Annotated in this window: 51 protein-coding genes (2 of these 51 cut by a window edge); 24 read left to right on the forward strand and 27 right to left on the reverse strand. The window is 65.6% G+C overall.

Annotated elements, in window-relative coordinates:
* From CXY83_RS06865 to CXY83_RS06875, 3 genes are all read right to left on the reverse strand, one after another.
* Positions 1–966, reverse strand: the 5' portion of a protein-coding gene (locus tag CXY83_RS06865) for a cation acetate symporter (protein ID WP_104196636.1). 651 nt of this gene lie to the left of the window's left edge; only the first 966 of its 1617 coding nucleotides appear in the window; the start codon lies at positions 964–966; its stop codon lies off the left edge, out of view.
* The gene (locus tag CXY83_RS06870) at positions 963–1310 is read right to left on the reverse strand and encodes a DUF485 domain-containing protein (RefSeq protein WP_104196637.1); all 348 of its coding nucleotides are present in this window, start codon (positions 1308–1310) and stop codon (positions 963–965) included. The genes CXY83_RS06865 and CXY83_RS06870 overlap by 4 nt, the downstream gene beginning before the upstream one ends.
* A 99-nt stretch (positions 1311–1409) precedes the next feature.
* Positions 1410–3335 (reverse strand): AMP-binding protein, encoded by a 1926-nt coding sequence (locus CXY83_RS06875; RefSeq protein ID WP_104196745.1) that lies wholly within the window; start codon positions 3333–3335, stop codon positions 1410–1412.
* Positions 3336–3423: 88 nt separating this feature from the next.
* On the opposite strand from CXY83_RS06875, the gene CXY83_RS06880 reads away from it, so the two are divergent.
* From CXY83_RS06880 to CXY83_RS06915, 8 genes are all read left to right on the forward strand, one after another.
* A complete protein-coding gene (locus CXY83_RS06880; protein WP_338144884.1) occupies positions 3424–4113 on the forward strand; it encodes a GntR family transcriptional regulator in 690 nt (229 codons plus the stop codon).
* 39 nt (positions 4114–4152) lie between these two features.
* Positions 4153–5688: an MmgE/PrpD family protein gene (locus CXY83_RS06885; RefSeq protein ID WP_104196639.1), complete on the forward strand. Its 1536-nt coding sequence runs from the start codon at positions 4153–4155 to the stop codon at positions 5686–5688.
* Positions 5688–6635, forward strand: a complete 948-nt coding sequence (gene prpB / locus CXY83_RS06890) for a methylisocitrate lyase (protein ID WP_104196640.1) — start codon at positions 5688–5690, stop codon at positions 6633–6635. The genes CXY83_RS06885 and prpB overlap by 1 nt, the downstream gene beginning before the upstream one ends.
* Positions 6628–7776 (forward strand): bifunctional 2-methylcitrate synthase/citrate synthase, encoded by a 1149-nt coding sequence (locus tag CXY83_RS06895; RefSeq protein ID WP_104196641.1) that lies wholly within the window; start codon positions 6628–6630, stop codon positions 7774–7776. The genes prpB and CXY83_RS06895 overlap by 8 nt, the downstream gene beginning before the upstream one ends.
* Positions 7777–7865: 89 nt before the next feature.
* Positions 7866–8477 (forward strand): phosphoribosyltransferase, encoded by a 612-nt coding sequence (locus CXY83_RS06900; RefSeq protein ID WP_104196642.1) that lies wholly within the window; start codon positions 7866–7868, stop codon positions 8475–8477.
* Positions 8474–9181, forward strand: a complete 708-nt coding sequence (locus CXY83_RS06905; RefSeq protein WP_104196643.1) for a Type 1 glutamine amidotransferase-like domain-containing protein — start codon at positions 8474–8476, stop codon at positions 9179–9181. The genes CXY83_RS06900 and CXY83_RS06905 overlap by 4 nt, the downstream gene beginning before the upstream one ends.
* Positions 9182–9188: 7 nt before the next feature.
* Positions 9189–9911 (forward strand): uracil-DNA glycosylase, encoded by a 723-nt coding sequence (locus tag CXY83_RS06910; protein WP_104196644.1) that lies wholly within the window; start codon positions 9189–9191, stop codon positions 9909–9911.
* Complete coding sequence (locus CXY83_RS06915) at positions 9904–10482, forward strand: GNAT family N-acetyltransferase (protein WP_174722174.1); 579 nt, start codon at positions 9904–9906, stop codon at positions 10480–10482. The genes CXY83_RS06910 and CXY83_RS06915 overlap by 8 nt, the downstream gene beginning before the upstream one ends.
* Before the next feature lie 107 nt (positions 10483–10589).
* On the opposite strand, the gene CXY83_RS06920 is transcribed toward CXY83_RS06915, so the two are convergent.
* Complete coding sequence (locus CXY83_RS06920; protein WP_104196645.1) at positions 10590–11243, reverse strand: YigZ family protein; 654 nt, start codon at positions 11241–11243, stop codon at positions 10590–10592.
* Positions 11244–11345: 102 nt separating this feature from the next.
* Positions 11346–12170 carry an SDR family oxidoreductase gene (locus CXY83_RS06925; RefSeq protein ID WP_104196646.1) on the reverse strand — a complete coding sequence of 275 codons (825 nt, stop codon included), beginning with the start codon at positions 12168–12170 and terminating at the stop codon, positions 11346–11348.
* Between the two features lie 77 nt (positions 12171–12247).
* Here CXY83_RS06925 and CXY83_RS06930 point away from each other — a divergent pair, with 77 nt between their 5' ends.
* Entirely contained in the window at positions 12248–13687 is a 1440-nt protein-coding gene (locus tag CXY83_RS06930) for an amidase (RefSeq protein WP_104196647.1), read from the forward strand.
* Here CXY83_RS06930 and CXY83_RS06935 read toward each other — a convergent pair.
* Entirely contained in the window at positions 13681–15738 is a 2058-nt protein-coding gene (locus tag CXY83_RS06935; RefSeq protein ID WP_104196648.1) for an MMPL family transporter, read from the reverse strand. The two genes, CXY83_RS06930 and CXY83_RS06935, sit on opposite strands and share 7 nt — an antisense overlap.
* 95 nt (positions 15739–15833) lie before the next feature.
* On the opposite strand from CXY83_RS06935, the gene CXY83_RS06940 reads away from it, so the two are divergent.
* Both CXY83_RS06940 and CXY83_RS06945 read left to right on the forward strand, forming a co-directional pair.
* Complete coding sequence (locus CXY83_RS06940; protein WP_104196649.1) at positions 15834–16313, forward strand: Fur family transcriptional regulator; 480 nt, start codon at positions 15834–15836, stop codon at positions 16311–16313.
* A gap of 46 nt (positions 16314–16359) precedes the next feature.
* On the forward strand, positions 16360–17850 hold the full coding sequence (locus tag CXY83_RS06945) for a catalase (protein ID WP_104196650.1): 1491 nt from the start codon (positions 16360–16362) through the stop codon (positions 17848–17850).
* A gap of 164 nt (positions 17851–18014) precedes the next feature.
* Here CXY83_RS06945 and CXY83_RS06950 read toward each other — a convergent pair whose 3' ends face one another.
* From CXY83_RS06950 to CXY83_RS06970, 5 genes are all read right to left on the reverse strand, one after another.
* Positions 18015–18374 carry a Fe-S oxidoreductase gene (locus CXY83_RS06950; RefSeq protein WP_104196651.1) on the reverse strand — a complete coding sequence of 120 codons (360 nt, stop codon included), beginning with the start codon at positions 18372–18374 and terminating at the stop codon, positions 18015–18017.
* Positions 18375–18377: 3 nt separating this feature from the next.
* Positions 18378–19841, reverse strand: coding sequence for an NAD(P)/FAD-dependent oxidoreductase (locus CXY83_RS06955; protein WP_104196652.1), 1464 nt, complete (start codon positions 19839–19841; stop codon positions 18378–18380).
* A 296-nt stretch (positions 19842–20137) separates the two neighbouring features.
* Positions 20138–20926 carry a crotonase/enoyl-CoA hydratase family protein gene (locus tag CXY83_RS06960; RefSeq protein WP_104196653.1) on the reverse strand — a complete coding sequence of 263 codons (789 nt, stop codon included), beginning with the start codon at positions 20924–20926 and terminating at the stop codon, positions 20138–20140.
* A 90-nt stretch (positions 20927–21016) separates the two neighbouring features.
* Positions 21017–21850, reverse strand: a complete 834-nt coding sequence (locus CXY83_RS06965) for an arginase family protein (protein ID WP_104196654.1) — start codon at positions 21848–21850, stop codon at positions 21017–21019.
* Positions 21851–22008: 158 nt separating this feature from the next.
* On the reverse strand, positions 22009–22740 hold the full coding sequence (locus CXY83_RS06970) for a PspA/IM30 family protein (protein ID WP_104196655.1): 732 nt from the start codon (positions 22738–22740) through the stop codon (positions 22009–22011).
* Positions 22741–22977: 237 nt separating this feature from the next.
* Here CXY83_RS06970 and CXY83_RS06975 point away from each other — a divergent pair, with 237 nt between their 5' ends.
* The gene (locus CXY83_RS06975; protein ID WP_104196656.1) at positions 22978–23757 is read left to right on the forward strand and encodes a gamma-glutamyl-gamma-aminobutyrate hydrolase family protein; all 780 of its coding nucleotides are present in this window, start codon (positions 22978–22980) and stop codon (positions 23755–23757) included.
* Between the two features lie 12 nt (positions 23758–23769).
* Here the strand turns inward: CXY83_RS06975 and CXY83_RS06980 are convergent, their stop codons facing one another.
* From CXY83_RS06980 to CXY83_RS06990, 3 genes are all read right to left on the reverse strand, one after another.
* On the reverse strand, positions 23770–25008 hold the full coding sequence (locus tag CXY83_RS06980) for a PLP-dependent aspartate aminotransferase family protein (protein WP_104196657.1): 1239 nt from the start codon (positions 25006–25008) through the stop codon (positions 23770–23772).
* A 448-nt stretch (positions 25009–25456) separates the two neighbouring features.
* On the reverse strand, positions 25457–25657 hold the full coding sequence (locus tag CXY83_RS06985; protein ID WP_104196658.1) for a hypothetical protein: 201 nt from the start codon (positions 25655–25657) through the stop codon (positions 25457–25459).
* 168 nt (positions 25658–25825) lie between these two features.
* Entirely contained in the window at positions 25826–27697 is a 1872-nt protein-coding gene (locus tag CXY83_RS06990; protein WP_104196659.1) for a gamma-glutamyltransferase family protein, read from the reverse strand.
* 224 nt (positions 27698–27921) lie between these two features.
* Here CXY83_RS06990 and CXY83_RS06995 point away from each other — a divergent pair, with 224 nt between their 5' ends.
* Complete coding sequence (locus tag CXY83_RS06995; protein WP_104196660.1) at positions 27922–28428, forward strand: hypothetical protein; 507 nt, start codon at positions 27922–27924, stop codon at positions 28426–28428.
* 42 nt (positions 28429–28470) lie between these two features.
* Here CXY83_RS06995 and CXY83_RS07000 read toward each other — a convergent pair whose 3' ends face one another.
* The 7 genes from CXY83_RS07000 to CXY83_RS07030 all read right to left on the reverse strand — a co-directional run bounded on the left by CXY83_RS07000 (position 28471) and on the right by CXY83_RS07030 (position 35826).
* Positions 28471–29472, reverse strand: a complete 1002-nt coding sequence (locus CXY83_RS07000; RefSeq protein WP_233200662.1) for an FHA domain-containing protein — start codon at positions 29470–29472, stop codon at positions 28471–28473.
* Between the two features lies 1 nt (position 29473).
* Positions 29474–29746 (reverse strand): hypothetical protein, encoded by a 273-nt coding sequence (locus CXY83_RS07005; protein WP_369831134.1) that lies wholly within the window; start codon positions 29744–29746, stop codon positions 29474–29476.
* A gap of 137 nt (positions 29747–29883) precedes the next feature.
* Positions 29884–30162: an HPr family phosphocarrier protein gene (locus CXY83_RS07010; RefSeq protein WP_104196661.1), complete on the reverse strand. Its 279-nt coding sequence runs from the start codon at positions 30160–30162 to the stop codon at positions 29884–29886.
* 56 nt (positions 30163–30218) lie between these two features.
* Positions 30219–31961, reverse strand: coding sequence for a phosphoenolpyruvate--protein phosphotransferase (gene ptsP / locus CXY83_RS07015; RefSeq protein ID WP_104196662.1), 1743 nt, complete (start codon positions 31959–31961; stop codon positions 30219–30221).
* Positions 31962–32036: 75 nt separating this feature from the next.
* Positions 32037–34043, reverse strand: a complete 2007-nt coding sequence (locus CXY83_RS07020) for a fructose-specific PTS transporter subunit EIIC (protein ID WP_104196663.1) — start codon at positions 34041–34043, stop codon at positions 32037–32039.
* A complete protein-coding gene (locus CXY83_RS07025) occupies positions 34040–35041 on the reverse strand; it encodes a 1-phosphofructokinase family hexose kinase (RefSeq protein ID WP_104196664.1) in 1002 nt (333 codons plus the stop codon). Before CXY83_RS07025 ends, CXY83_RS07020 begins: the two co-directional genes overlap by 4 nt.
* Entirely contained in the window at positions 35038–35826 is a 789-nt protein-coding gene (locus tag CXY83_RS07030) for a DeoR/GlpR family DNA-binding transcription regulator (protein WP_104196748.1), read from the reverse strand. The genes CXY83_RS07025 and CXY83_RS07030 overlap by 4 nt, the downstream gene beginning before the upstream one ends.
* 195 nt (positions 35827–36021) lie before the next feature.
* On the opposite strand from CXY83_RS07030, the gene CXY83_RS07035 reads away from it, so the two are divergent.
* The 5 genes from CXY83_RS07035 (at position 36022) to CXY83_RS07055 (ending at position 41877) form a co-directional block, all read left to right on the forward strand.
* Positions 36022–37203, forward strand: coding sequence for an exonuclease SbcCD subunit D C-terminal domain-containing protein (locus CXY83_RS07035; protein ID WP_104196665.1), 1182 nt, complete (start codon positions 36022–36024; stop codon positions 37201–37203).
* On the forward strand, positions 37200–40205 hold the full coding sequence (locus tag CXY83_RS07040; RefSeq protein WP_104196666.1) for an AAA family ATPase: 3006 nt from the start codon (positions 37200–37202) through the stop codon (positions 40203–40205). The genes CXY83_RS07035 and CXY83_RS07040 overlap by 4 nt, the downstream gene beginning before the upstream one ends.
* Before the next feature lie 147 nt (positions 40206–40352).
* The gene (locus CXY83_RS07045; RefSeq protein WP_104196667.1) at positions 40353–40892 is read left to right on the forward strand and encodes a hypothetical protein; all 540 of its coding nucleotides are present in this window, start codon (positions 40353–40355) and stop codon (positions 40890–40892) included.
* Positions 40893–41236: 344 nt separating this feature from the next.
* Entirely contained in the window at positions 41237–41584 is a 348-nt protein-coding gene (locus CXY83_RS07050) for a hypothetical protein (protein WP_104196668.1), read from the forward strand.
* Positions 41581–41877 carry a hypothetical protein gene (locus tag CXY83_RS07055; RefSeq protein WP_104196669.1) on the forward strand — a complete coding sequence of 99 codons (297 nt, stop codon included), beginning with the start codon at positions 41581–41583 and terminating at the stop codon, positions 41875–41877. The genes CXY83_RS07050 and CXY83_RS07055 overlap by 4 nt, the downstream gene beginning before the upstream one ends.
* A 25-nt stretch (positions 41878–41902) precedes the next feature.
* Here the strand turns inward: CXY83_RS07055 and CXY83_RS07060 are convergent, their stop codons facing one another.
* The 4 genes from CXY83_RS07060 to CXY83_RS07075 form a co-directional block, all read right to left on the reverse strand.
* Positions 41903–42772 (reverse strand): amino acid ABC transporter ATP-binding protein, encoded by an 870-nt coding sequence (locus CXY83_RS07060; protein ID WP_104196670.1) that lies wholly within the window; start codon positions 42770–42772, stop codon positions 41903–41905.
* On the reverse strand, positions 42759–43427 hold the full coding sequence (locus tag CXY83_RS07065; RefSeq protein WP_104196671.1) for an amino acid ABC transporter permease: 669 nt from the start codon (positions 43425–43427) through the stop codon (positions 42759–42761). Before CXY83_RS07065 ends, CXY83_RS07060 begins: the two co-directional genes overlap by 14 nt.
* A 12-nt stretch (positions 43428–43439) precedes the next feature.
* Positions 43440–44228, reverse strand: coding sequence for an amino acid ABC transporter substrate-binding protein (locus CXY83_RS07070; protein WP_104196672.1), 789 nt, complete (start codon positions 44226–44228; stop codon positions 43440–43442).
* Between the two features lie 142 nt (positions 44229–44370).
* The gene (locus tag CXY83_RS07075; protein ID WP_104196673.1) at positions 44371–46512 is read right to left on the reverse strand and encodes an ATP-dependent DNA helicase RecQ; all 2142 of its coding nucleotides are present in this window, start codon (positions 46510–46512) and stop codon (positions 44371–44373) included.
* Between the two features lie 213 nt (positions 46513–46725).
* On the opposite strand from CXY83_RS07075, the gene CXY83_RS07080 reads away from it, so the two are divergent.
* Both CXY83_RS07080 and CXY83_RS07085 read left to right on the forward strand, forming a co-directional pair.
* Complete coding sequence (locus tag CXY83_RS07080) at positions 46726–47460, forward strand: hypothetical protein (RefSeq protein WP_104196674.1); 735 nt, start codon at positions 46726–46728, stop codon at positions 47458–47460.
* Between the two features lie 50 nt (positions 47461–47510).
* Positions 47511–48794: a M18 family aminopeptidase gene (locus CXY83_RS07085; RefSeq protein ID WP_104196675.1), complete on the forward strand. Its 1284-nt coding sequence runs from the start codon at positions 47511–47513 to the stop codon at positions 48792–48794.
* Positions 48795–48945: 151 nt separating this feature from the next.
* Here the strand turns inward: CXY83_RS07085 and CXY83_RS07090 are convergent, their stop codons facing one another.
* Positions 48946–49827, reverse strand: a complete 882-nt coding sequence (locus tag CXY83_RS07090; RefSeq protein ID WP_369831135.1) for an oxygenase MpaB family protein — start codon at positions 49825–49827, stop codon at positions 48946–48948.
* Between the two features lie 328 nt (positions 49828–50155).
* Between CXY83_RS07090 and CXY83_RS07095 the strand changes: the two genes are divergently transcribed.
* The gene (locus CXY83_RS07095; RefSeq protein WP_104196677.1) at positions 50156–51616 is read left to right on the forward strand and encodes a sugar porter family MFS transporter; all 1461 of its coding nucleotides are present in this window, start codon (positions 50156–50158) and stop codon (positions 51614–51616) included.
* A 103-nt stretch (positions 51617–51719) separates the two neighbouring features.
* Complete coding sequence (locus CXY83_RS07100; protein WP_104196678.1) at positions 51720–52958, forward strand: exonuclease domain-containing protein; 1239 nt, start codon at positions 51720–51722, stop codon at positions 52956–52958.
* Positions 52959–53024: 66 nt separating this feature from the next.
* Here CXY83_RS07100 and CXY83_RS07105 read toward each other — a convergent pair whose 3' ends face one another.
* Complete coding sequence (locus tag CXY83_RS07105; RefSeq protein WP_104196679.1) at positions 53025–53855, reverse strand: RNase H family protein; 831 nt, start codon at positions 53853–53855, stop codon at positions 53025–53027.
* Positions 53856–54135: 280 nt separating this feature from the next.
* Here CXY83_RS07105 and CXY83_RS07110 point away from each other — a divergent pair, with 280 nt between their 5' ends.
* Complete coding sequence (locus CXY83_RS07110; protein ID WP_104196680.1) at positions 54136–55548, forward strand: MFS transporter; 1413 nt, start codon at positions 54136–54138, stop codon at positions 55546–55548.
* A 52-nt stretch (positions 55549–55600) separates the two neighbouring features.
* Positions 55601–57671, forward strand: the 5' portion of a protein-coding gene (locus CXY83_RS07115; RefSeq protein ID WP_104196749.1) for a molybdopterin oxidoreductase family protein. 50 nt of this gene lie beyond the right edge of the window; only the first 2071 of its 2121 coding nucleotides appear in the window; the start codon lies at positions 55601–55603; its stop codon lies off the right edge, out of view.

Raw genomic sequence — 57671 nt, forward strand, 5'->3', positions numbered from 1 at the left:
TGCGGCTTCGATTGTTTCCGCACCGACGAGCGACGCGGCACCGAAGCCGAGCACCAGGGTGAAGATGTAGAACGCGCCGATGAGCCAGATGGCCCAGACCACCGAGCGCCGAGCTTCCTTGGCGGTAGGAACCGTGTAGAAACGCATCAGCACGTGCGGCAGGCCGGCGGTTCCGAGAACCAGGGCGAGGGCGAGGGAGATGAAGTCGAGCGGGTTTGCGCCGTACTTCAGGCCCGGGGCCAGGATGTCTGCGCCGGCGGCGGAGACGGCAACCGCGCTGTCAAGCAGGTTCGACAGGCTGAAGCCGTTGATCGCGAGTACCCAGATGGTCATGGCGAACGCACCGATGATGAGCAGGAATGCCTTGACGATCTGCACCCAGGTGGTGCCCTTCATGCCGCCCACGAGCACGTAGACGATCATCAGGCCGCCCACGACGGTCACCACGATGGACTGGCCGAGCTTGTCATTGATGCCGAGAAGCAGTGAGACGAGTCCGCCGGCACCGGCCATCTGGGCGAGCAGGTAGAAGAAGCAGACCGCCAGGGTGGTCGTTGCTGCTGCCATGCGCACGGGGCCCTGCTTCAACCGGAAGGAGAGCACGTCGGCCATGGTGAACTTGGCCGTGTTGCGCATGAGTTCGGCGACGAGCAAGAGGGCGACAAGCCAGGCCACGAGGAATCCGATGGAATACATGAAACCGTCGTAGCCGGTGACGGCGATCGCGCCGACGATGCCGAGGAACGACGCTGCTGAGAGGTAGTCTCCGGCGATGGCGAAACCATTCTGCGGCCCGGTGAAGGAGCGGCCACCCGCGTAATAATCTGCGGCGGTCTTGTTGTTGCGTCCCGAACGGATCACGATGATCAGCGTCACCGCCACGAAGGCGAGGAAGATCGAGATGTTCAGTACCGGATTGTTTTCGACCGGTTTGACGGTTTCGGCCAAGATCTGCAAAGCGTTCATCGCTGTTCCATCCGCTCAAGTTCGCCGCGAAGTTCTTCGGTCAGGGGATCGATCTTGCGGTTGGCGAAGGTCACATAGCTCATCGTGATGACGAAGGTGGTGACGAACTGGCCGAGGCCGAGGAGCAGACCGATGTTGATGCTGCCAAAGACCGGCGTCGCCATGAAATCGTGCAAATACGCCGCGGCGAGAACGTAGGCGATGTACCAGACCAGGAAGAAGATCGAGAGCGGCACGACGAATCGGTTGCGGGTCTTCTTCATATGCAGGAACTGAGGCGTCTTCTCGTACGCCTCGTAATCGATTGTGGACTTCGGTGGGGCGTTTTTCACTGCTTCACTCATGGGGCCTCCTTGCCTCAAAGATGGAAAATGCGGGGATGGAAAATGCGCGTGTGGAAAAGAGTGTGGGCTCCCGGTGGGGGCGGAATGCTCGTGACCGGGTTAGGAAACGGATGCCGACAGCGCCCGTTTCAGATCGTCGAGAACGGTGGGGTCTTCGATGGTGGGAGGGATGGAATATTCTTCTCCATCGACGATTTGCCGAATGGTCTTACGAAGAATCTTGCCCGACCGCGTTTTGGGCAGCCGGTCGAGGATGGTGACGTCGCGAAAAGCGGCGACCGGGCCGACGTGTTCCCGAACGAGGGCGACGAGTTCTGCGGCAAGTACGTCGTGATCGACAATACTGCCCGCTTTGAGGGTGACGAAACCAGCGGCACGCTGACCCTTGAGCGGGTCGTGCACGCCGAGTACGGCGCACTCGGCGACGGCAGGGTGCAGCGTGAGGACCTCTTCGAGGGAACCGGTCGAGAGCCGGTGCCCGGCAACGTTGATCACGTCGTCGGTGCGACCCATCACGAACAGGTAGCCGTCGGTATCGAAATGTCCGGAGTCACCGGTGGCGTAGTAGCCGGGAAAAGCGGTCAGGTAAGAACTCGTGAAACGGTCCTCGCTGCCCCAGACCCCGAGAAGTGTGCCGGGTGGCAGCGGAAGTCGAATGGCGATGTTGCCGTCCTTGCCGATCTTCTCGATCGGTCGGCCCTGGGAATCGAGGATGGCGATGTCGTACCCGGGCACCGGAACCGTGGCCGAGCCCGGTTTGGTCGGCAACTCTTCGATGCCGAGCAGGTTGGCGCAGATTGGCCACCCTGTCTCGGTCTGCCACCAGTGGTCGACGACCGGGCAGTGCAACCCATCGTTGGCCCAGTGGAAGGTTTCGGGGTCGAGGCGTTCCCCGGCCAGGAACAGGCTGGTCAGGCTGGACACGTCGTGGTTCTTCAGTTCGAGCAGGTCAGGGTCGACGCGACGGATGGCTCGAATGGCCGTTGGAGCGGTGAACAGCACCTTCACTTTGTACTCGTCGACGACACGCCAGAAAGCCCCGGCATCGGGGGTGCCGATGGGCTTGCCCTCGTAAATCACCGTGGTAGCGCCGGCCAGAAGGGGTGCATAGACGATGTAGGAGTGGCCGACCACCCAGCCGACATCGGAAGCGGTCCAATACACGTCGCCGTAGCCCACGTTGTACACATTGCGCATCGACCAGTTCAGGGCGACAGCGTGGCCGCCGTTGTCGCGAATGATGCCCTTGGGCTTTCCGGTCGTGCCGGATGTATAGAGAATGTACAGCGGATCCTCGGACCGCAGGGCGACCGGGTCAGCCGGCGCGGCTTTGGCCTCCTCGTCGGCCCAGTCCAGCCACACGGTATCCGTGGAACCGTCGCGGTAGTCCGCAGCCGAGCCGGGAACACTCTCTCGGTCCCGAACGATGACCGTGTGCACCGAGCCCTGGCTCAGGGAGATGGCCTTCTCGACGAGTGGCAGGTATTCAACGATGCGGCCGGGTTCGAGACCACCGGATGCCGTCACGATGACACGGGGACGGGCGTCATCGATGCGCACGGCGAGTTCCGTCGCGGCGAAACCGCCGAACACAACGGAGTGCACCGCTCCGATGCGAGCGCAGGCGAGCATGGCGACGACGGCTTCGGGGATCATCGGCAGGTAGATGATGACCCGGTCGCCGGTACCGACACCATTGGCGCGCAGGGCTCCGGCGAATTTGGCGACCCGACCGAGCAGGTCGAGGTAGCTGACCTGTATGCGGGTGCCGGTCATTGCGGAGTCGTAGATCAATGCCGTGTGGGCGCCTCGCCCGGCGAGAACGTGTCGATCGAGAGCGTTGTAGCTCGTGTTGAGTGTGCCCCCCGGAAACCAGCTTCCGGTCGCCGTACCGTCAACGGCGAGGGCACTCGTCGGTTGCGTGATCCACTCGATGCCGGCGGCAGCCTCCAGCCAGAAATCCTCTGGCGACGAAATGCTGCGTCGCCAAGCTTCCCGGTAGCTCGCACCTGATTCGCCGTTCATGTAAACCTTCTCCATCGAAGTTTCTCTGTATACAAAGAGTGCTTGAAGTATTGCATATAACCCAGCAAGGTGGAATAGGATCACTTTTGTGTATACAGAAACCGCAATGTTGGGGTTGGGCGCACCGCTTCGGGCTAGCGAGCGGGCGTACCGTCAGCTGCGCGGAGAGATTCTCAATGGCCTCCTCGCCCCCGGTGCCGCCCTTCTCGAAGTCGAACAGGCTGAGCGCATTGGCGTATCCCGCACTCCGCTGCGCGAAGCGGTGGCCCGATTGATCGCCGACGGTCTTGTCGTGGGACGCCGTGGTCGTGGCTTCGAAGTGACCGACATCTCCGTTGACAGTATCTCCGAACTATACGAACTGCGCCAGGCGCTCGAGGTGCAGGCCATTCGCCTGGCTGCCACTCGGCGCGAGCCCGCACCTTTTCAAGAACTCCGCGATGCATTTGTGACTGCCCCTGAGCTTCTGGATCAGGGCGATATTGGTGTGCACCGCTACTACGCGCTCATCGACGAACTCGAAGACGCCGTCGATGCGGCCGTTGAAAATCCTTTTCTGGTCGGCGCCCTGCGCGCCGTACGCACCCACCTGGCCCGAATCCGTCGGCTGGCCCGAAGTAATCCGCGGCGGCTTCGTGCCGCAGCCACCGAGCACCTGCTGATTATTGACGCCATTATTGCCGGCGATCCGTCGCTGGCAGCCCATGCCACCCATATTCATCTTCACCAAAGCCTCTTGAGCGTCCTCGCGGCGATCGAAGAGGACTCGGAACGGTAGTCGATCAACGACTCCGGCCGACCAACGAAGGGACCCACCGTGCAGCAGCACCATGTTCGAGTTCACAGGAGCGACGAGAATCTGGCCCGCGAGGACCAGCTGGCTTGGAAGATCGCCGAGGTCGCCGCCGACCCTGCCGCAGTCTCCGAGGAAGTAACCGAAATGGTCATCAACCGGGTGATCGATAATGCCTCCGTGGCTGCGGCCAGCCTGACCCGGCGCCCGGTGATCGCTGCTCGCTCGCAGGCGCTGGCACACCCGCGTTCCAACGGTGGTGATGGCGCAACCGTATTCGGCCTCGCGCCGGCACGCCGGGTTTCCCCGGAGTGGGCCGCCTGGGCCAATGGCGTCGCCGTTCGTGAACTCGACTACCACGACACTTTTCTGGCCGCCGAATATTCCCACCCGGGCGACAACATCCCCCCGATCACGGCCGTCGCCCAGCACCTCGCCGCGCCGCGCGGCCTGACCGGCAGCGACCTGATTCGCGGCATCGCTACCGGCTACGAGATCCAGATCGACCTGGTGAAATCGATCAGCCTGCACGAGCACAAGATCGACCACGTTGCCCATCTCGGCCCGTCGGTCGCTGCCGGCATCGGCACCCTGCTCGGCCTCGACAAGGAGATCATCTTTCAGGCCGTCGGCCAGGCGCTGCACACCACGACCGCCACCCGTCAGTCGCGCAAGGGCGAAATCTCCTCCTGGAAGGCCCACGCGCCGGCATTCGCCGGAAAGATGGCCGTCGAAGCCGTCGACCGAGCGCTGCGCGGTGAGACCAGTCCGACCCCGATCTACGAGGGCGAAGACGGTGTCATCGCCTGGCTGCTCGACGGACCAGACGGCTCCTACGACGTGTCGCTGCCAGCCGCCGGCAGCATCAAACGCGCCATTCTCGACAGCTACACCAAGGAGCACTCGGCCGAGTACCAGGCGCAGGCCTGGATCGACCTCGCCCGCAGGCTGCACAACGAGCACCCCGAATTGCTCGTGGCCGGCGCGATCAAGAGCATCGTCATCCACACCAGCCACCACACGCACTATGTGATCGGCTCCGGCGCCAACGACCCGCAGAAGTACGACCCCACCGCGAGCCGCGAAACCCTCGACCACTCCATTCCCTATATTTTCACGGTGGCCCTGCAGGACGGAACCTGGAACCACGTCGACTCCTACAGCCCCGAGCGTGCCGGCCGCCCCGACACCATCGCGCTGTGGAACACCGTCACGACGACTGAAGACAAGGAATGGACGCGTCGCTACCACTCCCTCGATCCGGCCGAAAAGGCATTCGGCGGTCGCGTCGAAATCGAACTCACCGATGGAACCCGCCTGGTCGACGAGATCGCCGTCGCTGACGCGCATCCGCTCGGCGCTCGTCCCTTCGCTCGCTCGGAGTACATCAACAAGTTCCGCACGCTGGCCGCGCCGGTAATGGAGGAGTTCGAGATCGAACGATTCCTCGCCCTGGCCCAGCGCCTGCCGGAGCTTGGCGCCGCAGACCTCGGAGGGCTGACCATCGTGGCCAAGCCGGGACTGCTGGCGTCGATTACCACCCCGAACGGAATCTTCTAATGCTCTATGCGGGCACGACCGCCGCTGATAAGCGCATTGCCCTGCGAGGGGGCCTGACCAGCGGAAAGATTCTGCGCTACCCCGGCGCGTTCAACCCGCTCTCGGCCAAGCTCATCCAGCAGAAGGGTTTCGAGGGCGTCTACATTTCGGGCGCGGTGCTCTCGGCTGACCTCGGCCTGCCCGACATCGGCCTGACCACTCTTACCGAGGTGGCCGGCCGGTCGCAGCAGATCGCCCGCATGACCGACCTGCCGGCCATCGTCGATGCCGACACCGGTTTCGGCGAGCCGATGAATGTGGCGCGCACGATTCAGACCCTCGAAGACGCGGGACTTGCCGGCATGCACATCGAGGACCAGATCAACCCGAAACGTTGCGGCCACCTCGATGGCAAGCAGGTCGTGGACGCCGACACCGCGATCAAGCGCATCCGCGCCGCCGTCGATGCGCGCCGGGACGCGAACTTTCTCGTGATGGCGCGCACCGATATCCGTGCCGTTGACGGGTTGGCCGCCGCCGTCACCAGGGCCAAGCAGCTGCAGGATGCCGGGGCCGACGCGATCTTCCCCGAGGCGATGGGCAGCCTGGCCGAGTTCGAAACAATTCGGGCAGCCGTGTCGGTGCCGATCCTGGCGAACATGACCGAGTTCGGCAAGGGCGAGTTGTACACGGTGCAGCAGCTCGAGAATGTGGGCATGAACCTGGTGATCTTTCCGGTGTCGTTGCTGCGCCTGGCGATGGGGGCGGCGGCGCGTGGACTCGACGCGATCGAGCAGACAGGCTCGCTCACCACGATGCTGCCCGAGATGCAGCACCGGGCCGAGCTGTACGAGTTGCTCGATTATGCCTCGTACAGTCAATTCGATTCGGGTATCTTCGATTTCACCCTGAACCCGCACATTTCCACACCCAGTTCGGCGCACGGTCTGAAGGAGCACAATGTCTGACACCGAAACACTGCCACGCGTCACTCCGCACATTTACAAGGGCCTGACCGGTGTCGTCGTCGACACGACCGCGGTCTCCAAGGTCAATCCGGAGACCAACTCACTGCTCTACCGGGGCTATCCGGTGCAGGAGCTCGCGGCCAAGAAGAGCTTCGAAGAGGTTGCCTACCTGCTCTGGCACGGCGAACTACCCACAGAGCGGCAGCTCGCCGACTTCGAGGCGCTCGAACGGTCGGTGCGCCACCTCAGCCCGGTGATCAAGCGCATCATCGACGAGCTGCCGCTCACCGCACACCCGATGGATGTCGTGCGCACCGCGGTGAGCGTCATGGGCGCGAGCGATCCGGAGGCCGAGAATTCGTCGCCGGAATCCGACCTCGCCAAGTCGATTCGCCTGTTCGCCCAGCTGCCCGCGATCGTCTCCTACGACCAACGCCGCCGCCACGGGCTCGATCTGGTCGAACCGCGCGACGACCTCGGCTATTCGGCGAACTTTCTGCACATGGCCTTCGGCGAGGTGCCGGAGCTTGTCGTCGTCAACGCCTTCGACGTGTCGATGATCCTCTACGCCGAGCACTCCTTCAACGCGTCCACGTTCACCGCACGGGTCATCACCTCGACCCTGTCCGATTTGTATTCGGCCGTGACCGGTGCGGTCGGGGCGCTCAAGGGAGCCCTGCACGGCGGCGCCAATGAAGCCGTCATGCACACCTTCACCGAGATCGGCCTCGGCAGCGGCGCGGCCGAGCGGGCCGAACCGTGGCTGGCCCAGGCGCTCGCCGAGAAGCGCAAGATCATGGGTTTCGGGCACCGCGTCTACAAGAACGGTGACTCGCGGGTTCCGACGATGCGTGCCTCGCTCGTCTCCCTGGTCGACCACTACCAGAAGCCGGAACTGCTCGAACTGTACGAAGCCCTTGAGACGGCCATGACGACACGCAAGGCGATTCTGCCCAACCTCGACTACCCGTCGGGCCCGGCCTACCACCTGATGGGCTTCGATACCCTCACCTTCACGCCGATCTTCGTCGCGGCGCGCATCACCGGGTGGACCGCGCACATCATGGAGCAGAAGAAGAGCAACGCGCTCATTCGCCCGCTGTCTGCCTACAACGGCGTCGACCAGCGTCAGGTTTCATAGCGTTCTCATCTTGCGAAACGGATGCCCCGTTGCCCGCTGGCAGCGCGGCATCCGCTTCGTGCGCGCTCAGACATAGCTAGCATTGACGGATGACACTAGATGCCCAGGATGCGTCCCCTCCGCTCGTGATTGACCGCGAAATTCTGCAGTGGACCGACTTCGCCGCGGCGTCGCGTGAGCTGGCGACTCGAGTGCGAGGCAGTGGCTTTCATCCCGATGTGGTGATCGCCATCGCCCGCGGCGGACTACTGCTGGCCGGCGCTGTGTCGTACGCGCTCGGCACGAAGAACTGCGGCAGCATCAACGTGGAGTTCTACACCGGCATCGACGAACGACTGCCCGAGCCCGTGCTATCGGCGCCGATGCTCGACGCCCCGGCCCTCGCCGGCAAGCGGGTTCTGCTCGTCGACGACGTCTCTGACTCTGGCCACACCCTCGCATTGGTCATGCGCCTGCTCGGCGAGACCGCGATGGAGGTGCGCACCGCGACCCTGTATACCAAGCCGCGCACGGTGCACGTGCCCGATTTCACCTGGCGCGAGACCGACAAATGGATCGTGTTCCCCTGGTCGGCGCTGGCACCGGTTGCGGGAGCCCCCGACAGCAGCGCGCCGGAAACGCTGGCTGACCTGCCTGCTGACCTGCCTGCCGACGTGACGGCCGACCTGCCTGTTGACGTGACGGCTGAGGTCGCCGCGTGAGCGTGCACCTGGTCGGCGGCGGGGGAGACCCCGTACACGACGTTCCGGTCTTCGCGACCTTTCGGTCCGAGGTGATCGCTCATGCCGGCCAGGCCGGCCGCGATGAACCGGTCGTGGCGATTATCACTGTCGGCCCGGGTAGTGCGCACGCCGAAGAGCTCGCCGCATCGCTCGGCACCGGCGTGGAGACCCGCCGCACCGTGCTCGCGCCCGGTGACACGGCCACCCTGACCGCTTTGGGCGCCGTCGATGGCATCATCATCGGCGGCGGGGTGACGCCCGACTATTTGGCAGCTCTGCTGCCGATTGCCGGCGAGATTCGCCGCCAGGTGTCTAGTGGTGTGCCCTACCTCGGTTTCTCGGCCGGCGCCATGATCGCGGCCGAACGCGCCCTCATCGGCGGCTGGCGTATCGGCGGCGTCGAGGTCACTCCGGAACATGTCTCGGAAGGCCTCGATGAAATCACCCTGGCCCAGGGGATCGGCCTGCTCGACGTCACGGTCGATGTGCATGCTGCCCAGTCCGGCAGCCTGTCCCGACTGATCGCGGCGACCGAGGCTGGCCTCATCGACGGCGGCCTGGCCATCGACGAGAATACCGTGCTCGTGGTCGGTGAGGGCGCCCTCGGCGTGCTCGGAGCCGGCAGCGTCTGGCGGATCAGTCAGGCCGACGGTGGCGTTCTCGTGAGCACCATCGGCGCCTGACCGGCTCATGAACCTCGATGCGCTCGCGGCGACCGGGCAGATCGACCCGGGCTGGGCACGAGTACTCGCTCCCGTGGCCGACGACCTGGCCCGGGTGGGTGATTTTCTGGCGAACGAACGGGCGGCCGGCCACGTAGTGTTGCCCGCGCCGGAGCATCTGCTGCGTGCGTTTCAACAACCGTTCGACGCCGTACGGGTGCTCATCGTCGGGCAGGACCCGTACCCCACTCCGGGGCATCCGATCGGTTTGGCCTTCGCCGTCAACGCCGACGTGCGGCCGGTGCCGCGGAGCCTGGGCAACATCTACACCGAGCTCGCGGCCGACCTGGGCCTGCCGCGCCCCGAGCACGGCGACCTCTCGGCATGGTCTGATCAGGGGGTATTGCTGCTCAACCGGGTGCTCAGCGTGCGGGCCGGTGCAGCCGGATCGCATCGTCGACACGGTTGGGAAAGCGTGACCGACCAGGCGATCCGTGCACTCGTGCAGCGGAAGCATCCGCTCGTCGCGATTTTGTGGGGCCAGGATGCCGGTGCGCTTCGGCCCCTGCTCGGCGATACCCCCGTCATCGCATCGTCGCATCCGAGCCCACTCTCAGCCCGTCGCGGCTTTGTCGGCTCCCGGCCGTTCAGCGGCGCCAACCGGCTGCTCACCGCGCAGGGGGCGGCACCGGTGCAGTGGGCTCTTCCGGTAATCTGGAACCAACCAGAAAGGGGAGTGCCGGGTGCTTGAGGAAGAATACGAGCCTCGTCGTCGACTGCCCCGCCACCTGCGACCGGAAATCGCGGTCGAGGCGCCGTTCGAATACACGATGCGCGAGGTTCGAGCAACGGATCTGCCGCACATTCGCGAGATCTATAACTACTACGTCGCGAACAGTACCGTCACCTTTGACGAAGACGCGATGACGCTCGCCGAGTGGCGCGACAAGTTCTATTACCTGAACAAGCAGGGCATGCCGTTCATCGTCGCTGTCTCGCCGGCCGGCCAAATTCTCGGTTACGCCCTGGTCAGCCCGTGGAAACAGAAGAAGGCCTTCCGGTTCACGGTGGAGAATTCGATCTACCTCGGCGCGGCGTCGACGGGTAAGGGGCTCGGCCGCGAGCTGCTCGGCGAGCTGATCAAGCGGTCTAAAGCAGCTGGCCTGAAGGAGATCATCGCCGTCATCGCCGATCAGGGAGCGGATGCCTCGATCAAGCTGCACCGTGACTTCGGCTTCGACGAGATCGGCCGCATGGGCAAGGTCGGGTTCAAGTTCGAGCGCTGGCTCGGCACGATTCTGCTGCAAAAAAGCCTGAAGTAGTCCAGTCACGGGTGCGAGCAAGTGCCCAGCGATCTGCGCGCCTGACCGCCACTGCCGACGAATAGCCAAGCGCGCAACCCGCGCGCTCCAGGACTTTTTGTCGTTGGTTACCGTTCGACGTCGACCCATTCGTGGCCGAGGGCCTCCAATTCCGCGGTTCCGGCCGTGACTCGGGCGACGACCGCGGCGAGTCGCGTCGCGTCGTCATCGGCAATCTTCAGCACCGCGTCGAGCCCATACTGCGTTCCCAGGATGAGCACTCCGCGCTGGCGTAACTCGGCCTCGATGCGGCCGGCATCCGCGTGGGGCAAGGCGAGCGTGAACAATTCACGGCGTTCGCGCTCCACGACCAGCCCCAGGGACTGGGCCGCGTCGATCGCCGTGAGAACGGCCTCTGAGTACGCGCGCACCAGGCCGCCAGCACCGAGGAGGGTGCCACCGAAGTAGCGGGTGACGACGGCCACGCAGTCGACGAAACCTCGCCCGGACAGTGCCTCGAGCATGGGCCGCCCCGCAGTTCCCGATGGTTCACCGTCGTCATTCGAACGACGCACCTGATCGGGAGCACCGGATGACCCGAGCACGAATGCCGAGCAGTGGTGGCGAGCACCCCAGTGCGCCTTCCGTGCGTCGTCGATCGCAGCGCGCGCCGCATCCTCTGTCTCGGTTCTGACCAGGCGGCACAGAAATTTGGATCGCTTTACTTCGATCTCGGCGTCGACACGGCTGCCGACGCCGCCGTGCAAAGTGAGATCGGGCATACGTCCAGTCTCGCGCATCCGGGTGATCGGCGCCCGGTGCAGCGGAAGAAGCGCCCGGGGCCGGGGTGGCAGCCGTCGGTTTTCTGCCAGGGATCGAGGTCGTTACCTGGCGACGCGTGGCGTGTTCATGCGCCCCACCGCATTCAGCACGGCGCGCCGAGGGGAGATGCTGACCATCCGGGCGAGCAGCGCGTTGCGCGCGCCGACCAACACGACCGACGGCGTCACCGATCGGTCGAGAGCGGCGAAGGAGGCACGCATGACCTCGTTGACCGTCAGTGGCGTGCCCTTCTTACCGGAGCTCGTCTGGGCGATCTCGAAGAACTCGGTGTCGGCGGGGCCCGGACAGATCGCGGTGACCTTGAGGCCGCTCGGGCGGGTCTCGTAGCTGACCGCTTCGGTGTAGCTGAGCACATAGGCCTTGGTCGCCGCGTAGACGGCCATGCGCGGCACCGGCTGGAATGCCGCCGTGCTCGCCAAGTTCACCAGCGCTGCCGTGTGCGGATGCAGCGAGGCCGTCTCGACCAGATCGGGCAGAAAGGCATGGGTCAGCGCGGTCAGTGCGTGCACATTGAGGGCGACCTGCTCCGCTTCCCGCACCTGGTCGGAGTCGAGTACGGTGCCGAAGGTAGCGAAGCCGGCGTTGTTGACGAGGGTGCCAATGGTGATCGCCCGCTCGCGCAGGTCGGAGACCAGCTCGGGGACGGCATCCGCTTCGCTGAGATCAAGCGGAATCACGGTGGAGACGGTGCCGTATTTCTCGGCCAGGTCGACCGCGAGCGCCTCCAGACGGGCCTGACGGCGGGCGACTAGCACGAGATCCGCGCCGCGCTGGGCGAGTTCGTGCGCGTAGCCGACGCCGAGTCCGCTCGACGCTCCGGTGATGAGCGCGGTAGTGCCGATGGGATTGTACAAAGCGCTGGCCATGGCTTGAGGTTAGCCTCCCGGAACGAACATGACCAGAGGTGGCCGGTCACCGAGCCCGGTCGAACTAGGCTCGGATCATGGCTGATCCACACGAACTGACCGCCCTGGAACAATGGCAGGCCCTGCAGCGGAGGGAGATCAGCCCGAGCGAGCTCACCGAGCACTACCTGGCCCGCATCGAGAAATTCAATCCAGCGCTCGGCGCCTTCGTCACCGTGACCGCGGATGCCGCCAGGGCCCGGGCCCGCTTCGTTGAAGAGCGGATGCCGCTCACCGCGCCGCTTTGGGGCCTCCCCTTCGCCGACAAAGACCTGTACCAGCGTGCGGGGGTGCACGCCGGGTTCGGGTCGCGCCTGTTCGCCGACTATGTGCCCGACCGGTCCGACGATCTGGTGCAGGTACTCGATGACGCCGGGGGAGTCAGCCTCGGTAAAACCAACACGCCCGAATTCGGGCTCGCCTCGTATACCGAAAGCCTGGCCTCCCCGCCCGCCCGCACCCCGTGGAACCTCGCGCTCGGTGCCGGCGGATCCAGCGGCGGCGCCGCTGTCGCGGTCGCAGCGCGCTTGCTCCCGTTCGCGCCCGGCTCCGACGGCGGCGGGTCTATCCGCATTCCGGCGGCCGCCTGCGGCCTCGTCGGCCTCAAGCCCAGTCGCGGGCGTGTGCCCGCCGCTTCCGGCATCGACAAGCTCGGCGGCCTCTCCGTTGGTGGCCCGCTCGCTCGCACTGTAGCGGATGCCGCCCTCCTGCTCGATGCCATGATCGTGCCCCGGGACAGTCACCCCAACCACTACTACGCACTGCGGGCCCCCGATGATCAGACGCCGCTGCTGGCAGCGGCCGTGCGCGGCGAGGGCCGGTTTCAGCTCGGCGTCATGACGACCTCGGCCTGGGACAACGACTACTCCATCGAAATCGCCCCCGAAGCGCAGGAGGCGCTCGACCTGGCCGTTGCGGGATTCGCCGCGCTGCACCACGGACTCGAAGAGACGGCGCTCCTGCCCGACCCGAGCTACGGGCCGGCGTTTCGCACCATCTGGCAGGCTGGCGCGGCGAGCATCCCGGCCGAGACCGAGGCCGAGATCGCCCTACTCGAACCGTTGACCCAGTGGCTGCTCGCCCGGGGCCGAAATCTCAGTGCCCGCGAGCTTGCGCAGGCGCTCGCCGCGCTGACCGCGTTCGAGCGGTCGTTCATTCAGCAACTGTCGAAATTCGATGCCGTGCTGACCCCGGCCATGGCCCTGACCCCGCGGCCGGTCGGATGGTACGACGCGCACGACGCCGAGGCGAACTTCGCCCAGCAGGTTCAGTACACGCCGTTCACGTCGATGATCAACGTGAGCGGACTGCCGGCGATCGTGCTTCCGGTGCACCAAACCGAGAACGGCCTGCCGATGGGGGTGCAGCTCATCGGCCGGCCGGGCGGCGAGGCCACGCTGCTCGCGCTCGGCGCGCAACTGGAGCGGCGCATCCGCTGGCAGGAGCGAGTACCGCCCGAGCCGGCGTCAACCTACTGACGCGTCGCCACGGGGTTGGACGGCCACCAGAACCGGTCATCGACCAGAAAGACCAGGGCCGGCACGAGCACGGTGCGCACGACCAGGGTGTCCAGCAACACACCGATGCAGACGATCACGCCGATCTGGGTAAGAGCAACAACGGGTAGCACCCCGAGCACGGCGAATACGGCGGCGATCAAAATGCCGGCGCTCGTGATCACGGCGCCGGTCGAGGACAGCGCCCGCACCATTCCCTCGCGGGTGCCGTAGCGCCGCGCCTCTTCGCGGGCACGCGTCGTCAGGAAGATGTTGTAGTCCACGCCGAGCGCCACCAGGAACAGGAACGCAAACAAAACGACGCTGGTGTCGAATGCGGCAAACCCGAGCAGGTTTTGAAAGATCAGGTTGGAGGCGCCCAGGCTGGCGAAGAAGGTGGCGAGCACCGTGGCAATGAGCAGGACCGGTGCCACGATCGAGCGCAGTAACAGCGCCAGAATCAGAAAGACGATGCCGAGGATCAGCGGCAGGATCAGACGTTGATCGCGCTCGGCGCTGGTCTTCGTGTCGAGGGCCGTGGCATCGCTGCCACCGACCAGTGATTGCGAAACGGCGCCGGGGGCATCCGCTACATCGGTGCGCAGGGCGACGATGGTCGCGAACGTTGCGTCGCTGCCTGGTTCACTGTCGAGTGTGACGTCGATGCGGGTCAGGCCGCCGGCGTTCTCACCGGCGACCGCCGCAGAAACTCCGGGGGTCGCCAGAGCGACCGCCACGGTGTCAGCGGATGCCGCCTCCGGCGCCAACACAACGGTCTGGCTGGTCAGCCCCGCCGAAAACGACGCGTCCACGATGCGCTGCGCAACGACCGATTCCGGGTTGCCGAGCAGCTGGTCGGCCTGGGACAGCCCGACCGCGGCGCCGTTCAGCCCGAAGGCGAGAGCGCCGATCGCCAGAACGGAAATGACCGTGATGATCACCGGGTGCTTGGACACGCCCCGGCCGAGCCGTGTCCAGAAACCGGTGCGCGCCGGCGCTGCCTGAGCCCGCACGCGCGGAATGAACGGCCAGAACAGGCCGCGCCCGCACACCACGAGGGCTGCCGGCAGCACGAGCAGGGCGAACAGGATGGCGATGATCACACCGATGGCGCACGCGATACCGAGGGCCCGGTTGCCGGCGAGTTCCGCGAACATCAAGGTGAGAAGGCTCAGCGCTACCGTGCCGCCGCTGGCCGCGATGGCCGGGCCGGCGCTCGTCACTGCGGTACGCATCGCGACGTTGCGATTCTCGGTGTGCAGCAGTTCTTCGCGGTAGCGCGCCACGAGCAGCAGGGCGTAGTTGGTGCCGGCGCCGAACACGAGCACGGAGAGAATTCCCGAGATCGAGGCATCGAGGGCAAAACCGAGCGGTTCGGCCAGCGCGCCGGCTACCTTGCCGGCCAGGCCGTCGGCGAGGCCGACAACGACGAGCGGCACGATCCACAGCACCGGGCTGCGATAGGTCACGATGAGCAGCACCGCAACGACGATCACGGTCACCAGCAGCAGGCGAAAGTCGGCTCCGGCGAAGGCATTGGTGATGTCGGCCTGAAACCCTACTGGCCCGGTGACGTAGGCGGTCAGCCCGCCGGGCAGCGCGGTCGACGCCGTCGAGCGGATAGCGGTGGCCGCCTTCTCGATAGCGGCCGTCGCCCCGAGGGCCTCCAGTGGCACCACGCTCAACGCAGCCTGACCGTCGTCGCTGAACTGCGGCGTTGCTGCGCGCGGGGCGATCGACGCGGCCCCGAGCTGAGCCGCCGCGGCGGTGATGGCCGTCTTGTCGGCTGCGGTCAGGCTGGCGCTGTCCCGGGACCACACCACGATCGCAGCCGTCTGATCGGCGGAAGGAAACGTAGTGAGCAGCTCGGTGACCCGGGCAGCCTGGCTGCTTTCCGGTAACCCCGCAGCTGGAAAATCCGTTGAGTCATTGGCCGGAAGCAGGGTGAACAGTAATCCCACGGTAACGATTGTTCCGAGCAGTACCGCCCAGGCGGTGCGTTTGCCGGAGATAAAGCGGGTGATCGCGAGCACTGTTCCTCCCAGAATGTCCCTGATCGCTATCCTAGCTAGCTAAACGATTGCACCATTGTTTTGAATTACTCAAAACAAGATGCTAGGATCGGGGCATGACGATACCCGAATTGAGCGACGGCGCAGACGTGCGTCCGGCTGTAGCCGACGCCGGGTTGCTCGAGGACGGTATCCGCGCGGCTGGGCTCAAGGTGACCGCACCGCGTCTGGCCGTGCTGCGGGCCCTTAGCGACCGACCCCACGCGACCGCCGACGCACTGTTCGGCGCTGTGCGCGCAGACCTTCCGGGCACGTCACTCCAGGCGGTCTATGGAGTGCTGTCCTCGTTCACCACCGCAGGGATCGTACGCAAGATCGAACCGGCCGGCTCGCCCGCGCTGTTTGAACGCCGGGTCGGTGACAATCACCACCACATCGTCTGCACCCGCTGTGGCGTAGTGCACGACGTGGACTGCGCCGTCGGTCACTCTCCCTGCCTCACCCCGGTGGACGCGCTCGGCTTCGACGTGCGCGCCGCCGAGGTCATCTACTGGGGCCTGTGCGCCCAGTGCCAATCCGAAACCGCTCTCCCCTAACCTTCCACCGTAACGACGCGTTGCTGATCCACTCTCAAGGAGCACTATGACTATCAAGCCCACTACTGACCAGACGGGAACGCCCGTCGCGAGCGACGCGCACTCCCTCACCACTGGCGCCGACGGCGTCATCGCGTTGCACGACCGCTACCTGGTCGAGAAGCTCGCCCAGTTCAACCGCGAGCGCATTCCGGAGCGCATCGTGCACGCCAAGGGCGGCGGAGCGCACGGCGAGTTCGTCGTCACCGGCGACGTCTCGAAGTACACCCGCGCGGCCGTGTTCCAGCCGGGCACGGTCACACCGACCCTGCAGCGTTTCTCCAGCGTTGCCGGCGAGCAGGGCAGTCCAGACACCTGGCGCGACGTGCGCGGTTTCTCGGTCAAGTTCTACACGACCGAGGGCAACTACGACATCGTCGGCAATAACACCCCGGTATTCTTCGTCCGCGACGGCATCAAGTTTCCCGACTTCATCCACTCGCAGAAGCGACTGCCGGGCACCGGCCTGCGCGACGCGACCATGCAGTGGGACTTCTGGACCCTGTCTCCGGAGTCAGCCCACCAGGTCACCTACCTCATGGGTGACCGCGGCCTGCCGCGCTCGTGGCGTGAGATGCCCGGCTTCGGTTCGCACACCTACCAGTGGATCAACGCCGCGGGCGAGCGTTTCTGGGTGAAGTACCACTTCGAATCCAACCAGGGCAACGTCGAGATGGACGGGTCAGAGGCCGAACTCCTCGCCGGAGCGGATGCCGACTACTACCGCCGGGACCTGTCCGACGCGATCGCTGCCGGCAACTTCCCGTCGTGGAACGTGTCTGTGCAGGTCATGCCGTACGAGCAGGGCAACACCTACCGGTTCAACCCGTTCGACGTGACCAAGGTCTGGCCGCACGCCGACTTCCCGCTGATCCCGGTCGGCACCCACACCCTCAACCGCAACCCGGAGAACTTCTTCGCCGAGATCGAGCAGGCGGCGTTCTCGCCGGCCAACTTCGTGCCCGGCATAGCGGCGAGCCCTGACAAGATGCTCATGGCGCGTATCTTCTCCTACCCCGACGCTCAGCGCTACCGCGTGGGTACCAACTACGCGCAGCTGCCGATCAATGCTCCCAAGAGCCCGGTCAACAGCTACTCGCAGGATGGCTCGCAGCGCCACCACTTCAACGCACCGAGCGTACCGAACTACGCGCCGAACTCCCTCGGCGGCCCCGTCGCCGACCCGGCGGCTGCTGGTGAGGGTGCATGGGAGGATGACGGGACGCTGCTGCGTGCCGCCGCGACCCTGCGCAGCGAGGACAGCGACTTCGGCCAGGCTGGAACGCTCTACCGCGAGGTCTACGACGATGGCGCCAAGGCGCGTCTTCTCGACACCATCACCGGTGCCATCAGCGGCGTGACTCGCCCCGAGGTCACCGAGCGAGCAATCTGGTACTGGACCAGCGTTGACGCCGACCTCGGCGCCAAGCTGCGCGCGAACCTCGCCGTTTTCGCCGAGGCTGCAGCGGTCGACGCGGCATACGTCGCCGGCCAGTAGTAACACCCGCACGACAGAAACCGCCCGGCCTGATCACAGGCCGGGCGGTTTTGTGTGTGTTTCCGCTCGCGAGGGGGCGCAAATCGACCGTCGGGGGCCGGCTCTGGTCGGTGGGTGAACCTCACACGAGGGATGGGTGGCCGCCGCGCTGGCCAGCCGCTGCTCTAACGCAGGTAGCCACCCTTTTTCAGGCCGGCCTCGATCTCAAAACGGTTCTTCAGCGGATTGCGCCCGGCGACCGCGTACAGCAGCGGAAAGACCATGCCGAACCGTTGCCACTGGCGTTTGTGCACGGCTTCATGCTCGAGCACACCGGCTGTGATGTTCTGGTTGGTGAGGTAGCAGCCGCCAACGCAGGAGCCGCCGCGACCGAAGGTCCATGGTGGCATTCCGCGAAACACGAACAACCCTGCCCTCTTCTCGACCCGCCCGGTGCTCCAGATCGCCCCCCAGACCAGCCCGACTGCGGTGGCGTAGAGGTAGCCGGCCCGGCTGACAGGTGAATCAAAGAGGATGCGACGCATGCCTTACTGTGAAGCTTCGTCGGTGAACCCCGGGCGTCCGTAGGCTTCGAGCAGGCGCAGCCACACCTCGCTGAGGGTAGGGAAACTCGGTACCGCGTGCCATAACCGGCTGATGGGAACTTCGCCGACAATCGCGACCGTGGCCGAGTGCAGCAGCTCGGCGACGTCTTGGCCGACAAAAGTAACGCCGAGGAGGACCTCCCGGTCGAGATCGACGATCGCCCGGGCCTTGCCGACGTAGCCGACCGCGAGTACCGAGGCGCCGCCCAGGTTGGCGAGGTCGTAATCCAGTATGCGGATGCGATACCCTGCCTTCACGGCGGACGCGGCGGTCAGCCCCACCGAGGCAACCTCCGGGTCGGTGAAGGTCACCTGCGGAACGGCGGCGTGGTCGGCCGTCGCCACGTGCGCGCCCCAGGGCGCGTCATCCACCGGGGTGCCGGCTGCACGGGTCACGATCGCGTCGCCGGCCGCGCGGGCCTGGTATTTGCCTTGGTGTGTGAGGAGTGCCCGGTGGTTGACGTCGCCGGTGGCATAGAGCCAGTCGCCGGCCAGCGCGGGGGAGTCGCCCTGCACGAGCAGCGAGTCGTCTACCATGAGCCAGTCACCCGGGTTGAGGCCGACCGTGCCGAGGCCGAGGTCTTGGGTGTGCGCGGTTCGACCGATGGCCACGAGCACCTGGTCGGCCGCGACGGTGGTGCCGTTATCGAGCGTGAGCGTGACCGTACCGGTTTCATCCCGGTGCGCGGTCGTGGTAGACGGGCCGACGAGCACGGTCACCCCATTCTCCTCGAGCGCGGCGGTGATGAGTTCGCCCGCAAAGGGTTCCTGCTTGCCGAGCAGTGCACTGCGGGCGATCACGGTCACCGTCGAGCCGAGTGAGGAGTACGCTGCAGCCATCTCGGCGGCGACGACGCCGCCGCCGATCACGGCGAGACGCTCTGGAATTTGCTGGGCGCTTGTCGCATCGCGGCTGGTCCACGGCTCGATCTCTTTCAGACCGTCAATGTCGGGCAGCAACGCCGCTGACCCAGTGCTGACGACGACTGCATGGGTGGCGGTCAGAACGGTGACCGCGCCATCCGGTGCGGTCACGGTGACCTCTTTGACGCCAGTGAGACGGGCATGGCCACGCACGAGGCCGATACCAGCCGACTCCAGCCATTTTGCCTGGCCGTCGTCCTTATAGTTGCTCGTAATGGAGTCGCGTTGCTTGAGGGTCGCCCGCACGTCGATGTTTCCCGTGACGGCCTCGGCGGCCCCCGGAACCCGGCGGGCCGCAGCGAGGGCGGCGCCGCTTCGCAGCAGCACTTTCGACGGCATGCAGGCCCAATACGAACACTCGCCGCCGACCAGATCGCTCTCGACGAGGACCGTGCGCAGTCCGCCCTGGGCGGTGCGGTCGGCAACGTTCTCCCCGACAGCGCCGCCGCCGATGACGATGACGTCGTAGATCTGACTCGACATTGAATCTCCTTGAATCGGGGTGTACCGGCCTGGTGACGAAAAACTGGCCACGGCTGTTCGGGCTGGTGGTCGCTGGCCGGGACATGGAGAGCTAAATGCAGCCTACCCTGACGTTCTTACTCAGTGTGTGAGTTTGTTTGAGACGTCGCGGCCTGCTGCTAACGACTGGGATCCGATTATCTGGCTTTCAACGAGCACTGTGACCCCGGGCCCACCTTATGAACGCGGGCCCAGTTTATAAGCTGGGCCCGCGTTCCGGGCCCAGGCCCCGTCCACACGGGATGGGGCGTGGGGTACTAGCGGCCGAGGAAGACGGCGGGAATCCGGGTCAGGAACGACTGCATTCCGATGCGGGAGTCTTCGGTGGCCACCAGGCTGGCGAGAGCCGGCTGCAGTGCTGCTTCAGCAGATGCCGGACCGCTCCGCTCGGCCAGGCGCGCGTTGGCCAGGGTGGCTTGGATGGCGAGCGGGGCCTGGGCAGCGATCTTCTCGGCGAGCACGAGCGCCCGGTCGAACTGGGCGCCGTCGGGCACGATTTCCTGCACGAGGCCGAGGCGGTGCGCCTCGGCGGCATCGAACAGGTCGCCGGTGAGCAGCCAGCGCATGGCATTGCCCCAGCCGGCCGCACGCGGAAACCGAATCGTCGCGCCCCCGAACGGCAGGATGCCCCTGGCGACCTCGATCTGACCGAACCGAGTGGATTCGGCAGCGACCACGATGTCGCTCGCCAGCATCAGCTCGATGCCGAGGGTGAGGCAGGTGCCCTGCACAGCGATGACGACCGGTTTGCTGAGGGATTGGCCATCCACTTGCCACGGGTTCATGCCGCCCTCCGGTACCATTTCGAGCCCGTTCGGGCCGAGTCGTGGGCCGATATCGGCGAGGTCGAGTCCGGCCGTGAAGTGCTCCCCGACCGCGTAGACCAGGCCGACGCGCAGCTCGGGGTCGCGGTCGAGCTCACCGTAAGCGAGCGCGAGCTGCTGCAACAGCGAGAAATCGGCGGCATTGCGTTTTTCGGGCCGGTTGAACCCGATCAGCAGAATGTGGCCGCGACGCTCGGTGAGAATGCGGGGCTCGTCGGTCATGGGGCCTCCATCGGTACAGGTGACGTTGCAGGCGGAAGTGGCGAGCGGATGCTCTGTGGCCGGCTCGGGGCGCAGTGACGGGGCATCCAGCTAGCGGGTGAGCGCGCCGATGATGCGCAGAATACTGGGCAGGTCATCGGTCGCCGCTGCCGGGGACGCGGGCGCGAACCCGGTGATGGTCGCGCCGGCGAGGGTGAAGTCGGCGCGCAGGGCGGTGATCGCGCCGCCGAGATCAGCCACGCTCAGCCCGAACGGAATGAGATCGCTGAGGCCATCGAGCGCCGAAGGATCGAGCACGTCGAGATCGATGTGCACGAAAACGTGCGTGGCGCCGATTGCAGCAACCGCGGCGATGAGCGCGGCGGGGTCGGCCAGCTCGGAGCACGACACGCTCACCAGGCCGTGCTCGTTCAGCAGTACGTCCTCAGCATCGTCGATGTCACGAATGCCGGCGAGAACGACGTTCTGCAGCCGCACGCTGCTCGCAGCGGCCAGCTCGAGTTCGGCCGGCCCTTCGCCACTGATCGCGCGCAAGACCATGCCACAAAATCCGCCCGACGGCGAGGATTCCGGCGTGTGCAGGTCGGGGTGGGCGTCAAACCACACCACGGCCAGATCGCCCGGATGCGTGCGCGCCGCGTGTTCGACCGCGGCCAACGCGATGCCGCAGTCGCCACCGATCGAGAGGGCCCAATCGGTGGTGTCCTGCAAGATCCTGGTGTGGCGTTCGCGTACCTGTTGGATCGCCGAGAACCGACGCACGCCGGTATCGAGCGAATCACCGGCCTCGACCGGCACATCGACCAGGCGCGTGGCCGAAAAGGGGAGGTCGCCCTGGATAGCCGCCGCCCCGTCGATCAGGCGCATTGCGCGCGGAGAAGTCGAACCCTGCCACTGCGGTACTACAACGAAGGTGGGAGCCATACCTCAGTATGGCCCAGCGACCGTGCAGGCAGCATCCGCTTCGCCGACAACAAAATTCTTGCGGCCGACCGGAGAACGAATGCCGCCAGGCCGTCACTCGACGAATGTGTCGGGTACAGACCGGGTCGTCACGACTCGCACGTGGCGAGTGAGCAGGCCTAACCCTCGATGGCGGCGGTGTTGCCGGCCTTCAGAGCGGCGAGGCGGGCATCTACTTCGGTGAGTTCGCCGAGATCGTCAAGGCTTTCGAACTGCGCATCGAGGCTGGATGCGGCGAGTTCCTGGGCGCCACGCACGCGGGCCTCCTCGCGCCGAATCTTGTCTTCGAAGCGGTTGACCTCGCTCGTCGGGTCCATCATGTCGATGCTCTTGACGGCGTCCATCACCTGCGCCTGCGCTTTGGCGGTCTTGGAGCGCGCGATCAGCTCAGCGCGCTTGTTGGTGAGCTGCACCAGCTTCTCTTTCATGGCGTTCAGGCCGGTCTTGAGCTGGTTGACAACGGCGGTCTGCGCCTGAATCTGTGGTTCGGCGGTCTTGACCTCCTTCTCGGAGGTGAGCTGTCGACCGAGCGCGACCTTGGCGAGGTTGTCGAACTTGTCGGCGTCGGCAGCGTTGCCGACCAGGCGCAGCTCGTCGGCCTTGCGGCTCGCAGCGAGGGCCTTGTCGCCCCACTCCACGGCGGCTTCCTGGTCTTCACGGTGGTCGTCTTCGAGCAGACGCAGGTTGCCGATGGTCTCGGCAATCGCGCTCTCAGCATCGGAGATGCTGCTCGAGAAGTCGCGCACCATCTGGTCAAGCATTTTGGCCGGGTCTTCCGCCGAGTCCAGGATGGCGTTGATGTTCGCCTTCGCAAGCTGGGAGATACGGCCGAAGATGGACTGCTTGGTCATTCGGAGGTCCTTTCACAAAGAGTGACCCTGGCCGAAGGATTCCGCCAGAGAAGTGCGTGTCTGTTGCAAAGTTTAGGGTGACCGGTAGACCCGAGTCTGGGAACCTCCAAAAATCTGCCCGAGGGCGATGTTGCCCCGTGTTACAGGACCGCTCGCACACTACGCGCGCGCCGCCCAAAATGGGATGAACGCGGCCTTGGTTGAGCGCAGCGCGATCGACACCGACGGGAGCCCCGCATGAACGAAGAACTCACGAACCGCATGCTCGCCGTCGTCGAGGTCACGACCGCGCGTCCCGACCGGCCCGTCTACCACGCCAAGGTGCAGGTGCTCAACTCTCGCGTCGTCTCTGAAGCCAAGGCAGGTGGCTGGTCTGTCACCCGCGTCGCCGCCGCCGACGTCACCCCTGCCGAACTGTTGCGCCGTACCGTGGATGCCGACGCTGTCGTCATCGTCGGCGGCGAAGATATCTCCCCCAACTATTACGGCGGCACAACCGGCTATGAGGGTGAGACGGTGCACTTCGCTTCCGCAGACGAGGGCCAGATCGCTCTCGTGCAGCGTGCGCTCGCGCTCGGCACACCGCTGCTGGGCATCTGCCGCGGCCTGCAGATCATCAACGTCGCCCTCGGCGGCACCCTCGTGCAGCATATCGACGACGGCATTCACAAGAACATCGACGTGCCGATCGACCAGATCCTCTCTACCCATGACGTCACACTGGCCGCAGGCAGCACTATCGCGGCCGTCCTCGGCGGGGTGGACATCTCGGTGCAGAGCGCCCACCACCAGATCGTCGACGGTCTCGGCGCCGGGCTGGTAGCCGCGGCCCACGCCCCGGACGGCCTGATCGAAGCGCTCGAGCACGGGAGCGCTCCGATCGTTGGTGTGCAGTGGCACCCCGAAGCGCCCGATTCCCCGGCCGATCAGCTGGCTCTGCTCCTGGCCGGACTGGCCGCTCAGCACGACGCCCGCACGCGGGTCGAGGCCCGAATCACAAGCGCCCTGGTCGCTTAGCTGCGCGACGGACTAGAGAACGGCGGCGTCGAACGTGGCATCGAGGGCCGCCGCGAGATCTGCCACCAGGTCAATGGTGTCTTCGAGGCCTACCGAGAAACGGAGGTGCCCGAATTCGCGAAACGGTGCCGGGTACGCCGCGACGCGCGGCCCGGAGTTGTCGACGTGCACGATGAGCGACTCATCGTGCCCGAGCGACACGGCCGACGTGATCACGCGCAGGTTCGCGACGAACCGGTTCTGCGCCGCCTTATCGCCAGTGACGGCGAAGGCGAGCACCCCGCCGAAACCGTGCGGCAGCTGCCGCAGGGCCACAGCGTGCTGCGGATGCGAGGCTAACCCCGGGTAGGCGACGTACGCGACCCGCGGATCGGCCTCGAGAAAACGGGCGATGGCGAGCGCCGACTCGCAGTGCTGTCGGATGCGCAGGGGAAGCGTAACCGAGCCGCGCATGATCAACCAGGCGTTGAACGGGCTGATCACACCGCCCACGTCGACCATGGCGTCAACCTTGATCCGGCGAATCAGCGCCGCGCTACCGATGACGGCGCCACCCATCGCGTCGCCGTGCCCGTTGATGTACTTTGTCAACGAGTGCACGACAAGGTCGGCTCCGTGCTCGAGGGGGCGAAACAGCGGCGGCGGCGTGAACGTGTTGTCGATCGACAGCAGGGCGCCGGCTTCGTGCGCGATCTGTGCGACGCCCGCGACATCCGTCACCGCGGTCGTGGGGTTACCGACCGTCTCAATGTGAATCAGACGCGTCGTAGAGCGGATGGCGGACCGCACCGCAGCCAGATCCGTCGCGTCCACAAAGGTGGCCTCGATTCCGTATTTGTTGGGCAAAAGCTCGGTGAAGAGCCGATACGAGGCCTCGTAGGTGACGTTGGCGACGACGACGTGGTCGCCGGTCTTGAGCAGTGTGAAGAACACGGCGTGCAGGGCCGCGACACCGCTGGCCAAAACCACGGCGTCTTCGCCGCGCTCGAGCACGGCGAGCTTCTGCTGCAGGCCCTGTTGATTTGTGCCGGTGTTGCGGGTATAGAGACCGGGCGTCGCGCCCGACCAGCTCATCATCGACGGGTCGTCGGGCAGCGCGTATGAGTTGGCCATCACGATCGGTGTACGGAGCGCCCCCGACCCGACATCGATCGTGTTGCCGGCGTGGACCGACTGGGTCTGAAAGCCCAGCGTGGCCGGATCGTGCTTGTTCGGCCGTGGTGCCGGGATCGGTTCGGTGCGAGAGGTCATCCCTCCACGCTAGACCCGGCGCAGCGTCCAAATTGAAACGTTACGTGTTGGGGGTGACCACCTGGCCGGTACCGACTACGAAAAAGCCCCGGCACTTCTCGCCTGGGGGGAGGTGAGAAATATGCCGGGGCCAATCGTTGGAGTGGGGGAACTCCGTATGCAACGGTACGGGGGATGGCCTGAGAAGGGGCTGATAAAAATGGATCCGGGAGTCTACCCCCAGTACGTGACCGGCGCCTCCCGGTCGGTCGGTTTGTTATACACCCGTTGTAACCGCCGCTCGACCGATTCGTCTTGCTCTGGGCCCACGGGGGATGGTCGGGGGCCGCGTTAACCCAGACGAGGCGGTGCCGTCCCGGTAGTTCGGGGGCATCGCCTCGTCTGGTTTACCGACGGCAGCAGTTGCTTGGGTGAGTCAATGGCATCGGTCGGGGGACAAGAAGTGGCTTCAGGCAGCCTGGTGTTTGTCGGCGCCAACTGCGGTCGTGGAGTGAGCCCAGGCGAGCAATTCAGCCTGCGCGCGTCGACGGCTCGCGGCGGTCTGCTTGGGCGGTACTGGAACATTCATTCGGGAGCCGGGGCAATCCTTGGTTGAGTTGGCCAGCGAGTGATAGGTCGCAAACCGGGTATCCGACGTGATCCACACCATCTGTTCGCATTCTGGGCACTCTGTCTGCAACATTTTCACGATTGTCCGTTCCATCGCCGACTCGGGTAATCGGTTCGATAACTTCAATCTAGTGGGGATAGACAAGTCAATGTCCTCCCCATTCGTGGGACAGAAAAATACGCGAAACGGTGGTATTTTGTGGCCAGGTCAGCGACCGGCCGCGTATCCCTGTGCCCCGCGTGCATCCGCCGCCGCCTGCAGCAGCCCGCTCCGCGGGTCGCGAGTGACCGCTGAGATGCGACCGAGCGCCCAGTCGCCGGCCCGGGTGATTTGGTGGCCGCGCCCTTCCAGCTCGGCGATGACTGTCTCGCCGAGCCGATCCTCGACTACGGCGCTGCCGGGTTCCCAGGTACGCGGCCAGAACGAGCCCGGAAACGAGGTGCTGTGAAAGGCGGGCGCATCGATCGCCTGCTGCGGAGTGTACCCGCCGACGATTGTGCGCAGCAGATACAGCAACTGCCACTGGTCCTGCTGGTCACCGCCGGGGGAGCCGAGCGCCGCAACCGCTTGCCCGTCTTTCAGCACGAGCGTCGGGGTGAGGGTCGTGCGTGGGCGTTTACCGCCGGTCAGCGCCGACGGTGCGCCAGGCTCGAGCCAGGTCATCTGCAGGCGTGAACCGAGGCAGAATCCCAACTCGGGAATGGTGGGCGACGACTGCAGCCAGCCACCAGACGGTGTCGCCGAGACCATGTTGCCCCAGCGATCGACGACGTCGATGTGGCAGGTGTCGCCGCGCATTTCACCGGTCGCGAGGGCTTCTGGCTCAGCTTCGGTGCCGGCCGGTGCATCGATCGTCGGTTCACCGACTGCAGCGGATGCCTCCGCACCCTGCTTCGTCAATGCCGCGGTCGTGTACGCGGTGCGCAGCACCGGGTAATACGGGGTGTAGCCGGGTACGAGGCCAGGGCGAAACTCGTGCGAGGCGGTCTCCGTGATGAGCGCGCGACGGGTAGCCGCGTAGACCGCCGACAGGAGGTAATCGAGCGGTCCGGTATCAAGCGGTCCTTCGGCGTCGCCGTAGTACGCTTCCCGGTCGGCGATCGCCAACTTCTGGGCCTCCAGGATGGTGTGCGCGCCGAGCGCGGTAGAGGGGTCGAGCTCGGCGTCGCTGAACCCCTCCAGAATCATCAGAGTCTGGAGCAACGCCGGTCCTTGCCCCCAGGCGCCGGTTTTAGCGATCGTGTGGCCGCGAAAAACGACCGTTGTGGCTTCCTCGATGCTCGCTTCGAAGCCGGCCAGGTCGGCCAGTGTCATGACGCCGGCATGATCGGTGCCGGAGGAATGCCGGTGCGGGGTCTGCCCGAAGTCGACGATGGCTCGGGCCACGAATCCTTCCCGCCACTCCTGCCGGGCCGCGTCGATGCGTCCCGCTCTCGTCGCGACGGTCGTTGTGGCGCTGGCCGCGATCAGGCGGTCGAGACTCCTCGCCCAGGCTTCATTGGTCACCAGGTCACCGGCTGCAGGCAGGATATCATTTGGCATCCACTGTGCTGCCGAGGTAGGCCAGTGCTTGGAGAACAGGGCTGCGACCGAGCTGATCGTGGCGACGACCCGGCCCAGAACAGGATGCCCATCGCGGGCGTAGCCGCGGGCGAACGCGAGCACTTCGGGCAGCTCCCAGGTGCCGAAGTCGCGCAGCAGCACGAGCCAGGCGTCGACTGCGCCGGGAACGGCTGCGGCGAGCGCCCCCGATCCGGGAACGAGGTCGAGGCCCTCGGACCGGTAATGGTCGATGGTGGCTGCCTGTGGGGCCGGCCCCTGCCCCATCAGCACGCGCGGAGCATCCGGTTCACTCGCTGTCACGAAGACGCCGGTCATATCGCCGCCGGGTCCGTTTAGGTGCGGTTCCACGATGTGCAAAACGAAGGCACCGGCCACGGCCGCGTCGAAGGCGTTGCCGCCCCGTTCGAGCACGGCCTGGGCGCAGGCCGTAGCGAGCCAGTGCGTGGAGGCGGTCATTCCGAAGGTTCCACGCAGGGTTGGACGGGTGGTGAAGACGTTCGGTGCGGTGTAGGTCACTTCCCCACCCTTGCACGAGTGGTGGCACGGTGCGCCCCTGGAGCCCACCACGGGGTCGTTGCGGCGTGATCGGATGCCGACCGCCGGATGTCTTCGATCACCTGCCTCGAATCGGCTCGATTCGTGCGATGATCAGGCCAAGAGTGTGCGGGCCTGTCGTCGCAGGCTGTGTTCAGGATCTATACCCGACAGCTGCGCAAACCCGAGACGAGGAAAGACAATAAATGAACTTTGACTGGGAATTCAACGGATTGCCGTTGCACGTGCTGATCGTGCACGCGGTCGTGATCGTGGTGCCGTTGGCCGCGCTGTGCGCGGTGCTCACCGCATTCTGGCCGGCCGTTCGGCGGCGGCTGGGCATTGTGACGCCGCTCATCGCCCTCGCCGCGCTTGTGTTGGTTCCCCTCGCGGTGCAGGCGGGCGAATGGCTGCAGTCCCGCCTCGTCACCATCACACCATTGCTCGGTGCGCACACGTCCCTGGGTGGCACCTTGCTGCCGTGGGTGATCGCTTTGTTCCTCGTGGCTGCGCTGCAATGGGGCTGGTATCGCTACAGCAACGGTGACGGCGCCCGTTCCGCGTCTGTTCTCCGCAGCCGTACCGGGCGCCTGATTGTCACTGTCATTATCGATCTCGTGGTTGTGGTGAGCGCGGTCGGAGCGGTGGTCACAGTGGCGCTCATTGGAGAATCGGGATCACGGGCAGTCTGGACCGACCTCTTCACCTCGTAGGGGTGCCGCCCAAAAGTGCGGCACCCCTGTCTCGTCTGCTGGTCAGGCGCGACGCCGGGGCGGCTGGGGTTTCTGCACGGCCAGTTCGCCCCCCACTCGTCCGCCGAACGGACGGCCGTGGTCGGCGAACTCCTCGCGAAAGTAGCCCATCCGCCACGGGCCCATTTCAAGTCGTGAACCGGTGCGCAAAATCTGCCCGTTGCGGATGCTGTGACCGTCGTCGGACGGTCGAGAGCTGGCCGCGACGTCACCGCTGGCAAACAGACGGTACTCGTCGTTGTCATCGTGGCGAATCTCGGCGTGCAGGGGTTTCAATCCCGGCAATTGCAGGTCGGCCGCAGCCGAGGAGCCGATCGTTGTTATGCCCGGCAGTAGATCGAATTCACGGGGCATCTGCCCGTTCCAGTTCTGTGACCCCACGACGAAAATGAGGCGAGGACGCCCGCTACCGGGCGTGTAGTGAGTCGTCGTGACGCGGCGGCGACTGTGCCGGTCGAAGGTCGGAACGAGCGGGAACACGGTTGATGGCGGAAGCGGAATCGCCACGGGCATCCGCGACTGTCCCCGCATTCGCGCTTGTACCAGCGGGCCCAAAGCCGTGCGGGACCCGAGTACGATGTTTGGCGACCGCGTCACGAGACGTTGCGTGACGGATGCATGCACGTCGCCCAGCCGGGCGATCAGCCCGACGGGACCGGTGATGGAGACAGTCAGACCACGACTGGCCAACTCGGAGGCGAGCGCGCGTAACGGTTCCAGGTTGAGTGCTCGGCCCTGCACGAACATTTCGGGGTTGCTCGTAAAGACAGTGATTTCCGTACCGTTGGCAGTGACCGTGCCGTGCATGGCATCCTCGGCCCCGAAGGAATCACCGAATTCCGAACCGGTCGAATCCTTATCAGGATTAGCTTTCGAAGCGCCGACTGCGCCGGTGGGCTCCACCAGGGAGAAGCCGAGATCGATGTTCAGCTTGACGCGGGACGGTGTCCGTTTGGCGGTCGATGCTTTCGAGTTTCCGGTTGGGGAGCCCGCTGCGGCGTTCACATCAGCTCCGAAAGGGGTCGGAGCCGGCTGTCTTCTCGTCGCTGGTTGTGACGCGCAGGGTTCCGTTGAATTTCCACACTGCTCGCGGGGCGTCGGGGCCGATGTCACGGGGAACCTCGACGACCATATCTACGAAACTGTAGTTGATAGCGGCGCCTTTGCCCGTAAGGTACGACCACATCTCCTGCCCGAGGTCGGTCCAGTCTGTGATGGTGCGCTCGGCGTTGTCAGGGGAGCTTTCGACATTACCCAGGTACGTCTGTCGTTCGGTCACGGTAGGTTCCTTTTCGCTCGCAGGGAAGTGTTGCCGGTTCCGGTAACTGCGCCGGTCACGAGGACGAACCTCGCGATTCCCTACTTTAGCTACCTAGTTGTGCGGCGTAAAGGATTCCACGTAAACGGGAACGGGTATCACTCGGCGTCGAGGTCGGTCTCAAGAATCTTGACGAGGGAGTCGAGAGCCTCGTCGGCGCCGTCGCCCTCTGCTCGCAGCACCACGGTGTCGCCGTTGGAGGCGCCCAGGCTCATGATCGAGAGAATGCTCGAGGCATCCATGGCGTCGTCGACCGGTTCGCCGGCCATGGCGATGGTGACCTCGATGGGTAATTCGCCAACGGCGGCGACGAAAATACCAGCCGGGCGGGCGTGCAGGCCGACGCGACTGGCAATGACGGCGGTTCGTTCAGACATGGGATCCTCCTGAGTAAGCGTGTGAAAAGTCGGCGGGATGAAAAGGGTTCGACGGGTTAGAGACCCAGCGTATTGAGTATGGGTAATTTCTCGCGAACCAAACGACGCGCGTCCGTCGCCGAGTGCGCCGTCAACGCCACCTTGGCGAGCTGCTGCGCCTCGGGGAGCGTCACACTCGCGAGCACCGCGGCGACGGATGACAGTGCCCGCGCGGTCATCGACAGTGTGGCCACGCCGAGTCCGACGAGTACGACTGCCAGGGCGGGATCGGCTGCGGCCTCGCCGCAGACACCGACCGGTTTGTCGTGCCCCTCGTCACGCGAGCCGTTCACGGTGAGACGAATCAGCTGCAGAACGGCCGGCTGCCATGGCGTGTTGAGGGCGGCGAGCGGGCCGAGCTGGCGGTCGGCGGCCATGGCATATTGGGTGAGGTCGTTGGTGCCGAGACTCACGAAATCGACGTGCTCGAGAATGCTCGCGGCGGTCAGCGCGGCCGAGGGCACTTCGATCATAACGCCGGGTGTCGCGAGGCCGGCGGCTGAGCAGAGTGAGGCGAAGTGCTCGGCTTCCTCCGCCGTGGAGATCATCGGGGCCATCACCCATACGTGCGCCTGGGTACCCTCAGCGGCCTGGGCGATAGCGGTGAGCTGACGCTCGAGCACGCCGGGCGAGGTGAAATCGGTGCGGTAGCCGCGCACGCCGAGCGCCGGGTTCGGTTCGGAGGCATCCGTCAGAAACGGTAGCGGCTTGTCGGCGCCGGCATCGAGAGTGCGCACGACGACCTTCTTACCGGGAAAAGCATCGAACACCCCGCGGTAAGCCTCCACCTGTTCAGCGATGGAAGGCTCGGTGTCGCGTTCCAGAAAACAGAACTCGGTGCGCAGCAAGCCAACGCCCTCGGCGCCGGCTGCCGCGGCCTTGACCGCATCCTTCGAGCCGCCGACATTGGAGAGCAGGGGAACCAGGTGGCCGTCTTGCAGCCGCCCGGTGCCGTCGAACACGGCTAGGGCGGCGGTGCTGGTCTCCCACGCTTTGGCGAGGGCGACCTCGTCGACACCAGGGTCGACCAGAATGGTGCCCGCAGCCCCGTCGACGAAAATGCGGGTGCCATCGGCGAGGGCGGTGACCCCGACAGCGGCGACCACCGCGGGCAGCCCGAGAGCCCGGGCGATGATAGCGGTGTGGGACTGCGGTCCGCCGCTCGACGTGACGAGCGCGATCACCTTAGCCGGGTCGAGGGTGGCGGTGTCGGCCGGTGCGAGGTCCTCGGCTATCAGAATGAACGGGGTGTCAGAATAGGGAATGCCAGGGGCAGGAACGCCGCGCAGCTCGGCGACGATGCGCCCGCGCACGTCGAGCACATCGGTCGCCCGCTCGGCCATGTAGCCCCCGAGGTTGTGCAGCATCTCGGCCACCGACGCAGCGGCGTCCCAAATGGCCCGCTCCGGCGAGGCACCGTTGGTAATGAGCTTGATAGCGGCCTTGACCAGCATCGGGTCATTCGCCATCAGAGCTGTCGCCTCCAGCACCTCCCGGCCGGCACCGAAGGCGCCGACCGAGCGGGCGGTGAGGTTGGTCTGCACAGCTTTCGCGGCGGTACGCAGAGCGGTGGATGCTTCCTCCGGCGACGTTCCCTCAGCCAGACGCTCGCCCACAGCGGGTTCGCGCACGGCCTGGGGCATCAATAAAATGGAGCCGATGATGCGTCCGGGGCTGACTCCGACTCCAGTGAAGGTGCGGCCGATTTCGGACTGGTCTGTACTGGCACTGCCTGGGAGCGTCTGCACGATCGTCCTCATTCCTTTTCTCCCCAGCGGGCGGCTGGCGTTACTGTACTGCGTGCCGTTCCGCGCGCGTGTCTGATGCTTGTCGGGTTACGCGTTCACGAGAACGGCTTCCGGGGCATCGACCGCGCGCTTCCGCACCGCGTAACGCTTGAGTCCGACGACGGCAAACGCCGATACAACAGTACCGATCGCAACGGCGAGCAGGAACAGCAGGAAGTTGTCGATCGCGAAGAACACGAATACTCCACCGTGCGGCGCCTTGCTCGTGATGTTCCAGGCCATCGACAGCCCGCCGGTGACGGCGGCGCCGAGCATCGCGGCCGGAATCACCCGGAAGACGTCGGCGGCGGCGAACGGAATGGCGCCCTCGGAGATGAACGAGGCACCGAGCAGCCACGCCGCCTTGCCGTTCTCGCGCTCAGTCACGCTGAACAGCTTCCTGTCGAGAACGGTGGCGAGGGCCATCGCGAGCGGCGGCACCATGCCGGCGGCCATGACCGCGGCCATGATCTGCCACGGCGCCTGGTTGGCGAGGGTTGCCGCGCCGAGGCCGGCGACGGCGAAGGCGTAGGCGACCTTGTTGACCGGGCCACCGAGGTCGAAGGCCATCATGAGGCCCAGGATGACACCGAGAATCACAGCGGATGCCCCGGTCATGCCGTTCAGCCAGTCGCCCAGTCCCACGGTGAGCAGGGCAATCGGCCCGCCGAGAACGATGAACATCAAACCGGAGGCGACGATCGACGCGATGAGGGGAATGATCACGACGGGCATCAGGCTACGCAGCCAGCGCGGAACGTTGAGCTTGGCGAAGCTCGCGGCCACGATACCGGCGAGCAGGCCGCCGACGATGCCGCCGAGGAATCCGGCGCCCATGAAACCGGCGACGGAGCCGGCGACGAAGCCCGGTGCGATACCGGGGCGGTCGGCGATGGCGAAGGAGATGTATCCGGCCAGTGCCGGAACGAGGAAGCCCATCGATAGGGCGCCGATCTTGAAGAAGACAGCGCCGAGGTAGGTAAGCATGCCGCCGTCGGGGAGGTTGAACAAGCTGTTGTTCAGCACGACCTCGTCGGCTACCTCCGTGATCGCGTAGCCGCCGAGTGCAAAGCCGAGGGCGATGAGCAGCCCTCCGCCGGCGACGAAGGGAATCATGTAGCTGACACCGGTGAGCAGCGCGCGCTTGAGCTTCTGGCCCAGGTGCTCGCTCTTCTCCGTCGCGTCATTCTGGTCAACGGTTCCGCTCACCCGACGGGCATTCGGGTTGAGGGCAGCAGCGAGGGCCTCTTCGATCAACCGGCCGGGTTCGTCGATGCCGCGCTTGACCGGGGCGTTGATGACGGGCTTGCCAGCGAAGCGTTCCCGGCCGCGCACGTCGACGTCGACGGCGAAGATGACGGCGTCGGCCGCAGCGATGACCGCGGGGTCGAGCGGGGTGAGGCCGGCTGACCCCTGGGTTTCCACCTGGAGGTCGACTCCAACCGCTTTGGCCGCGGCAACCAGGGAATCGGCGGCCATGTAGGTGTGCGCGATTCCGGTCGGGCAGGCGGTGACGGCGACGATTCGCTTCATGCCGGTCTGTGCTGAACCGGTACCGGTGTTCGCACTGTCAGTGGCGGCGTGGGCGCCGGCTGCTACGGCCACCGGGGCGACGACGTTGTTGACGAGTTCGACGATCTGCTGCGTGTTGGATGCATCGCGCAGCGCGGCGGTGAAGTCCTTCTTCATGAGCGACCGGGCGAGCTTGGCCAAAATCTGCAGGTGCTCCTGGTCGGCGCCGTCGGGTGCTGCAATGAGAAAGACGAGGTCGGCCGGGCCGTCTTTCGAGCCGAAATCGACCGGGGTCGACAGGCGGGCGAGCGCGAGCGTGGGTTCCAGCACGGCGGTGGAGCGGCAGTGCGGGATAGCGAGGCCCCCCGGGATGCCGGTGGCGGTCTTCGCCTCGCGGGCGAGGGCATCCGCGTACAGAGCCTCGATTTCCGTGGCCCGACCCGACGCGACGACGAGCTCGGCCAGGTGCCGAATGACGTCCTTCGGCTCGGTACCGAGATAGGTGTCCAGAGCGACAAGCTCCGGGGTAATCAGTGCACTCACTGGTCATCCTCCTTTGGATGTGTGGCCAGTACCAGCCGGGGGGCCGGTGCTGGGGCAAGGTCCGTCACGGTGACGGCGCTGGGGTTGGTTTGGTGCAGGGCAGGAACAGTGGAACCGGGTAGGGAGGCTGCGGCGGCGCCGTGCGCGGTGGCTTGGCGCAGGCAGGAGGGGGCGCTCGCGCCGAGATTGCTCTGCAGCAGGTAGCCGGCCAGGGCGGAGTCGCCGGCGCCGACAGTGCTGACGGCGCGCATCGGGGGAGTGGTAGCGAGCCAGCTGCCCTCGGCGGTGACGAGTACGGCACCCTTCGCTCCGAGCGTCGCGAGCACGGCACCGACACCGCCCGCGATGAGCACGCGAGCCGCGTCCACCACTCGCGCGGGGTTCGCCTCGAGCGTGTCGCCGTCGAAGAGTCCGCTGAGCTCGGCGAGTTCCTCAGCGTTGGGCTTGAGCAGATCAGGGTGAGCCAGCGCGGCTGCGGCGAGCGGGCCGCCCGAGGAATCCACGGCGACCTTCGGTGCGTCACTGCCGAGCCGAGCGCGCAGCTCACGAATGATCTGGGCGTAGAAATCGTCGGGCACACCGGGCGGAACCGACCCGGCCAGCACGAGCCAGCTCGCGCCGACCGCCTGCTCCAGCACCAGGTCGATGAGTGCACGCTGCTGGTCCGGGCTCAGCCTCGGGCCGGGTTCATTGACTTTGGTCGTCGTGCCGTCGGGTTCGGTGATCGCGACGTTGCTGCGGAGCGGCTGGCCGATCGGCAGGCCGAGGTGCGGTACCCCGTGGCTGGTCAGGGCGATCAGCACCGGGTCGTCGGGGTCGCCCGGCAGAATGGCGAGGCTTCTGATGCCACTCGTTTCGAGGGCGCGGCAGATGTTGACGCCTTTGCCGCCGGGTTCGCCGTGGGCGGCGACCGCCCGTTGCACCTCGCCGCGCGCGAGCGGGCCGGCCAGTTCGATGGTGCGGTCGAGGCTCGGGTTGGGGGTCAGGGTGACGATCATGCGATTACCACGTCGACGTCGGCTGCGGCGAGTGCGGCGGCCAGGTGAGCGGATGGCGCAGCATCCGTTACCAGGGTATCGATCGCTGCGAGGGCGGCAAAGCAGACCAGCGTCTCTTGGTCGAGTTTGCTGGAGTCGGCGAGCACGACGACGCGGCGGGCCGACCGCACGATGGCCGATTTGACGGCCGCTTCGACCGAGTCCGGGGTACTCAGGCCGAAGCTTGCGCTGATGCCGTTGGTGCCGATGAAGGCGATATCAGGACGCAGTGCCCCGAGCTGCGCCACGGTGCCGGCACCGACGATGGCACGGGTCAATCCGCGTACGAGGCCACCGAGTATATGCAGTTGGATCGCTTCGTTGCGGGAGAGTTTGCCGGCGATCGGCACCGCATTCGTGACCACGAGCAGCTGATCACCAGCAACCGCGGGCGTGAAGCCACCCAGACGGTCAGCGAGGCGCTCCGTGGTGCTGCCGGCGTCGAGCAGGATCGACCCGGTGCGACTGGTGGGGATCATGCGCATCGCGGTGTCGGCAATGCGCGACTTCTGGTCGAGGCGCTGCGTCTGGCGTTCATCGAGGCTCGGCTCCGACAGGCTCAGGCGATCGATGGCCACGGCGCCGCCGTGCACGCGACGTAACTGTCGGGCGGCCTCAAGGGTGTCGAGGTCGCGCCGCACGGTCTCAGCGGTGATGGCGAACCGCGAGGCGAGGTCGGTCACGCTGACTCGCCCCTCGGTTGCCACGAGAGCGGCGATTAAGAGTTGACGTTCTTCGGCGAACACGAAAGCCTCCTCGACGATGAGTGACGAAGTCACGAATTTGGTTTCATTGACTTTACCTGCGTTTATTTCTGTTTGTCAAAAAAAAAGAAGAAAAACAAAGAATCACCGATGGGCCGCAGGGTCGACTCGGAGCGAGCAGCGCCCAGCGGATTCCGCCGGTCGGCGCTGTCGGTGGGCCCCGGTAGCGTAAATAGCATGAAGATCCTGCACACCTCGGACTGGCACATCGGGCGCACCTTCCATACCCATTCCACGCTCGAGCACCTGGGACTCGTGCTGGATGCCCTCGTTGCGGTGGTGGCGGAACGCGCTGTCGACGTGGTGGCGGTGGCGGGTGATGTGTTCGATTCCGCGATGCCCTCCAAAGAGAGCTATGCGCTGCTGACCGACACGTTGCGGCGGTTGAAGGAGGCAGGGGCCTCCGTTGTGATGACGAGCGGCAATCATGATTCGGCGACTCGGCTCGGCTTCCAGTCGGAGTGGGCGGCACTGGCCGGCATTCACGTTGTGACCCGGCCCGATCAATACGCCTCACCCATCACCATCACCGACGAGCATGGCCCAGTGCATTTTTATGGCATTCCGTATCTCGAGCCCGCACTCATTCGCCACCTGCACCCGGGTGTATCGCTGAAAACGCACGAACAGGTTCTCGATTTCGCCATGACGCGGATTCGCGACGATCTGGCACTGCGCCGCCTCACTGAGTGCGGCGGCCGCAGCGTCGTACTCTCGCACTGCTTTGCGGCCGGCGTCGCCCCGGCCACCGAGTCGAGCGATGTGGAGCGCGACATCACCGCCGGCGGACTCGACGTCGTACCGCTTCAGGTTTTCGACGGGTGCGACTACGTCGCCCTCGGCCACATCCACGGGCGGGCCACTCTGACCGAGCGGGTGCGCTACTCCGGGGCGCCGCTGCACTACTCCTTCGCCGAGGCCGGCAAGGCGCGCGGCGCCTGGCTGGTCGAACTCGATGCCGGTGGTCTCGGCCCGATCGAGTGGGTCGACCTGCCCGTTCCGCGCCGACTCGTCGTTCTTTCCGGTGAACTCGCTGATCTGCTCGCTGACGAGGCATATGCCGACAACGAGGGCGATTGGGTCAAAGCCATCCTCACCGACCAGGTGCGCCCGCTTGACGCCATGCGCGCACTTCACTCCCGATTTGCGCACGCGGTTGCGCTCGAGCACCGGCCAGCGTTCACAGTCGAAGCGGATGGCTCCACCTACGCCGAGCGTATTCGCGCGGCCACGGGTGATCCCGAGATCGTGGCGGGCTTCTTGGCGTTCGTGCGCAATGGGGTCGGGCCCAGCGAGTTTGAAAGGGCGTTGATCGCAGAACTGCTGAACGAACAGAATGCGAAGGAGGTGAACGCATGAAGATCAAGCGACTGCGTCTGGCCGGGTTCGGACCGTTCAAGAACGAACAGGTCGTCGATTTTGAGCGCTTTGATGCCGACGGAATCTTCCTCATCACCGGTAAAACCGGCGCCGGTAAATCCAGTATCCTCGACGCCATTTGTTTCGCTCTGTATGACAAGGTGCCGCGGTTTCCCGACGGAAAGCAGCCGTTGCGCAGCGACTACTGTGAGCCCGATGATCCCACCTATGTCGAACTCGACTTCAGCCTGCGCGGGCGTGATTACCGTCTGTTCCGCACCCCGGAGTATGAACGAGCTAAGAAGAAGGGCACTGGAACCACCACGGCAGCCGCCACTGCTGTGCTTTATGTTCTGCACGGCACCGAATGGCGGGCGAGTGCGGCCAAGGTGCAAGCCGTCGGCCTTGAACTGAGCGCGATCCTGCCCTTGAAGGCCGACCAATTCCTCCAGGTGATCCTGCTCGCCCAGAACCGGTTCCAATATTTTCTCCTGGCCAAAACCGATGAACGGCGTGCCGTGCTGCGCAGCCTGTTCGGAACCACCCGGTTCGAACGACTGGAAACCGCGCTCGTGCTGCGCCGCAAGTCACTCGACGACCGGCTCGCTGACGTCCAGCGTGATGTCGCGGAACAGACCACCGCTGCCCTGCATCAGCTTCGACTTTCCGAAGCACCAGTCGCGCCCGACCTCGGCTGGTTCCGTGACGCTCTGGCCGGCCTGAATAGCGCAGTCGACATCGCCTCGGCGGAGGCGACCCGTGCGGCTGCTCGGCTGTCCGCTGTAAGCGAGGAACATAGAGCGGCAACGGAGACCCAGCGACGTCAGGCGCGGCGCGTTCTGGCCGACACCGCTCTTGCCACCCTCGAGAGCCGCCACGCCGCGGTCGAGGAGCAACGCGGCACGCTGCTGCGCGCGGCCCGTGCGGCACGGGTCTGGCCGCATATTCGGACTAGCCGGGCCGCGACTCGTGAATGGCAGACAGCCCTGGCCGATGAAACCACGGCCAGGATCGCTTGGTTGCCTTTTGGCGACAGCGGTGCCAGTGACAGCGGTGCCAGTGATAACGGTGCCAGGGACAGCGGTGGCGATTCGCAGCGGGCGCTTCGTCCGATCATGGATGCCCTCGTAGGACGGCTCGGAGCGCTGGCAGAGGTGCTCGCGGAAGAAAAACAGCTCCCAGCGCTGAACCGAGAGATCACAGCCTTGTTTGACGCGCTTGCCGGCCACACTGATAGCCTGACGCGTGCCCAGCAGCGAATCGATGAGCTGCCCCAGCAGATTGATTTCGTCGGCGAGCAACTCACGGCGGCAACCCTCGCCGCAGCCGGAACGACAGACGCCGCTGAGGCCTTGCGCCGCGCTGAAATCGGGTTTGCGGCCGCCGAAGACGTGGGGGTTTTGCTGCAGGAATTGGCCACGGCAGACACGCAACTGTTGGAGCGCAGTCGTGACAACGCGGCAGCCGCTGTCGACTACGAGGCGCTCGTGACCCGCCGGTTCGCCGGGCAGGCGTCTGAACTAGCCAGCCGTCTGGTCGAAGGTCATCCCTGTGCGGTCTGCGGGGCCATCGAACACCCTGCTCCGGCAGCAGCGGAGGGCGAGCTGGTCACCCCAGCCGACCTCACCACGGCCCGCCTGAATATGCAGGGCCGCCAACAGGAGCTGACCGATGCCCAGGAGACCTCGACGTCGCTGACGAATCGTCTCGGGCAGGCGCAGGCGCTGGCCGGGCAGCGAAGCGTCGGTGAACTGCGAACCGAGTGCGTTGCTGCCCGTGCCCGGTTGGCCACCGCGCGCACGGCTGCTGACCTGATCGGCGGGCTTCGGCACGAACAAGTCGACCTTCGGCAGTCCCAGACCACCGCTTCGGCTGCCTTGGTGAGCCTCCGTGCAGCGCGCGATATGGCGGCCGATACCCATAGCGAGCGATCTGGGCAGCGCGACCTGCTCACGGCCCGCGTGGGCGCGCAGCGTGGTGCAAGCGGTACCGTGACCGATCAAGTACGCGCACTGCAGCACGAGCTGGACTGCGCGCGCGCACTAAGTGACGCCCTCATACTCAGCCGGCAACGCGCCGATGCCCGTGATGCGTCCACTCTCGACCTCGCGAACCAGCTGGCGGAGGAAGACTTCGACGATGAGGAGACGGCGTCCGGGGCGCGGCTTGACGAGGGCCAGGCCATCCAGCTGGCGAACGCCGTGCGGTCCTATGACGACCAACGTGCAGCAGCCCTGGCGGCTGTGGCCGATCCTGAGCTGGTCGATCTTCCCTCAGATCCGATCGATCTCGAGCCGTCCCTGCGAGCCTTCGAAGCCGCGAGCAACGCGCGCGATGACGCTGTGAGCTCGCACAGCTCGCTCGCCGAACGTGCCGGCCAGCTGCAAGCGCTCGTGCAGAGAGTCACGACGCGATTTGCGGCATCCGCTGACCTGATAGACCAGCACTTTCAGGTGCGTGCGCTAGCCGATGTCGTGCAGGGCGACGAACCGAACACGAAACGGATGCGTCTGGAGACCTATGTCCTGGCCGCCCAGCTGGAAGAAATCGTCGTGGCGGCGAACGTGCGCCTGCGCACGATGACAAGCGAACGCTACACCCTTGAACACGATGACTCGCGCGTGAAGGGTGGCGCTCGGTCCGGGCTGGGGCTGGCGATCCGAGATGAGTTCACCGGTCGCGCCCGGCCAACGCATTCGCTATCCGGGGGTGAAACATTCCTTGCTTCTCTCGCACTCGCGCTCGGGCTAGCCGAGGTGGTCACCGGGCAAGCGGGTGGTATCACCCTCGATACCCTGTTCGTCGACGAGGGCTTCGGCTCGCTCGACAGCGAGACCCTCGAGACGGCCATGAGTACCCTTGACACCCTGCGCGCCGGCGGACGCACGATCGGCCTGATCAGCCACGTTGACTCAATGAAAGAGCAGATTCCGGCGACGCTGCGCATCTCGGTCACCGATCAGGGATACAGCCGGATCGAGGCCGACACCCCGATCGAATGACTTTTCACAGGCCGTACTCTGGCTGTCCAATGGCCGTGCGGGGCGGCCGAGCTGAGGAAATGGAGGGCTTTGGCCATTGCCGATCAGTGGTGAGCCTGTCACGATCGGAGCGTGACCGCAACGAAGCGAGCCTGCCAGGGAGCCCGAATGAAAAAGATCCTCTATATCGACCTCGATAACACCCTCGTCAATGTGCAGTCGGGAATCGATCGACTCACCAATGCCGAGTACTCGCGCTATGAGAAAAGACTCGACGAAGTGCCTGGAATTTTCGCCCGGATGGAACCGATCAGCGGTGCCATCGACGCTTTTCACACCCTCGCCCAATCGTTCGATACGTATATTCTTTCGATGGCCCCGTGGGGTAACGCGAGTGCCTGGCAACACAAGCTTGAGTGGGTGCAGGAACACCTCGGAGCAGAGGCCGGTGGGCCGGCCTACAAACGGCTCATTCTGTCGCACCACAAGCATCTCAATCGCGGCGACTTTCTCGTCGACGACGGATCGGCCGTTGGCGCTGACCGGTTTGAGGGCGAATTGATCAAGTTTCTGACCCCACTGTTTCCCGACTGGAACACGGTGACGCGCTATCTGCTGGAGCGGGCCGGCAACTCGCCGTACCCGGACGTGGCGCGCCGGACCGGAAAGCGACCGGCGATACGGGGCGGAGCCGCTTTTTCTCGATAACCGCGATTGTCTCGCTATCCTCCTGCCGTCCGACCGGTCACAACCCGCTTGAGTGAATCCCGCAACGGAAAAGGTTGACGTGGCCCTTGAGCGCCCGCCTGCGGCGTTGTATATTACAATTGTTCTGACCAGACCTGGTGTCCTTGCGAACGGACTGGTCCTTCTTGCTTTGCACGATTTCGACCGGCAATCACGTTTCGCGGCTCACCAAACTAAGTCGCGATCTTTTGATTAGGGGTTTACCCACATGTGAATATGGGGTAATCTCACTTTCAGACAGGCATGGATCGGTCTCGGTGATTTACTCGGGCCGGTGCGGGCCACCAAGTGATCGGGTGAAGACGATGGTGGAACTGAAGAAGACGACGGAACTCAAATCGGATTTCATTCCGATGGGCGAGGTGTGTGCCGATGAGCGTTCGAGAATGGCTTTCGGCAAGGCGGGTGTGCACCGGGACGACCGGTATGCCGTAGCAGTGAACGCCGAGGGTGAGATTCTCCTGACCCCGCTCGTGTCTATCCCGCGTCGTGAGCTTCTGGTCTGGGACGACGAAGGCATCCGTGCCGCTTTGGTGCGCGGCCTCGAACACAGCAGCAAGGAAGATACCAGCGAGGGTGGCGACTTCACCCGGTTCGCCGGTGAGGAGCACGCGGTCGATGAGTCAGTCGCTCCCGCCGAGCCCCAGTCATGAGCTTTACGCTCTTACTCACACGGGAAGCGGCGTCAGGATTATCCATCCTCGAAACGAAACCTCAACTGGTCGGTCGGCTGAAGCGGGTGCGCACTGCTCTCGGACGGCTGCAGCTCAACCCCGACGATCCCGCATTGCGCTCGCACAGATACGTGTCGCTAGCTGGTAAGAAGGGCGAGGCGGTCTGGGACTCGTATATCGAACATCGCACCCCGACCGCCGGCCGCATCTACTGGCACTACGGCCCCGGCCTTGACCGCATCACCGTTGTGATCATCACGCCACACCCCTAGATCTTTCCGTGTCGGCTGTTACGCCCTAGAACGGGTGGAGCAGCCGGTGCAAAAACTGGCGGGTGCGTTCCTGCTCCGGGTGCCGCAGCAACTTCTTCGGCTCGCCATGCTCGACGATGACGCCGCCGTCCACGAAGGCGATCTCATGCGCGACCTCGCGGGCGAATTCGAGTTCATGCGTGACGATGACCATGCTCCAGCCTTCGTCGGCCAGCTCCTTGATCAGGCGCAGCACATCGCCCACGAGCTCCGGATCGAGGGCCGAGGTCGGCTCGTCGAACAAGAGCAGCTGCGGGCGCAGCGCGAGGGCCCGCACAATGCCGACCCGCTGCTGCTGGCCGCCGGAGAGTTCGAACGGAAAGCTGCCCTGCTTGTCTGTCAGGCCGACCCGTGCGAGAAGGGCGAGCGCCTCGGCCGTAACCTCGGCGACCGGGCGGCGTTGCACGATGACCGGTCCTTCGATCACGTTCTGCAACACGGTTTTATGCGGAAAAAGGTTGTAGTGCTGAAAGACCATGGCCGACCTGTCACGCAAGGCGCCGAGCGCTTTCGGCGAGGTCTTCGCGGCGAAGTCAATGGTCACCGACGCGGACGACGCGGGGCCCCTGCCGCTAGCGGTGCCGCCACCAGCCCGGTCAACAATTACTGCAGCGGCGACCTCGATGGTGCCGCCGTCGGGAAGCTCCAGTCCGTTCAGGCACCGCAAAATTGTGGTCTTACCGGAGCCGGACGGACCGATCAGGGCCAGCACCCGGCCGCGGCCTACGGTGAGGTCGACCGACTCCAGCACCCGATTGCTGCCGAAACTCTTCTGTAGTCCGCGCACACGAAGCAGGGCAGCGGATGCCGCAGCCTCTGTTTGGCCGGTCGTCGTGGGGGGATCAGCGGGCGACATAGCGGTCCAATCGCTTCTCGAGAAAACTCTGCCCGGTGGACAGCACCAGGCAGATAACCCAGTAGATGAGGGCTGCTTCGAGGTAGATCAGCATGAATTTCTGACTGAAGGCCGTGATCTGTTGCGCCTCACGGAATAGGTCGGTGACCAGAATCAGGGAGGCGAGTGAGGTGTCCTTGACCAGGCTGATGAACGTATTCGACAGGGGCGGCACCGAAACCCGGGCAGCCTGCGGCAGGATAATGCGGGCGAGGGCCCGACGGTGGGACATGCCGATCATGTAGGCGGCTTCCCACTGGCCCTTCGGCACGGAAAGAATCGCTGCGCGGATGACTTCGGCGGCATAACCGCCGACGTTGATGGAGAAGGCGATTACAGCGCTTGGCCACGGCTCGATGGTCACGCCGACCGACGGCAGTCCGTAGAAGATCACGAACAGCTGCACGAGCAGGGGGGTGCCGCGCACGATCGAGATATAGCCGCGAGCGATGCCCGACACCCAACGCTTCGCCGATAACCGCATGAGAGCGAGAACGAGAGCGAGCACGAGGCCGATCGCGAACGACGTCAGGGCAAGGGGGATCGTGCCCCGCACGGCGCCGTCCAGCAGTGGCCAGAGCGAGCCGACGAACAACTCCCAATCAGGCTGAATCATCGAATAGTCGAGCTATTGGCTGACGTCGGCGCCGAAGTACTTGCCGGAGAGCTCGGCGAGCGTTCCGTCGGCGGTGAGGGTCGCGAGCGCGTCGCTCACGGCCTCGGCCAGCGCGGTGCCGTCTTTCGCGAAGGCGAAGGCACTCTCCGAACGTTCCGTCGTCTCGGCGGCGATTTTCAGGTTGTCGGCGCCGGTGGACTTCTGGTAATCGAGGAAGGTCAGTTTGTCGTTGACTGTGGCATCCACTCGACCCTGCTCGACCAGGGTGACCGATTGGGCCCAGCCCTCGACGGCTTCGACGGTCGCGCCGCTCTCGGTGGCCAGCGTGTTCCAGTTGCTGGTCAACGACTGCGCCGTGGTGAGGCCCTTGAGGCTGGCGAACGACGTGATCGACGTATTGTCGGCGGGAACGACGATGACGCCGGTGGAGTAGGTGTAGGGCGTGGAGAACTCGTACGAGCCCACGCGTTCCGGGGTGATCGACACCTGGTTGGCGATCATGTCCCAGCGGCCGGCGGTGAGGCCGGCGAAAATGGCATCCCACTGGGTTTCTTCGAACGCGGCGTCGACGCCGAGCTCGGCGGCGACAGCTCGCGCCACCTCGACATCGTAGCCAGTGAGCTCACCCGAACCGCCTTCATGGAACGAGAACGGCCGATAGGTGCCCTCGGTGCCGATCGTGAGGGTGCCCGAGTCGAGCACACTGCTCAGCGACTCGTCGGTGGCGCTCGGCGCGGAGCAGCCGGTGAGGGCGAGGGCAACGACACTGAGCAGGGCAGCCGGAATGAGTCTGAGCTTCATGAAAAGTACGCCTAACGAGCTAGATGGGGAGCGCGAGTCGTGCGGGTGCTGCCCCGGAGTTGCGGAAGTCGCGGGTAGCGCCTTCTGTAGGTTGTCAAGGAGCTGCAAGGCGCAGTTATTCCGGCTACATCTAATATAAGGGCTACGAACGCAGGGCCAGGGCGAACGGGAGCACTGCCGATGCGCCGTGCCGTCGCAGCACCCGACTTGCCACGGTCACGGTCCACCGGCTGTCGGCGAGATCGTCGATCAGCAAAATGGGGCGGCCGTCGAACGCAGCGAGTGCCTCAGCCAGCTCGGCGCCAACAGCGAAGCGGTCCCACACGCTGGATAGCCGGTAGGCGCTGTTGCCGCCCGGCTCCCCGGTGGGGCCTCCGTTCACGCAGTCCAGGGCGCCGAGCAAGGGCAACCGACCGACGTCGGATAACGATCGTGCCACCGAATCGATGAGGAGCGGATGCCGCCGCGACGGCATCGAGACGATGGCTGCCGGACGCTCTGCCCACCCCCACTCGGCGAGCACCCGCACACAGGCGGCCAGAAGGGCCGGTGGGGCGGCGGCATCCGCTGCCTGGGCGTCGAATAGGTTCCGCAGCGGACCACCCCAGCCGAGGTCGGTCAGGCGGGCCAGCGCGCGGCCGGGCTCGGCGCGTTCGCCGAGCGCAATCTTGCCGGAGGCCGCGACACCGAGGCTGCTCATGCCGGTGGGCCACTGCGCACGCACATCGATGGCGACGCCGACGCGATCGAGCGATTGCGTGGCCGTCGCCACGGCTCCCTCGGCCACATCAGTCGGGTACCAGGCGCCCTGGCAATTATCACAACGACCGCACGCCACCGCAGTCTCATCGTCGAGGGCGCGCTGCAGAAACTCCATGCGGCATCCACTGGTGGTTTCGAATTCGAGCATGGCCTGCTGCTCACCGAGCCGGGCGGCAGCGATGCGTTCGTAACGCTCCTTGTCGTAGACCCAGGGCTGCCCGGTGGACTGCCAGCCGCCTGTGACCCGGTGCACCGCGCCGTCGACGTCGAGCACCTTGAGCAGTAGCTCGAGCGGCGTGCGTTTCAGGTCGACCCGGGCTTCAAGCGCCGGTGTGGATAAGGGAGCGCCAGCGGCTTCGAGTGCGCCGACCACGGCGAGGGCCTTGGCCTGATTGGGCATTGAGGCGGTGGCGAAATAGTGCCAGATGGCCTCATCTTCGGCGCCGGGCAGCAGCAATACATCGGCCGAGGCGGTGGCACGGCCGGCGCGGCCAACCTGCTGGTAGTAGGCAACGGGGGAGGACGGCGCGCCCAGGTGCAGCACGAAGCCAAGGTCGGGTTTGTCGAATCCCATTCCGAGGGCGCTCGTGGCGATGAGGGCTTTGACCTGGTTGGTCTTGAGTAACTCCTCGGATTCTTCGCGTTCGGCCGTGTCCGTCTGGCCGGTGTAGGCGCGCACCGCGTGACCGGCCTCCCGCAGCAGCCGGGCGGTGTCTTCGGCAGCCGCCACGGTGAGGGTATAGATGATACCGCTGCCGGGCAGGTCGCCGAGGTGGCTGAGCAGCCAGGCGAGGCGCGCCCGCGAATCGGGCAGGCGCAGCACACCGAGCCGCAGCGACGAGCGGGCGAGTGGACCGCGAATGGTGACGACTTCAGCGGTTCCGGCGATGGCGCCATCGAAGCCGGTGGCGACCATGCCAACCTGCTCCGCGACATCCTGCACGACCCGGCTGTTGGCGGTGGCCGTGGTGGCGAGCACGGGCACGCCGGCCGGCATCTGGGCGATCAGGTCACGCAGGCGGCGGTAGTCCGGGCGAAAATCGTGGCCCCAGTCGGAGATGCAGTGCGCCTCATCGACCACGAGCAGTCCAACGCGGGAAATCAGGGCGGGCAGCTGCTCATCGCGGAAAGAGGGATTGTTCAGGCGTTCGGGCGATACCAACAGCACGTCGACCTCGTCGGCGTCGAGCAGGAGCCGCACATCGTTCCACTCGTGCGCGTTCGACGAGTTAATCGACACCGCCCGCACCCCGGCACGGGCCGCGGCGGCGACCTGGTCACGCATCAGGGCGAGCAGCGGCGAGACCAAAATGGTCGGGCCAGCGCCCTGGCGTCGCAGCAGCAGGGTCGCGACAAAGTACACGGCCGATTTGCCCCACCCGGTGCGCTGCACGACGAGCGCGCGGCGACGGTGGTCGACCAGGGTTTCGATGGCCTCGAATTGTCCGTCATGGAAGTCGGCGTCGGCTCGCCCCACCAGGGTGCGCAGAATGGCCAGAGCGGATTCGCGGGTGTCGGTCATCCTTCAAGGGTGCCAGATGCCACCGACAACCCCGTTCCGTATTCTCGCGATACTGATCGCTGGTCGACTCGCCTGGCGCTACCCACCGAAACGCCGTTGCTCCACAGCGTACATGTGGTGCTTTCTGGGCGCATGGCGGCGCGGGCTGGGTCTGCAGCGCGTGTCGCAGGGCATTCGCCACCTTCGAGCGGGATCGCTCAGTAGGCTCGGTGGGTGAACGTGATTCAGGAGATCGAAACGCGGCTGCCGGAACAGGCCGTTGTCGGTTTTCGCCGACTCATCGGGCAGGCTCGGGTGAAAGATCCGATCCTGCTGCAGGAGCGGGCCATGGCCCGCATGGTGGCCCCGGCGCAGTGGATCCTGACCCGGGTCGGGGCCGACGGCATCCGTTTGACCAAGGCGGGAAACCTGCCGCCTTCGGTCGTCCTTGAAGCATCGGCCGAGCTCGACTGGGGTTGGCCGATCAGCGTGAACCGCGAGGCGCACCTGCGTCCGTTGCAGGAACTGCGCGGCCACCTGCGCGACGTCGGGCTGCTGCGGGTCAGCAAGGGGACGCTCGTGCTCACCAAGAAGGGTCGCTCCCTCTCCGGCACCCCCCGTGAACTCTGGTGGTACCTCGCCAGCACCATTCACCACAGCCGCACACCGGCCGTGGGTGACGCCACCCGTCTGTTGCTGTTGTTCGTTGCGACCCGCGGCCTAGCGCGACGCGAGGACTACCTCACAACCCTGTCGCGCTCGCTCGGTTCGCTCGGCTGGGTACAGTTCGACGGCCAGGAACCGACGACGCAGTCGGTCTGGCACCTCGTCGACACGAAATGGCGCCTACTCGACCGACTCGGAGTGTTCGAGCAGACCGAGGCGTGGCACGGCGACCGCGGCACGGTCACCGTCGGCGGCGCCGCTTTCGCGCGCGCTGCGTTGCAGGCCGACGCGCCCGCCGAGTAGGAGCAAGCCCGCGGCATCCGCTGCCCCTGCGCGGGTGGTTGGATGGATGCATGGACGCAACACTCGACTACATCGCCGATTTTTCCGCCTTTCTGCAAGCGTCACCGTCGTCGTACCACGCCGCTGCAGAAGTGGCCCGGCGGCTGCACTCGGCCGGCTTCATCCGGCTGGATGAGCCGGAGAAGTGGACGATCGACGAGGCCGCTGGATACTACGTCGTTCGTGATGGCGCTGTCATCGCCTGGTCGCAGCCGGCCGGGGCCGGGCCGACGACACCGTTTCGCATTCTCGGCGCCCACACCGACTCCCCGGGTTTCAAGCTCAAGCCCAAACCCACGATCAGCTCACACGGCTGGTTGCAGGCCGGAGTCGAGGTCTACGGCGGGCCGCTGCAGAATTCGTGGCTTGATCGCGAGCTTGAACTCGCCGGTCGGCTGGTCACCCGGCAGGGCACCGAGCACCTCGTGCGTACCGGACCGTTTTTGCGCATTCCACAACTCGCCGTGCACCTCGACCGCGACGTGAACAATGGCCTGACCCTCGACCGGCAACGCCACCTCACGCCCGTCTTCGGAGTCGGCGGGGAATCCGAGGCAGACCTGGTAGCCCACCTGGCGGGCCTGGCCGGGCTTCGGGCAGCGGATGTCGCCGGTTACGACATTCTCACCGCCGACACCAACCCGCCGGCTGCTTTCGGCCTCGGCGACAAACTGTTCGCCGCCGGCCGTCTCGACAATCTCTCGTCGGTCTATGCGGGCCTGCACGCGCTCATCGCGACCAGCCACCTGACAATGGGGGGCTCGATCAATGTGCTCGCCGCCTTCGACCATGAAGAGCTCGGTTCGCAGTCCCGCTCCGGCGCCAGCGGGCCGTTTCTGGATGACATTCTCACCCGCATCGGTCACGGCCTCGGCGCGACCGGGTCGGAGCGGCTGCAGGCCTACGCACAATCGTGGTGCCTCTCCGCTGATGCAGGCCATGCCGTGCACCCGAACTACCCCGAGCGCCACGATCCGGCCAACCAGCCCATTCTCGGCGGCGGCCCGTTACTGAAAATCAATGCGAACCAGCGCTATGCGACAGATGCCCATGGCGCGGCCCTCTGGGCGCGCACCTGTGCCCGGGCGAACGTGGAGTATCAGGAGTTCGTCTCGAACAACACCGTTCCCTGCGGTTCGACCATCGGGCCGCTGACGGCGACCCGGTTGGGCATCCGGGTCGTGGATGTCGGCGTGCCGCTTCTGTCGATGCACTCGGCCCGGGAAATGTGCCACGTCAACGATCCGCAGTCGCTCGCAGCAGCGACCGCAGCTTTCTTCGCACCCGAGGTCTGATCTGTGCAGGGCCCCGTCTTGGGCGACCATCACCGTCGCCGTCACGCTGTACCTGAGCGCAGCGTTGGCCATCACGGTGATTCTGCTGCTGGGAGTGCGGCGTCGCGCCCAGCGACGGCAGGACGCGCTGTCGATTGAGTGACCGGTGGAGTTACGGCGCGCTGGGGCGCTCCAGCTGTTTCGTTGCGGCGATGCGTGCGAGCCGCGTCCGGGCGGCATCCTCTGAGGTTGACGAGGGACCAAGCAGAGCGCCCACGACACCGAGGACCAATCGGGTACCCCAGATCGTGGGCAGGAAAGATCGTTTCAGGCCGAGCATGTCGCGATACTCGCGGGGGATCGACGCGACGGCGCCAGCGAACATGATGCGGTAGAACGGCAGCATCCCGCGGCTGAGCGGTGGGTAACGGATGAACCGTACCGCTTCGGCCACACGGGCGTCGCTCTTGAGCGTTCCGGCGCTGCGAAAGGCTTCGAGTTGCGCGGCAAGCTCGGCCGCCGAATGCGGGGCATTCCGCACGCCGACGAGTTCGCCGGCAGTCGCCCATTCGTCGACGTAACGATCGGCGCCCCCGGGAATAGCTGTGCCCCACAGCAGGTGGGATTGCAGAAAAGCGTCGGTGAAGACGACGTGTACCCACGACAGAAGCTCGGGGTCGGCGGCGGCATAGGGCCGTTCCTCGCCTCGAGCATCGAGATAGGTGCCGATCACCCGGTCGTGAAAGTGCGCGACCCGTCCCGATTCCCGCTCAGCGACAACGGTATCGGCGAAGGTGACCGTGATGAGCCATTGGATGGTGCCGGAGAGGCGGCCGAGCGGGTCTTCGTGGTACCGCGACCAGTCGTGCACGCCGGCCATGGCGCCCGGATGCAGGGTTTGCATGAGGAGAGCGCGAATGCCGGCGACCATGGTTGCCATGCCACCATGCACGGTCCAGGCAGCACTTCCCGGGCCGAAGAAGCCAGCGTTGTCTCCCGTGGCAATCTGGCCGACCCATTTCGGTCGCCCCTCGCTGTTCCCCGAGAGGGTCACTAAGAGATGCGAGCGCCAGCTATCCGTGAATCTGCCCATATCCGGATGGTAGCCCTGCCTCGCTGGACGACCGCCGTAAGCGGCTGCCAGGTTAGCGGGTCGTCGTCGCAGATGACGCGCGGAGACGCTAGCTGACCAGGTCTACGGGGTGCGCCGTTCGCGACGGTTGAACGGATGATGAATTGCGTTTCGGCTGCGCGGAAAGCCGGTCCTCCGAAGCTGGTACGCCGGTTCGGAACTGACGCACACCAGTTTATTCGGCTGCTCGGCGCGGCATCTGCGGACACCCGAAGTAGGCTGATCAGGTGAACAATCGATACCCAGCACGATGAACGCGTCTACTCAGGCAACTGACCTGGCACCCGGATCGAACAGAAAAGTCATCGTGTTGGCCGTCGCCGGCGCCCTCGGCGGATTTCTGTTCGGGTTCGACTCCTCGGTTATCAACGGGGCCGTCAACGCGGTGCAGCAGGAATTCGGACTGAACGCTACCCTTACCGGTTTCGCGGTGGCTTGCGCGCTGCTCGGCGCCGCGGCCGGTGCGTTCTTCGGCGGTCGCTTCGCCGACCGCTACGGACGCATCCCCATGATGGTGGTCGGCGGCGTGGTCTTTCTGGTCAGCTCGATCGGCTCAGGTTTCGCGTTCGGCGTGGTCGACCTGATCATCTGGCGAATCATCGGCGGGCTCGGTATCGGCCTCGCGTCCGTTGTCGCACCGGCTTATATCGCCGAAATTTCACCGCGGCATATGCGCGGACGACTCGGCTCCCTGCAACAGCTTGCGATCACGCTGGGCATCTTCACCGCGCTGCTTTCCGACGCCGTGTTCGCCGAGAGTGCTGGCGGAGCAGCTGGTGAGTTCTGGTTCGGGCTGGAAGCCTGGCGCTGGATGTTCCTCGTCGGCGCCGTGCCGGCCGTCGTGTACGGCGGCATCGCGTTCATCCTTCCAGAATCCCCGCGTTTCCTGATTCTCAAAGACAAAGAAGCGGATGCCCGCGCAGTGTTCACCCGGCTCTGGCCGAGCGGGGACGTCGACCGGGAGATTCGCGACATGCGTCAATCGATCGAGGTCGATGCGCGGTCACAGAAGGCGGGGTCTCTGCGTGGCAGTGCCTTCGGTCTCAAACCGATTGTCTGGGTCGGCATCATCTTGTCGGTGTTCCAGCAGTTCGTCGGCATCAACGTGATCTTCTACTATTCGACCACCCTCTGGAGCGCGGTCGGCTTCGAGGAATCCAATTCGCTGACCATCTCGGTGATCACCTCGGTCACCAACATTCTGGTCACCCTGGTGGCGATCGCCCTGGTCGACCGGATCGGCCGACGACCGATCCTGTTGGCCGGCTCCATCGGCATGACGGTGTCGCTGGCGACAATGGCGGCGGCGTTCAGCCAGTCGGTCACGGTCGACGGCGCGCTCAGCCTGCCGGGTGCCTGGGCGCCGATCGCGCTCGTTGCCGCAAACCTGTTCGTGATCTCATTCGGAGCTTCATGGGGCCCGGTTGTATGGGTGCTCCTCGGCGAGATGTTCCCCAACTCGATTCGTGCCAAGGCCCTCGGGCTGGCCGCAGCCGCCCAATGGATCGCGAACTTCTTGATCACGGTCAGCTTTCCGCCGATGGCGGATGCCTCCCTGCCGATCACCTATGCCCTGTATGCCCTGTTCGCCGGACTATCATTCTGGTTCGTGCTGCGCAAGGTGCCCGAAACCAATGGAATGTCGCTGGAGGAGGCTGACACGCTGCTCCCGCCGAAGAACTCTGCACGGAAGGCCGCTTCCGTCAAGTAGGCATCTAAGCAGTATTTGGCGATACCCACAAGCCCCCGAACGGGTTGTCGCGATTCGGCCGGTTTGTGGATAACTTCACAGGACAAGATTGTGGAGTGTGGCCATGCCCGAACGTGGATACGCCGTTATAAGTTTGAAAACCACCGGACTGTTCCCGTATCAACGGGATCGGGTCGTCGAGGTCGCTGTGGTGCACCTCGACGTGGGCGGTCGCATTGCTGCGCGTTGGCAAACCGTTGTGAACCCGGGGAGCAACGCCGGGGACGTGGCGAACCACGGCGTCAGCACCGCCGAACTCCTGCGCGCGCCGACGTTCGAGCAGATTGCACCGCGCCTGGTCGACCTGCTCCGGGGCCGGGTATTGGTGACGCACAATGCCCAGTTCGTCACCGGATTTCTCATGCGCGAGTTCGAGCTGATGGGTTATGCCCCCGGCCGCGGACTCGAGGCCGTCTGCACCATGCACCTGGCCCGCACCTATTTGCCCGGCGCTGGTCGGCTGCTGGTCGATTGTTGCGCCGCCTATGACATTGAAATCGAGCCAGGACCGGGGGCCCTGGTGCAGGCCGTGGCCTGCGCGAGTCTTCTCGCCGCCTACGTGCAGGGTTCGCCCCTCGTCACGCCGTGGATCAACGCTCTTGACCGTGCCGAGCGATCCGCCTGGCCGAGAATCACCGCTGCCACCGACGCAGAGTGGGTGCAGCGCGACCCGTCAACGCCGGGCGACGAAGCACCGGCACCGAGCTTCCTGGCCCGCGCGGCTGTAAAACTCCCCGACTACACCGGTCCCGAAGAACATCTCGACTACCTCGCCCTGCTCGATTTGTGCCTGCTCGATCATGTTCTCTCGCCGCAGGAAACACGTGAACTTCGGGTTTTGGCGGAATTCAGCGGTGTAACGGTCGCCGAGGGCATCGCACTGCATCGCCGCTATTTTGAGGACCTCGTGCAGGTTGCCTGGTTGAACGGCGCTCTCAGCGTCGCAGATTCTGCCGACCTGATCGCGGTCGCCCGCATGCTCGATGTCGCTCCGAAAATCGTTGCCGCCGCACTGGCAGCACCCGCCTCGGTGGTGCAGCTGCCACTCGCCTCGATCGACACTGTGCTGCTGGAACAGGGCGACATCGTCGTGCTCACCGGTGATATGGCCCGGGCCCGTTCCGACTGGGGCCGAGAACTGGTTGCTCGGGGTCTGTCCCTGGGCACGGCGGTCACCCTGCGCACGCGCCTGCTCGTTGCCGCCAACCCCGCGTCGATCACCGGCAAAACCGGGAAGGCCCGCGACTACGGCATTCCGATCGTCTCCGAATTCGGCCTGCGGTCTCTCATCGGAGTGCGCTGACCGGGCCGGGGCCGCAGTGTTGAGACGTCGACACGGGTGGGCGAGCGGACCAGTGGGCAGCGTCGGCTAGATGATCAGGCCGCGCAGGTAATCCTCGACGGTCTCGCCGCGCTGTTGTGACCGCGAAATGAGACGCCGATGCTCCTCGGCGCTGAGCGTGAGCGTCACCCGGTGCAACTCATCGCCGCTGCGCATGCTGTTGGGGCTGTTCGGATCGATGAGATCGCGGCGATCCTCGCGGCGATCCTCGCCGATATCGTCGCCGATATCGTCGCCAATATCGTCGAACGAGAACAGTTCGTCGTGCGCGTAGGCGACCGCTCGTTCCGTGCTTCGGCCAGTGCTCAGGGGCGAAGCAATCGGCGAACCCGCGGTACGCAGCCCGCCGGATACCGCAGCGCTCGCCCGTCCAACCGGTTGATCTTCTGATTTCAGCCCGGCAAAACCGGGTCCGGCCGGGGCCGGCCGGCCGCGCTGAAACGCCTCGGCCGCGCCGCGCGCGCGCACGTCGGCGGCCTCGTTGAGCGGATGCCCCACGTGTCCCTTCACCCACTCGAATCGGTACCGACGCCCGGCGATAACCTCGTCGATCTCTTGGAGCAGGTCGAGGTTCATTACCGGTTTGCCGTCACCCTTACGCCAGCCCTTGGCCTTCCAACCCTTCATCCACTTGGTGACGGAGTTGATCACGTATTGGCTGTCGCACAGCACGAGCAGGTCGTCGTCGATGTGCGCGGTGGCGCGAAACAGCTCGAGCACGGCCTTCAATTCGCCTTGATTGTTGGTGGCGTGCTTCCACCCACCGGCGGCCCAGCAGGAGTCGTCGACGTACCAGGCCCAGCCGGCTGGTCCGGGGTTCCCGAGGGCAGAACCGTCGGCGGCAGCGGTGATTGTCATGTGGGGCCTTTCAAACAGCGGATGCGCGGGCGCGGGTCTACCAGTCTGCCACCCCCGCCATCCGGTACCTGTATTGCTGGGGCCAGAGCGCCGATTGTGTCCGTCGTGTAACAGCGCCCCAACACCCCATCGAACGGCGTGTGATCATCTGGTGATCGAAAGGTAACCGGTGCCAGCGTTGCCGGAAACACGCGCTGGCTAACGTCAAAGCAGGGGAGTCGCCCCGGCTGCCTGCAGATTTTTGCACCGCCATTTCATTCCAATCCCGAGGGGGACTTCGATGACATCCAGCACAGTGGGATCAGCGCTCGGCCACACCGCATCCACGATCGACGACGCGGTGCTGGTGCACCGTCCTGGTCGGTGGATCGACAAGTGGAACCCCGAGAACACGAAGCAGTGGGAACAGGGCGGCAAGCTCATCGCCGCTCGCAACCTCAAGTGGTCGATCTTGGCCGAGTTCCTGGGCTTCGCCATCTGGCAGCTCTGGAGCATCGTCGTCGTGTCGTTGCCGGCGGTCGGCTTCACCTACTCGACCGCCGAGGTGTTCTGGCTCATCTCGATGCCGAGCCTCGTCGGCGCCACCCTGCGGTTTCCCTACACGTTCATGGTGCCCAAATTTGGTGGCCGCAACTGGACCATCGTTTCGGCCGGCCTGCTGCTGATCCCCTCCATCGCCCTGGGCTTCTGCGTCGGCAACCCGGATACCCCGTTCGGTGTCATGCTGTTCGTCGCAGCCCTCGCCGGTTTCGGCGGCGGAAACTTCGCCAGCTCGATGTCAAACATCACCTACTTCTACCCGCAGAGCCAGAAGGGCTACGCGCTCGGTTTGAATGCTGCGGGCGGCAACCTCGGCGCCGCGATGGCCCAGCTCATCGTGCCGATCGTGATCACCCTCGGCGCCGTCGGCACGCTCAACATCAGCCTCGCCGGCTGGTTCTGGATTCCATTCATCCTCCTCGCCATGTGGGGCGCCTGGAAGTACATGGACAACATCACCAACGCCAAAGCCGACTTCGCCGGTTCCATCGCCGCGGTGAAAGAACCACATTTCTGGATTCTGGCCGTGCTCTACATCGGTACCTTCGGCTCCTTCATCGGCTTCGCGAGCGTGGTCCCCAAGCTCATCGCCGACCAGTTCCCGGCCTACTCCACCTTTCAGGTCGCTTCAGCGTCGCTCTCCCTCGCGTTCATCGGTGCCCTCGTCGGATCGCTGGCCCGGCCGGCCGGCGGACGCCTGGCCGATCGCTTTGGCGGGGCATTCGTCACCGTTGCAGCCTTCGGCGTGATGGGCGCCGGCGCCCTCGTGGTCGCGGCCATGCTGCCGCTCGGTAACTTCTGGGCTTTCCTTGGCAGCTTTCTGCTCATCTTCGTTGCCACCGGAATTGGCAACGGCTCGACCTACCGCATGATCCCGAGCGTGTTCTCGGCGCGCAGCGGGGTGAAAGACGCCCACGAGAACTCGGGTGATGTCACTACCCAGCGCACGAGCGCCGCGGCCCTCGGCCTCATCTCCGCCGTCGGCGCCTACGGCGGGTTCATCATTCCGCAGGTGCTCGGCTTCTCCAAGACCACCACCGGCGACTACTCACGCGCGATCTACGCCTTCGCCATCGCCTACGTCGTCATGATGTGCGTCACCGCTTTCGTCTACCTGCGCCGCGGTTCGTCCGTCGCCGGCCAGAAGATCTAGGCGCCCGTTGCCCACCGCCACGCACTGCCCGTACTGTGCCCTGCAGTGCGCCATGAACCTCAGTCCCGGTGAAACGACGCCGGGTGAAGCGGATGTCGCCGCATCCGCTTCGCCGGCCGCTTCGGCCGCCTCCTTGACGGTGGCCGGCCGGGCGTTCCCGACCAACCGCGGCGGCCTGTGCAAGAAGGGCTGGACCGCCGCCGAACTGCTCGTCTCGCCAGACCGCATCCTCGAACCAATGGTGCGGCAGGCTGATGGCACCTTCGAACCGGCCTCCTGGAGCGACGCGCTCGACCTCGTTGCCGCGAAACTGCGCGTCACCCGGGCTGAGTACGGGGCCGACGCGGTCGGCGTGTTCGGCGGCGGCGGCCTCACCAACGAGAAGGCCTACCAGCTCGGTAAGTTCACCCGGGTGGCGCTTGGCTCCAGCCGCATCGATTACAACGGCCGGTTCTGCATGTCCAGTGCCGCCGCGGCCGGCAACCGGGCCTTCGGACTGGACCGAGGCCTGCCGTTTCGGGTTGACGAGCTCGACACGGCCGACACCATTCTGATTCTCGGCTCCAACGTGGCGCAGACCATGCCGCCGTTCATCGGTCACCTCGAGGGTGCTCGCGCCGCCGGGGGCCTCGTGGTCATCGACCCGCGCCGCACAGCGACAGCGCGGCTCACCGACGATGGCGCGGGAATGCACGTGCAGCCCACCCCGGGCAGCGACCTCGTGCTGCTACTCGGCCTGACCCACATCGTCATCGCCGAGAAACTTGCCGACCGGAGCTACCTCGCCAATCGCACCACGGGGTTTGACGCGGTGCGCCGCAGCGTGAGCCGCTGGTGGCCGACCAGAGTGCAGGAACAGACCGGCGTTCCGGTTTGGCAGCTGCGGGAGCTGGCCCGCCGTCTCGCGGCCGGTGCGGCACGGGGGGCCGCGACCGGCAGCGGAACGTATATCCTCACCGGGCGCGGTGTTGAGCAGCACGCCGACGGCACCGACACGGCCACTGCCGCCATCAACCTGAGCCTCGTGCTCGGCCTCGTCGGAACCACGCACAGCGGCTACGGCACCCTCACCGGCCAGGGCAACGGTCAGGGCGGTCGCGAGCACGGGCAGAAGTGCGACCAGCTGCCGGGCTACCGCAGGATCAACGATCCCGCCGCTCGCACGCACGTCGCCGGGGTGTGGGGAGTCGATCCCGACAGCCTGCCCGGCGTTGGCCTGCCCGCGGTCGAGCTTCTCGGCGCGCTGGGGGAGCCGGGCGGGATCCGCTGTCTTCTCGTGCACGGCTCCAACATCGTCGTCTCCGCGCCTAACGCCGAACGGGTGCGGGCAGCCCTGAAAACCCTCGACTTTCTGGTGGTCGCCGACTTCTTCTTCTCCGACACCGCGGTGCTCGCCGACGTCGTGCTGCCGGTCACGCAGTGGGCCGAGGAAGAGGGCACGATGACCTCGCTCGAGGGCCGCGTCATCCGTCGCCGGCTCGCCGTCGATGCGCCGGAGGGCGTACGCAGCGAACTGTGGATCTGGCAGGAGCTCGCGCGACGCCTCGACTCGGCCGGAACCTTCAGCTCCCAGGCGAGCGAGGTGTTCGACGAACTCTGCCGGGCGTCGAAGGGCGGACTCGCCGACTACTCCGGCCTCAGCTATGCCCTGCTCGATACCGAGGAACCGGCGTTCTGGCCCTACCCGGTCGGGTCGACTGGTACGCCGCGACTGTTTCTGGACCGCTTCGCCCACCCCGACGGCCTGGCTCGCCTCGTAGTTGTCGAGGCGCGCCGCCTCGGCGCGCCGGCCCAGGTCGGTGGCACCCTGACGCTCATCACCGGCCGGCTGCTCGAGCATTACCAGAGTGGCACCCAGACCCGGCGGGTGCGGGAGCTTTCCGACGCCCAGCCGGAGGCCCGACTGCAGCTCCACCCGGCCACCGCCGAGCATCTCGGAATCAGTGACGAGGCCTGGGTCGAGGTCAGCAACGACCGCGGTACGGTGCGCTGCCGCGCACAGGTGAGCACCGACATGCGCTTTGATACGGTCTTTCTGCCGTTTCACTTTAGTGGCGACCAGCGCGCCAACCTGCTGACCGACGACGAGACCGATCCGGTGAGCGGCATGCCCGAGTTCAAGA

The organism is Cryobacterium sp. M15 (assembly GCF_002929675.1).
Classification (GTDB): Bacteria; Actinomycetota; Actinomycetes; order Actinomycetales; family Microbacteriaceae; genus Cryobacterium; species Cryobacterium lyxosi.

Coding starts and splice junctions, on each gene's coding strand:
- CXY83_RS06870 (WP_104196637.1), bottom strand. CDS start 1,310: ATGAGTGAAGCAGTGAAAAACGCCCCACCGAAGTCCACAATCGATTAC.
- CXY83_RS06875 (WP_104196745.1), bottom strand. CDS start 3,335: ATGAACGGCGAATCAGGTGCGAGCTACCGGGAAGCTTGGCGACGCAGC.
- prpB (WP_104196640.1), top strand. CDS start 5,688: ATGCTCTATGCGGGCACGACCGCCGCTGATAAGCGCATTGCCCTGCGA.
- CXY83_RS06895 (WP_104196641.1), top strand. CDS start 6,628: ATGTCTGACACCGAAACACTGCCACGCGTCACTCCGCACATTTACAAG.
- CXY83_RS06900 (WP_104196642.1), top strand. CDS start 7,866: ATGACACTAGATGCCCAGGATGCGTCCCCTCCGCTCGTGATTGACCGC.
- CXY83_RS06910 (WP_104196644.1), top strand. CDS start 9,189: ATGAACCTCGATGCGCTCGCGGCGACCGGGCAGATCGACCCGGGCTGG.
- CXY83_RS06920 (WP_104196645.1), bottom strand. CDS start 11,243: ATGCCCGATCTCACTTTGCACGGCGGCGTCGGCAGCCGTGTCGACGCC.
- CXY83_RS06925 (WP_104196646.1), bottom strand. CDS start 12,170: ATGGCCAGCGCTTTGTACAATCCCATCGGCACTACCGCGCTCATCACC.
- CXY83_RS06930 (WP_104196647.1), top strand. CDS start 12,248: ATGGCTGATCCACACGAACTGACCGCCCTGGAACAATGGCAGGCCCTG.
- CXY83_RS06940 (WP_104196649.1), top strand. CDS start 15,834: ATGACGATACCCGAATTGAGCGACGGCGCAGACGTGCGTCCGGCTGTA.
- CXY83_RS06945 (WP_104196650.1), top strand. CDS start 16,360: ATGACTATCAAGCCCACTACTGACCAGACGGGAACGCCCGTCGCGAGC.
- CXY83_RS06950 (WP_104196651.1), bottom strand. CDS start 18,374: ATGCGTCGCATCCTCTTTGATTCACCTGTCAGCCGGGCCGGCTACCTC.
- CXY83_RS06955 (WP_104196652.1), bottom strand. CDS start 19,841: ATGTCGAGTCAGATCTACGACGTCATCGTCATCGGCGGCGGCGCTGTC.
- CXY83_RS06960 (WP_104196653.1), bottom strand. CDS start 20,926: ATGACCGACGAGCCCCGCATTCTCACCGAGCGTCGCGGCCACATTCTG.
- CXY83_RS06965 (WP_104196654.1), bottom strand. CDS start 21,850: ATGGCTCCCACCTTCGTTGTAGTACCGCAGTGGCAGGGTTCGACTTCT.
- CXY83_RS06970 (WP_104196655.1), bottom strand. CDS start 22,740: ATGACCAAGCAGTCCATCTTCGGCCGTATCTCCCAGCTTGCGAAGGCG.
- CXY83_RS06975 (WP_104196656.1), top strand. CDS start 22,978: ATGAACGAAGAACTCACGAACCGCATGCTCGCCGTCGTCGAGGTCACG.
- CXY83_RS06980 (WP_104196657.1), bottom strand. CDS start 25,008: ATGACCTCTCGCACCGAACCGATCCCGGCACCACGGCCGAACAAGCAC.
- CXY83_RS06985 (WP_104196658.1), bottom strand. CDS start 25,657: ATGGTGTGGATCACGTCGGATACCCGGTTTGCGACCTATCACTCGCTG.
- CXY83_RS06995 (WP_104196660.1), top strand. CDS start 27,922: ATGAACTTTGACTGGGAATTCAACGGATTGCCGTTGCACGTGCTGATC.
- CXY83_RS07010 (WP_104196661.1), bottom strand. CDS start 30,162: ATGTCTGAACGAACCGCCGTCATTGCCAGTCGCGTCGGCCTGCACGCC.
- ptsP (WP_104196662.1), bottom strand. CDS start 31,961: ATGAGGACGATCGTGCAGACGCTCCCAGGCAGTGCCAGTACAGACCAG.
- CXY83_RS07025 (WP_104196664.1), bottom strand. CDS start 35,041: ATGATCGTCACCCTGACCCCCAACCCGAGCCTCGACCGCACCATCGAA.
- CXY83_RS07035 (WP_104196665.1), top strand. CDS start 36,022: ATGAAGATCCTGCACACCTCGGACTGGCACATCGGGCGCACCTTCCAT.
- CXY83_RS07040 (WP_104196666.1), top strand. CDS start 37,200: ATGAAGATCAAGCGACTGCGTCTGGCCGGGTTCGGACCGTTCAAGAAC.
- CXY83_RS07045 (WP_104196667.1), top strand. CDS start 40,353: ATGAAAAAGATCCTCTATATCGACCTCGATAACACCCTCGTCAATGTG.
- CXY83_RS07050 (WP_104196668.1), top strand. CDS start 41,237: ATGGTGGAACTGAAGAAGACGACGGAACTCAAATCGGATTTCATTCCG.
- CXY83_RS07055 (WP_104196669.1), top strand. CDS start 41,581: ATGAGCTTTACGCTCTTACTCACACGGGAAGCGGCGTCAGGATTATCC.
- CXY83_RS07060 (WP_104196670.1), bottom strand. CDS start 42,772: ATGTCGCCCGCTGATCCCCCCACGACGACCGGCCAAACAGAGGCTGCG.
- CXY83_RS07065 (WP_104196671.1), bottom strand. CDS start 43,427: ATGATTCAGCCTGATTGGGAGTTGTTCGTCGGCTCGCTCTGGCCACTG.
- CXY83_RS07070 (WP_104196672.1), bottom strand. CDS start 44,228: ATGAAGCTCAGACTCATTCCGGCTGCCCTGCTCAGTGTCGTTGCCCTC.
- CXY83_RS07075 (WP_104196673.1), bottom strand. CDS start 46,512: ATGACCGACACCCGCGAATCCGCTCTGGCCATTCTGCGCACCCTGGTG.
- CXY83_RS07085 (WP_104196675.1), top strand. CDS start 47,511: ATGGACGCAACACTCGACTACATCGCCGATTTTTCCGCCTTTCTGCAA.
- CXY83_RS07095 (WP_104196677.1), top strand. CDS start 50,156: ATGAACGCGTCTACTCAGGCAACTGACCTGGCACCCGGATCGAACAGA.
- CXY83_RS07100 (WP_104196678.1), top strand. CDS start 51,720: ATGCCCGAACGTGGATACGCCGTTATAAGTTTGAAAACCACCGGACTG.
- CXY83_RS07105 (WP_104196679.1), bottom strand. CDS start 53,855: ATGACAATCACCGCTGCCGCCGACGGTTCTGCCCTCGGGAACCCCGGA.
- CXY83_RS07110 (WP_104196680.1), top strand. CDS start 54,136: ATGACATCCAGCACAGTGGGATCAGCGCTCGGCCACACCGCATCCACG.